The organism is Confluentibacter flavum (assembly GCF_002843175.1).
Lineage (GTDB): Bacteria > Bacteroidota > Bacteroidia > Flavobacteriales > Flavobacteriaceae > Confluentibacter > Confluentibacter flavum.
The window spans coordinates 1-41790 of record NZ_PJEO01000030.1 but is presented as its reverse complement, the minus strand read 5'-3'; the positions used below and the strand labels follow the sequence as shown (position 1 = coordinate 41790).

Here is a 41790-nt window from a genome sequence, read left to right as displayed (position 1 = left end):
GTGGCGCTGGTATCCCCAAAACAGGACAATAATGTTGTATCGGCAGTTACCGTTGCCGATATAGGTGTTGGAACTGTAAGCGTAATGGCCCCGGATACGGTACATCCTCCCGAGTCCCTTACATTAACGGTGTATGATCCTGCCGACAGGTTCCTGAACGTTCCATTTGGGGAATACGCTACCGTGGCAGCTCCAGTCAGTTCATATTCATAAGATCCCCAACCGCCACTGGCAATTGCCGTGATTGTTCCCTGCCCATCATCACATGTGACATTGGATGTTTCTGAAACGGCCACATCCAAGGCCGTTGCCGGCGTTGCTATGGTAACGATGTTTGATGTTGTGCTACAGAACGGACTGGCAGTTTCCGTAACGACCACCGTATAGCTTCCTGCGGGAAGCCCGGTAACTAACTGTGGGTTTGTAGATGTATTGGCACCATTAACGGTTCTTATAAGTGTATTGGTGCTATCGAATATTTCATAATCATAGGTCCCCGAATAGCCACTGACATTGATCTCGAATGCGCCGTCTACATCTCCAAAACAGGTAATATCTGAAATTGGCGTAACCAACACGTCAATTGTATCAAATGGTGTAACTGTAAATGCCGAAGTGTCAATATAACAGTCCGTAATATTGTCGTACACTCTAAAATAATAATCTCCTGGATTAACAATACTAAATGTATTCGACGTTTGAATGGCTCCCTCTGGTAACATTTGGTAATTAAAATCACCAGAACCTCCTGATACCGTTATAGCAACAGTACCCGTATTGTTACAATCAATAGGTGTTACAATAGCCGCTGATGCTGCCGTTAATACAGGTAACGGTGTAATTGAAACTGTATTAGAAGCGATACAGCCATTAGTGTCTTTTACAAAGATATTTATTGTTTGGGGACTACCAGTATCTATAATATCAAACGTATTGGTAGATAAATAATTGGTTCCATCAATACTATATACATAAGGAGCCGTTCCTCCTACTACTGAAATGGTAAGAGAGGATGTATTTACGGAATTATTAGGTGCACATGCAAAATCGGTTGCTGTTCCTGAAACACTTAAAGGTGTAGGTTCACCAATTGTTTCCTGTTGTGTTAAACTACAATCCCTGCTTGAGGTTACCGTAACATCATAAATTCCCGCTGGTAACCCCGTAAAAATATTTGAATATTGCGGCCCAACTGAAACTGGTCCCGAAATACTATAGGTATAAGGCGGGTTATTGTTACCTGCATCTAAGGTTACTATAATTACACCATCACTACCTCCATTACAACTCACATCATTTGCAGAAGTTGAGAATGTTACCGGTGTTGGCGTTTCTAGACTGATTGGTGATTGTGAAGAACAACTTGTAACGGCGTCTGTAATTTCCACAATGTAGTTACCCGCTGGAACTCCTGTGAAGTCAGACCCAGAAATGGTATAGATTGTTGGATTTCCAAGACTATCTAAAAGAGCAAAGCTATAATTGCCACTACCTCCATTACCTGTAGCTGTAATAGTACCCCCCACTGTACATGAAGGTTGCGCACTTACAACTGCATTTACCAGAAGCGGTTGATAAGTTGTAATAGTATCTGTTGCTGTACAGCCATTACCATCCCTAATAGTCAATGTATAGGTTCCGCTTGTGGAAACCGTAAATGTTGGATTAGACAGGAAATTAACACCATCAATACTATAACTAACCGGCGCTATTTCGCTTCCTCCAGGAGTTGCTGTAAATGTATATGAATTACCACCAGAAGAACATTGATCATCTGCAAATGGTGGTAAGGTTACAGAAGGTAATGGGTCTGCAGCAATTATAACATCTAAAGGGATTGCTATGGCACATCCATTTGAATCACGTAGGTACACATCCCAATTGGTATTTACAGTATGGTCTAAAATCGCTAGGTTGTTTGTTGTCCAGTCCCCAGCAGAAGGCACTGTTCCATCCTGAACAAAAGCATATTCATAAGGAGATACTCCTCCACTACCATTCACAACAACTTGCGCATCTTGGTTACAGTTTGCATTGGTGTTAACCACTTCGGCCAGTAATAGCTCTGTAGGTTCAGTAATCCTGAAATTGATAAATGCAGTACATTGTGTTGAACCAGTATCTGTTTCGGTAACCAACAGATAATAATCACCTGGTTCTATACCTATCACTGTGTCACTGTAATCTGCACCTGACAATCCTGCTGCACTGCCTGTTATTCCTGTTGTAGTATTAGATAAGTTATTGTAAACCTCCCAAGACAAAGCGTCTCCTGTATAGCCTGATATGGTAAAATCAAAAGTGCCATTGGTGTCCCCCAAACAGGCTACGCTATTCGCAGTACCAGATAAAGCCATTGGGGATGGACTAGGCTCTGCGGGGACTTGTTCAATATAGGTACAGCCTGTACTTGTATCCAATACTTCAAAAACATAGCTCACCCCAAATTGTAACCCAGAAAATTGATGGTTTCTTTCGTTTGGTGAAACATCCGATGTAGGCAGTCCGTTGGGAGCAACCCCATCTACGGGGTTAAAAGTTGTTGTTCCATCGTAAATTCTAACCCTAAAAGGACCAACACCATTTACGATTTCTATATTATAGTCAACCCCTGTTACACAACTAGCAGAGGAAGCATCCACATCAATATTGAGCGCATCAACATTTGAAGCTACTTGATAAGGTCCAAAATTGTATTCACAACCATTGGCATCAACCAGTCTTAAATAATAGTTTCCAAAAGCTAAACCGTTAAACATAACACTTGTACTTGCTGTTGGCCCTACTGGATTTGTAGACGATGTTGTGGCAAGATTTCCGGAACTATCCAATAAAGTATAAGTATAATTGCCTGTACCACCGGCAACACCCGAAATAGTTATGGCGCCTAAAACATTTCCTGAGCCACTACATGTAATTGGTATTATAACCGCAGAACCTAAAGCAACAGCACTAGGCTCGTTAACCATAGCAAACCCATTAAATTCGCAGGCGTTAGCATCTCTTACTGTATAATTATAAGAACCCGCAGACAAGCCACTATAAACGGTTTGGGAAGTAAATGCAGATCCATTAAAGCTTATTTGGTAAGGAGGTGCTCCAACGGTTTCGTCAACATCTATAGTTACAACGCCACTACTGTCGCTGCTACAAAATACATCTATTACGCTTGCTGTGGCCGAAGGGTTTGTAATGGGCTGGATTGTAACAACATTGGTTAAGGTAGTACATCCGAGAGCATCCGTAATTCTATATTGGTAATTGCCTACTTGGGTGTCATTGTATGTGTAAGTTGGAGCTGCAATAGATGAAAACGCTCCACCGTTAAATGATACTTCGTAAGTGAAAGGCGCCGTACCTCCCGATATTGTAATATCAACTTCTGCATCGGGCGTAACTGTACAATCCAACCCTTTTGTTAAAACAGCGGTTGCCGTTAATTGATCGGCGATGGTTTGGGTAGGTATATTAAATGTACATCCGTAAGCATCCCTTACGGTTATATCGAAATTACCTGGAATTAAATTGGTAAATGTATTGTTAGAACCAAACGCGCTTCCATTGATGCTATATTCATAAGGTGATTGTCCATCTGAAGCATTTACTATAATTGTAGCGCCACTTCCACTATAACATAAATCGGATGCTGGATCTATAGTTGCCGTTGGTGTGCTTGGAGCATTTAATGTAAATGTTGTTGTGGTTTCACATCCTTTTGCATCAATAACCGTAGCGGTATAGATACCTATTTGAGATAAGCCCGCAAAAATATTACTGCCTTGAGGCCCTATAACTATACTATCAGGTTGCAAAAGTTGATATGTATAACCATCCCAGCCACCAGAAGCACTAATAACCACACTACCATCAGCATTACATGTAATTGGTGACGTACTTGATGTGGCACTTAGTACTGTAGTTGGTGCGTTTATTGTTACCAAAGCTGTGGCCGTACAATTAGTTGTTGCATCGGTTACCAATATGGAATGACTTCCAGCTGACAACCCTGTTAAATCAATAGGAGATGTTCCAGCTATAGAAGCCCCACCATTGATAGTATATGTAAAGTTTGTAGTGCCAGAAACTGTAAATCTGGCAGATCCATCAGATGCACCAAAACAAGAAACATCACTTATGGTTTGACCCACAACATTAATTACCGGTAATGGCGCAATACTGTAGGTTTCCGAATAGGTACAGTTATTGGCATCCCGCACTTGAAAGGTATAAGTACCAGATACCAATCCTGTAAAAATGTTTGATGCTTGGTATGCTGTAGCCGATGCCGATGGGGCTATTATTTGGTATTCCAACGCTCCCGTACCTCCCGTAACACTTGTTATGGTAACATCCGTTGTGTTGGATGGACAGCTTAATGGTGAATTACTAAACGACATGTTTATTGGGGGGTCTAATGGATCTATGGTCACTGGAGCTGTAGCAAATGTACAGCCTCTAGCATCCATAATAGTAACCGTAAAGGTGCCATTTATCAATCCACTAAATGTTGTGCCCGATTGGTAATTAATACCATCTAAACTATAGGTGTATGGTGCTGTTCCACCAGAAACACCAGAAACTGTTATAACACCGTTGGTAATACACGTATAAGGAGTTGTTAATGTCGCTGTTCCGGTAATTGCTGGCGGTTCTGTAATGGTTATGGTTTCTGGATTAGTAACACACACGTCTGTTCCTATAGTATATTGAACAACCACATCATAATTACCTGTAGCCAGTCCGGTAAAAATAGGAGAACTAAAGAACGTAACACCATTATCTATGCTGTACAGCAAACTATTTCCGTTTGCATTCGTAACATTGATGCTTATGGTACCCGTATCACCAGAATCCGAACAATCAATATCCGTACTAGTTACATTAAAATCTGGTGCTGGTATGGCATCAACAGTTATTGAAGTTTCCGCAGAACAATTGTTGGAATCTACAACCGTAATATTATACACCCCTGATGCGGTTACAGGTATTAAAGGTGAATCCTGGGAATCTGCTGCTCCATTCACATAATAGATATAGGGCGCCGTTCCGCCGTTTGGATACACTGTAATCTCACCATCTGTGCAGGTTAATGGCTGGGTCAATGCCGCCGTAGCCGTCAACAATGGTGGTTCTATTATCTCAATATCTTCCGAATATGTACAGCCATCATCAGTAGAGACGTTCACCGTATAAGTTCCTGGGTTTAAGTTGGCAAATGTATAATCGCTTGCCATAACGGGTCCTGCACTGTTAACCAAAGTGCCTCCTAAATAAATACTATAATAATATTGAGGAAGCGCATTGTTAGCAGCTATCATAATACTTCCTTTTTCTCCATAGCAAAAAGGTTGTGTTACAACTGTTGACACCGTAAAATCCCTTGCCCTAACATATATACTAGGTGTTTGGAAAATACAAGGATTTGTATTTACTCCAATCTGTCTTATATAAACGGTATAATATCCAGGGGTACTGACAGAAAACACATTACTAGATTGATAATTGGTTCCGTCGATACTGTATTCGTAGCCACTTGGCACCCCACCTACAGTTACTTCTCCAAGAGTAGTACATAAAATATCTTTAGCATTAATGGTGGGATTTAATAGGTTTTGGTAAACATTGAAATAAAAAACATTGAAACAGCCGCCGGGATAATTAATAAACATTCTAAATTGACCTGAATCATTTGCCGTATAATTTGGTCCCGTAGCAATTTGGTTCCATGTACAGCCGGAATCTTCGTTGGCACAATTGTCTAATGCGACTGCAGCACAGCTGTCCTCATTCAGTTTTTGCCATATAATAGAAACAGCGTCACTAATGCCCGTATTAATTACCCTCGAATCGTTTGCACCACACAAGAAAATGTTAGGCAATTCCTTTCCATCATTCGGGCAAATAACCACTTCATCAGCAAAAGGAATAACAGGGTTGGTTACGTCAGCACCATAAGTGATGACATTTATTTGTTCGTCTATAGACAAACAAGTGGCCGGAGCTGTATTTGTTACATAATACGAACCTGGCTCTGTAGCCGTATATGTTTGTTCCGTACCTATGACCGGTGTTCCTGTTGGACTTGTAGACCAGGAATAACTTTCATAGCCATCAGAGGCTGTTAAAAGTATGCTGGTACCACACAAAACTTCAGTTCTTTCAAAATTACAATTAGAAATATCCACTAATAAGTTGGTAGCTCTTGGTGTACCTAAACACTCGGTGGTGGCAAAACTACCTTCTTCCTGAATCCAATTCGTATTAATTACGCCTCTATATGTTGCAAAGGCTTGATTCATAATTTCATTAGAACAGGCCTGACTCAAGTCGTAACAATTAGGCACAATCTGTATTGCTAAACGTATTACAAAACTGGGATCATTAACTTCTACTGAACCATCTGGAATATTAAAAATGAGCGTTCTTGTTACAGGGTCATAAGATTGCAATGTTGCCCCGCCAGCATTGCTTAAATCAATATCTGTTGCGGGATCAAAAACAATATTATCAGGAAGTACATCTTTTATGGTAAATTGTGTAACATTATCATTACCAAAACTTTGATAGGTTATTTCATAGAATAAATTTTGACCTAAATTAACATCATCTCCATCAATATTATTACCGTTTGCATCCAATACAATTTTTGTCAAATTGATATCAGGAGCAATAATATCAACAGCAAATGCACTAAAAAAAGCAAAAATAGGATCCGCTTGGCCTAGTGGTACTTGTAAACGAAAATCGGCTGATGTGACATTATTATTTATATAAGAAGGATTTGCCTTTATTATTTCTAAAAACCCTGTGTCATACCCTAGTGTATTTTCACTCATTGGATTTCTTGGATGAGAAACTCCGTTAGTGTTTTCTATTATTGATCTGAAAAAATTATTTGCTGGTTTTCTTAATGGAGTTAACACCTCTTTTCCATTAATTTCTAGCTTAGACTTTTGAGTTTTATCTCCTTCTAAAGCACCATAAGCAAACTGTAAATCTATATTACCTGCGGGCGGTGTTCTGAAGCCTGTAACAGGAATTATTAATTGTTGCCCATTAAAAAGATGGCTAAAGCCATCAAATAGGGTAAATGATTTGGTATGCAATTCTGGGTCTTCATAAATAACTATAAGTGACCACCCCGCACTTAAACCTGTAGAGTTATTAAACCCTTCGCTAGATACAATATCAGCAACCGTATAAGTTCCTTCAATATCAGATAAACCAGATACTATATTTGTGATGTCGGCATAACAAGCATAAGGCGTATTACCAGGCTCATTATTATATGCTACAATGGGATTTACTACGGCGTCGTAGATAAGTTCACCACCAATATTAACATATGTTAAACTACCTGGTGTTTTTAGTTTTATGTTAGTTATACTGGCTCTATCTTCTCCATTTTTAAGCATAGCACTCCAGTATAATCCTGCGTAAGCCACCCTATAGCATGTTGTCTCGCTCCCATCTTCATGATCTGATAATAAAAGATTTGCACTACTAGAACTAAAAGTAGAAGCATCACCATCAATATCAACATACCGCATATTGATATCTTGATTAACTCTGTTATCATTAATAGGCTGGTTGCTCTCGCTTAGAATATTATTCCCTATTACAAGCATACTTCCCTTTACATCAACCTTTTCCCTTACCGTAAACGGCTTGTATGTTTGGGCTATGATGCTATTAAAACATGTTAATAAAATTAAAACAACAAGCGTTGATTTAAAATTGGTAGGCTTTTTCATGATGGTTTCTTTTAGTAATTTCTTTCCATTAGTTGGGGTTAAAGGAAAAAAAATGCTTAATTTTTTTTCATATTCTAATTCTCTATTTTAATCATAGACATTTTACTATTATATGGTTCATTGTAGGTTGTTTTTAAGGCATTGTTTGCTGCTTCTATTGTTTCAAATTTTTGATAATAAATAAAATATTTACTGGTATTAACATCATAAAAGAAATCAACATTGCTTTGTCCAGATGCCACTACTTTAGTTAAAAAGTCATCGCGTTTTGCTACATCACTATGTACAGCAAGTACAGCATAATAGCCACTTTCTACATTACTAACTCCTTTTAATATTTGTATGTTATCACTTTGTTCTTCTCCAAAATCAAAATCTTTTTCTTCAATTGGAATGGTACTTAAAGGTGTGTTTTGTTTTATTGTATTTAATATTGCTCTATCTTTTAAATATCTATCTTCTTCACTATCATAAGCAGCACGTTTTATACGTCGTTTACGCTCAATTTCGGTTGCTATTTTAATACTTTCCAATTCTGATACTAAAGTTTCTTTAGAACGTTTCGCTTTCGCTTGTGCTTCTTTTAATATTAAAATTTCATTTAGATAAATCATGTTTATTGGATCCTCTACACTAGGAACATTTTTAAGTCTTTCATTATAAAGATTTTCTAATTCTTTAATTTTTATATCTTGGGCTTTTATAACATCATCAATCTGAACTTGTAAAGATTCCAAAGCTGCATTTTCAGCTGATACGCTTTTAAAAGGTTTAGGTTCTGTATAAATACCTTGTTCACTTAAATCGTTTTCTTGTTTTAAATCTTGAAGATCTTTTTCTCTACTAGCTACCGTTTCGTTCAATTTGATTATTAATTCGTCTTGTTCTACTTTAGAATCTGAAACTAATTTTGTTAAATTCTGCATAGCTATACCTGTGGCATCAGTTGGTACTGAGATTAAAACAGCATCTAATTCTTCTTGTTTTATTCTAGCTTCTTCATCTGCTTTAGCTTGGGCCTCTTGTGCTAATTTAATTCTAGCTGCTTCTTCGGCTTTTGCTTGTGTTTCTTGTGCTAACTTAACTCTGGCTTCTTCATCTGCTTTAGCTTGGGCCTCTTGAGCTAATTTAATTCTAGCTTCTTCTTCGGTTTTGGCTTGTGTTTCTTGTGCTAACTTAACTCTGGCTTCTTCATCTGCTTTAGCTTGGGCTTCCTGTGCTAACTTAACTCTTGCTGCTTCGGATGCTTTAGCTTGTGATTCTTGAGCTAGTTTAATTCTAGCCTCTTCTTCTGCTTTAGCTTGAGCTTGTTCCTGTTCTAACTTGATTCTGGCTTCTTCATCCGCTTTGGCCTGAACTTGTTGTTCTTGCTCTAATTTAATTCTAGCCTCTTCATCTGCTTTGGCTTGAGATTGTTCTTGTTCTAACTTGATTCTGGCCTCTTCATCTGCTTTGGCTTGAGCTTCAGCAACGGTGTCAACAGTTGTATTTCTAACCGTTCTGGTTGTTGGTGTTCTTTTTACCGCAACTGTTCTTGATTTTTTTACTGGCGTAATTAATGCGTCTTCATCATCATCTCCACTGTAATTATATTTATATCGGTTTTTGAATTTATATGCTAAAGTGATTTCATGGGAACTACCAAACGTTGATAAATCACCCATAGCCTTTTCATAATTATACTCCAAAGCAATTTGGGAACTGATATTAAAACCAACACCCCCAGACAATCCATATAAGGTGTTGTAACCTGCTTGTGCCCAAAAGCCTTTCGGAACTGTGAACATAGCTATGCCTGAAATAACTGTTTGATCTTTTTTGAATTCTGACCTCAATAAACCAGAAAATTTAGTTTCATCGAAAAAACCACGACTGTTTACATACCCTGTGTACATAACATGCGCTTGAACACTTTGTTCTGGATTATCCTCTATGAGTCTTGAGGTGGTAAAATTGTATGATGCCAAATTGTTTAGCGACACGCCTAAATCGAAAAATGCCGTGCCGTAATTAATACCCGGATTTACCGTAATCACTGTATTGAAAGGTATATTCTGTAATGATGGATCTGGAAAATTTGTTACAACGTTTCCTTCATTGATGCCACTTTTATAAGCACCTAAATTCATACCAAAAGTTAGATTACTATCCCTATCAAGAACAACGTTGTAAGCATAATTAAATACGCCTCCAAATGTGGTTAACACGCCGTAATTTTGCTGAAACAATCCAACGCCCACGCCAGAATTTTCATTTAATCTTCCAGAATAACTAAATAAATAGGTTTGTGGTGCATTATCAAATTGCATCCATTCTCTTTTATTGGTAAAGGTTATATATTTATTTTGTTCCCTTACAAAACTAAATGTAGGGTTAATAACGTATTTATTAAACTTTAATGAATTTCTAAAAGGCAAAGCTAACGCAACAACACCGTCTTCTTGAGAATTGGATTGTTGCACTATGGATAAAAATAAAATCATATATATTACATATTTTACCATGTTACTTCACTACTGTTATTGAGCCTTTTTTTGTTTGGTTATTTTGTGTTGTTATTATATAGTAATAAACAGGATTAATATCTTTAAAATCTATTTGGTTTTCTGGCCAGTTGTTTTGATAATCCGTTGTTTTTAAAACCATTTTACCTTGAGAGCTTAATATGATGACTTCTGTATTTGTTCCTGCTACGTATTGTTGAGGAATGACCCAGGTATCATTGATGCCATCTCCATTCGGACTAATTAAATTGGGAATATTCGTCACATTTGGAAATGCTTCAGTTACTGCAAAAAGAAATTCATTAGAGGATATACATCCACTCGTTTGATTTATTACAACCTTATAATTGCCTGTTTGAGTGACTTCATAACTACTACCCGTTGCACTTGGAATGATAACATCATTCAAATACCATTCAAATTCAGGATTTGTGGCATCTGTAGTTATATTAGCCATTAAAGTATCTCCTTCATTTAACACATTCGTATCAGAAACATCAATACTACTTGTAAAACCATTGTTTTCAAGATCTATAGTTGCATTTGTAACACAGTTGCCTAAATCTATGGTAACCGAATACGTGCCAGCCTCGTTGGTTATGTATGTTTGATTGGTTGCTCCCGAAATCGCCGTACCATCTTTAAACCATTGATGACTATCGCCATTTATAGTACTTAATGTTGTAGAACCTTCGCCTGAACAATAAGGGTTTCCCAAGCTAGAATTAATTGAAGACATGGCTCCCGAAGACGCTTGACTGATAGTAACCCTATTTGAAAATGAGTTTGATGTACAAGAACCATAATTTGTTTCAACAAAATAAGTCCCTGCTTCGGTAACAGCCAAAGTGTTGCCTGATGCTACAAAAACAGATGTTGTTGGGCTTGTTTCTCTATACCAATTGAATGTAAGTGATGGATATTGCAATGGCGAATCATTTGACCCAGTTCCAGGATTATCTATGGTTAACAGATAACTTCCACCTAAGCAATATGCTCCTGTTTCAATTAAATTATTAATGGTGAATGGGGTATCTTGAATTTTGTAATATGCAGCAAACTCGCTAGATGTAGGACTGGTAGCCACAGGTGCTGTACTTTTAATTCTAACTTTATAGGCCTCTCCAGCAGTTGTGGTAGGTAAAGAAAAACTTAAAGCTGCTGGTGATACTGTAACTGCACCTTGTGGCGATGTAAAAACGGTTGTAGCATTTGTAAAACTGCCCGAAGCATCTGAAAGTTCTACGATAAACTGATTTGTTGCCGACAATCCCGCCTCTGGTGAAAAAGAAAATGTTACGTTATAAGTATTAAAAGTAGGACTTGCACAAGCTTGGGTAAAACCCAAATTAGGTTTGGCTATAACTATTTGGGCATTAATAGTTTTAGTGAAAGAAAAAATTAAAACAATAATAGTAAAATTCCTCATTCCATATTTTTTTCTTTATTAAATAAACCTTTACAAACAATTTTTATTCTAACACATTTAGCTAGCCTGTTTTAACAATCATTATTAGCTTTATCAAAAAATGCTGCATTTAAGTTTATAGGGAAACAAACTAGAAAACATGGAAGCTAAAATTTTATTTGGTTAATTTTTACTTAATATTATTCGTTAATCCCCAAATCTTCTGAAGCAAAATGATCTTTAGAAGCAATTATTTTATTAATCCTTAACCTAAAGTCAGGTCTTTTATCATTCTTTAAATCAATAAAGGTTTCGGTATTATTACTTTTAGCATACACATTAAAAAAAGCACTATTTCCATACCAGTTTTCTAAGTCTTCATTATTGGAATTGTTTTCAACAAAAATATTGCCATTGCAATTGTTGAAATACATATTAGAAAACTTAATTTTTTCTAAATTTTCTTGATTTATGTAAATAGTATCTTCAAACAATACAGCTGGATTAAACCCAGATATAACACTTGTACTCATGCTAAGTGATGAATTCTGACCAACATATACAGCCTCTTTTACTAATCCTTTTTCTATATCCGCTTTTATATTATCGCTATCTGTAACCAATGTTATGTTTTCTGCAACTACCAAAGTGCCATTTTTACTAAAATCTACTTCTTCTTTTTTGTTATATGAAGAAATCTGTAAACACCTAACAGCATAGCTACTAGATACATAAGGAGATCTTACCGCTAGCGAATTATTTAATTTTGAATTTGCTCCATAATTGAATTTAAAATCGTTTCCACTAGATCTATAAGAAACTAATTTATTTAAATCAACTTGTCCTCCATGTATTTCAAAAGAATTTCCTGCCGAATAACTTACCATAATATTTTCAATAACCGTATTACTACCTATGCAAGCCAACAACAAACCATTAAAATAGTCATTGTTGCTTATTCTTTTACCGGCGAATTCTATTCTAACATATTTTAATATCCCAGAATTACTTTCTGGATCTGAACCTCCAAAATTTGTATTGGCATATGCCGATGGCGTCAGATTTGCATGATATGATGCTACAGAGCTATTGCCAAATTTGTTAGTAGGCGCATCGCCAAGTACGATTAAACCACCCCAATCTCCTGCTCTTTTAACACTCCTATTTGATGTAAAAATAATGGGATCTGTTTCTAAACCTTCTGCAATTATTTTAGCCCCTTTAGAAATTGTGAGAGAAGCCTTTGAATCAAAATCTCCTATAATTACAGTTCCAGGCTCTATTGTTAGTGTTGCTCCATTTGTTACAAAAACACTTCCCAAAAGCAAATAGGTGTCTCTTTTAACCAGTTTTGTATCTTTATCTATATTGCCAGCTAATATTTGTGTAGGCTCATCATAATTATTTTGGTTTGGTTTAAATTCTGTCCAATTGTACAACCAATTATTGGCACCTATAATACCTTTTTCTTGTTGCCCAAAAACATTTCCAATACAAAAAAGAAATATCAACAACACCTGAGTAATGTTTTTCATAATTAAATAATTTTCGGTTAAAAACTAAACAAGGTTTTTCAACGAATTAACGCTCAAAAATAAAAAAAAATCCTATGAAATACCAAATATTTCGCCGAAATACATAAAATAAATGAATTTACTTTCAAAATAATTCGATGAACAGCACTAAAATGGCAATAAAAGAATCGATTTTCTTTAAAACCAACGTTTTAAGGTTTTTATATAGCTAATGGCTGATGGAGTAAAATATACACTATAAATGAAAATTCTGTTTAATTTAATAATTAAAATTCCTTGAAAACACCAATAGTTCCTAGCATTATTGCAAAAAAAAACCTTGGGTTAACTCAAGGTTTTAAAATAATTTGACGCTTGTCCAACAAGGATATCTAGTTCTTAATGAAACTCGCTATATTCGTGCAATGATTTTAATATTTCTTCATAAAATAAAATAGCAGAAATCAACTTACTTGTATCAGAATAGGGTAATATTTTACCTTGAAATCCTCTATTGGATTCTAGAAAATCTTTAGTCGCTTCAACCTTGCTATCTAATATCTTTCTATTATCATTATCGTTTGGAATACCTAATGAAGACATGGTAATTCCTGGCTTGGTTGCAAATGCTATATAAGGTAACGTTTCTATTAAAGCCTCTGTACGCTCTGTATAAAGTGTTAATAAATCCCCTTTTTGCAAGCGCTCCAATTCTTCCTTATTATAGTACTTTTTAATTGATATCTTATCACTAATTATGCTTTTAGGTTCATCTTTTTTTTGAGCAAAACCAATGTTTGCCACTAGAAATAGACTAAAACTTACTAAAATAATTTTTGTCTTCATGTTTAAGATTTAAGGGTTTAATTTAGCAAATCTATGTAATTAATCGTTAAAAATAATCATTTTGTCGAATTTTTTTTAATACAAAGTAAATCAATTAATTTAAATCCTTTGATTTTATAAACAAAAAATGAATCCAATTTTCTTTAAAGATTATCAATTACAGGAATTTTATTAACTCAACTTACTTTTAAGAATACCAAATGCCTTGGTTATTTGAGCTTCTACTGTTTTGATAGATATATTTAAATATTCTGCTATTTCATAATTTGTAAGGCCTTCTTTCTTGCTCAGAAGAAAAATTGCCTGGCATTTAGGTGGTAGTTTTTTTATTTCCCTATTTAGCATTTCTATTAACTTGTCAATTTCATTTTCCTCATAACCACTAACTACTTCTTGTACAGAGTGTATATATTGTTGGTGCAAAAGCATGGTCTTTTTATTTTTTTGATAGGTGTTAACAAACTCATAATACACGCACTTATACAAGAAACCTTGAATAGAAAAATCTGGATTCAATTTTTTTCTTGACTTCCAAGTTTTTAAAAATACATTTTGAACAATATCCTGTGCCAAAGCTTGATCGTGCACCAAAGTAAGTGCATAGGCATTCAGCTGCCTGTGAAATTTGTTTAAGAGAAATATATAGGCTTTTTCCTCCCCCGCTATAAGGTTTTCTGTTAAAATTCTATTATTACTAAAATTCATAACAAAATTATCATTTTCGTAAATTAAACAAAATTTTATGAGAATGTAAAAAAAAAATTAAATAAAAGTTAGGGTATTGTAAATCCGAACTGTAATATATTAAAAAAGTAATTGAAAATGATCCCAAAAGAAGTCGAAAATTGTATTATAAAATATTTCTGCCAATCGGCAGCTATAGAAGACTTAGATTTACTGAACGACTGGATTTCAATAAAAGAAAACCAAAATATTTTTAAAGAATTTGTTAAAACCAATTTTGCAATCAATTTAGTCATGAACGATCCCAATCTAGAAAATATTAAGAAACAGCTAATAAAAGAGATTAGAAAAGAAAAGAATCCGTTGTATAGAAATAGATTATCCATTGTTAAATATGCTGCTGTGGCTATATTTTTTTTAAGCATAGGGTTTATGTTGCAAATTAGTTTTAAAAAAACGTCCTCTAGCCAAAAAATCACACCTAAAACCGACGTTATAACGCTTGATCTAGGAAACGGAAATATTGAGGTAATTGATGAAAACGGAGATTCTGAAGTTTTAAACTCAAATGGTGAGGTAGTTGGTAAAAAATCGGGAGATCAACTTATTTACAACCAAGATAATCATGAAACAAAATTAACTTACAATACACTTCATATTCCCAACGGAAAACAATTCAATATTGTACTATCAGATGGATCTAAAGTTCACTTAAACTCTGGCAGTTCTCTAACCTTCCCTGTAAAGTTTTTAAAAGATTCCACCAGATGGGTGTCGTTAACAGGGGAAGCTTATTTTGACGTGACACATAATAAAAATCAACCATTTGTAGTAAACTCGCAAGAGCTTGATATTCAAGTTTACGGAACAACATTTAATGTTTCCAATTATCCAGAAGACACCGATACAGATGTTGTTCTAGTTGAAGGTTCTGTAAGCCTAACAAACTCTGTTCAAAAAGATGAGTTTTTTTTAACCCCCGGATTTAAAGGCTCTTTCAACAAAAACAATAAAAATATAATTGACTCAAAGGTCAATACAAGCCTCTATACATCTTGGATGAATGGTAATCTCGTATTCAGAAATACCACTTTTGATAATATTACCCAAAAGTTAGAAAGAGCATACAATGTTATCATCATCAATAATAATAAAAATTTAGCTAAGGAAACCTTTAATGCTACCATAGAAACGAAACGTGAAACTATAGAACAAGTGCTAAATTATTTTAACAAGGTATATCAAATAGAATATATAATCGTAGAAAATAAAATAGTCATTAACTAAAAATCAATTGCCAATGAATAAAAAATAAAATTAAATAAAAGGAAGAATCACTTTATAATAAAAAAAATCGGAAAATGCTGCTACATTTTCCGAGTTGAAAGGTGATTATTACAAGTGAATAACCAACTAATAAACATTCAAAATTATGAAAAAAAAACAGAAATCAAGGGTTTTTCTCCCTTGGCGTTTAAACTATGCACTAAAAATGAGAATATCCCTACTTTTGTTTATGACACTAAGCTTTGCTATGCAAGCAAATTCAAGTTATGCACAAAAAACTAAAATCTCAATAGACAAAACTGAGGCTACGCTTAAGGAAATTATTGACGATATAGAGTTAAGTACCGAATTCAAGTTTTTATTTACAACCAAAACAGTCAATTTGAACAAAAAAGTTTCTATTAGGGTAAAAAAGGCTTCAATACAAAACGTTATAGAAACTCTTTTTGATACTTTAAAAATTTCTTATGAAATAGATGACCGTAAAATTTTGTTAAAAGGCAAGGAAATTGATAATAATTTGCTGGTCAATTCTTTACAAACACAAGAAATAGAAGCAGAACCCCAAATAATAGTTAGTGGAAAGATTACCGATGCTAACGACCAACCCTTACTAGGTGCCAATATCATTGAAAAGGGAACAAGAAATGGTACTACAGCCGATTTTGATGGTAATTTTTCCATTAATGTTGAAGACGGTAATGCTGTTTTAGTAATATCCTACATTGGTTATATTTCAAAAGAAGTCCCTTTAAACGGACGAACTACAATGAATATTATACTAGAAGAAGACACCTCTGGCTTAGATGAAGTTGTTATAGTGGGTTACGGTGTACAGTCTAAAAAAGATTTAACTGGTGCCATATCCATTGTAAAAACAGAAGACTATAAAGACCAACCTGTTACGCGTGTGGATCAAATCCTACAAGGAAGAACCCCTGGGGTTAACGTAACAAATTCTTCGGGAGCACCAGGTGGAACAGTATCTATCAGAATACGTGGGGCTAATTCAATCAACGGCAGTAATGAGCCTTTATATGTTATTGATGGCTTTGTTGGAGCCGATTTTCGAGATGTTAATCCAGCCGATATTGAATCTATGCAAGTTTTGAAAGATGCCTCTTCTACTGCAATTTACGGTAGTAGAGGATCCAACGGTGTTGTTTTAATAACAACTAAATCTGGACGAACAGGCAAACCAAGAATATCTTTTACAGTAAGGGGGTCAATATCCAACACTATAAATGAATGGGATTTAATGGATGCCGCCACATTTGCGGAAGTTGTAAACCAAAGAGCTGCAAATTTTAGCCAATCCGCTAGATTTACCCAAAGCGAAATAGACCAATTCAGAATTAATGGCGGAACGGATTGGCAAGACGAGTTATTTAGAACCGGCTACGGTCAAGAATACCAATTGGACTATTCTGGTGGATCGGATAATGTCTCCTATTTTGTTTCTGGTAATTATTTAAACCAAACTGGGATTGTAGTAAACTCAGACTTTACAAGGTTTGGTTTACGTACGAATATTAAAGCCGATTTAACAGATAAACTTACGGCTGACATTAAAATGAACTTTAATAGAAGGGAAACCAATAATGTAAATGGGAGTGGTAATACCAGTGGTGCACTTGCAGGACCACTAACATGGGCTCCCACCACACCCGCAAGAGATGAAAACGGTCAATTCACCATATTAGATCCCATCTCTTCTATTAAGGCAAATCCACTAGAATCTGCATATAATGATAATATCCAAGAAGTAAACACACTAACCACTAATGGATCTCTTAACTATGAGTTTTTTGAAGGACTTACCTTAAACGTTGGCTATGGTTTGAGTTACTCAAATACACAAAACAAAAACTTCTCCCTTCAACTTCAAAACAATACTCCGTCGGCATCACGTGGTTCAATAGAAAACTTGTTCTTACAAAACACCAATAACCTAACTTATAAAAAAACATTTAATGATGTACATAACCTAACGGTGACTGGAGTATTTGAAAATCAAACAAGAAAAGTTGACGGTTTTAGCACCGATGCTACTAATTTGCTTTATCCTATTTTTAGATATGATAATTTAACATTAGTAGAAGCCACTACTTCATCCGCTATAAAAAGAAAGGAAACCTTACTTTCTTACATTGGAAGGATTAATTACGAGTTTATGGATAAATATTTATTAACAGCATCAGTCAGATCTGATGGCTCTTCAAAATTCAGAGGTAATAATAGATATAGTACCTTCCCTTCAATTGCTTTAGGATGGAGAGTTACTGAAGAAAATTTTATGCAAAACAGTTTTTTTGATGAACTTAAATTACGTGCTAGCTGGGGTAAAACAGGGAGTCAAGCCATAGGTCCTTTTGGAACAGTTACAACACTAGCGACTGATAATAATAGTGCAGCTGCTTCGTTTGACGGCAACACCCTATTGCCTGGTATCGTATTGGGTAATCCTGGAAATTCAGACCTTAAATGGGAAACAACTGACCAAATCAATTTTGGTGTTGACATGCAGTTTTTTAATAATAGAATGGGAATAAGCCTAGATTATTATGAGAAATCCACTAAAGACTTGTTACTTAACAATCCGCTACCCTTATATGTAGGCGGTGGCATTATCACAAAAAACGTAGGGCAAGTAGATAATAATGGTTTCGAAATAGGTATTAATGCTGCTATTATTGACAATGCCAATTTTAAATGGGATGCTACCTTCAATGCTACTTTCTTAAACAATGAAATAGCAAATCTTGGTGATTTAGATGAAATTTTCCTTTCCGGTAACGTGGGTGCAGGATTAACAAACCTTCCTGAAAATATTCTTACGCCGGGCCGTTCGTTATCATCTTATTGGGGGCTTAATTATTTAGGGACTTGGAAAACCAACCAAGCTGCTGAAGCGGCTCAATATGGTAATGTGCCCGGCGATTCAAGATATGCAGATTTAAATGGTGATTTTGCAATCAATGGAGATGATTATATGATTATTGGCCAAGGGATGCCTACAGCAACTTATGGCTTGAACAATATCATATCTTACAAAAACTTTACCGTCAATATCTTCTTTAATGCCATGACAGGCTATGATAAATGGAATTTGGCCTATGCGACAGGTATTATGCCCAATGTAGATGCTCGTGAAGCCGTTCATGTTGACATTTTGGATCGCTGGGTAGCTGGCACCAATGAAGATAGTAATATTCCGCATTTTAGTCCAACGAGTTTAGAAGAAATACAATCTTCTAGGTTTATAGAAAGTGGCAACTTTGTTAGACTGAAAAACTTAAGTGTTGCCTACAATATTCCTAAAGAAAAACTCGGTGGTCTCGGTATGCAAGTTTTGGTTAGTGGAACTAATTTAATAACCTGGACTAATTATAAAGGACTAGACCCTGAATCCTTTTCAAACAATGGTCTTGGTGATTCCAGTGGTGGTGACGGTGGCTCATATCCAAACTCAACAACTTGGACTATTGGTATAAATCTTAACTTTTAAAATAAAATAATATGAAAAATATAATTCAAACAAAACTAACACTTTTAGTATGCTTAGTTTTTACAATATTTTCCTGTAGTGAATTTTTAGAGGAAGACTTATCCGCACAATTAACACCAGACGGTGATGCCTTAGCAAATGAAAGTGGCTTGACAGCTGCATTGGTTGGTACTTACTCCCCATTAACACAAACGTGGAATAGTGGCCTTGAAACCGCTGCAACACAAGCTATTTTAATGGGTGGTGATGATTTAACAACTCACAAAGCCAGTAATAAAGCTGATTTTAGGGAGTTTGATCAATTCAATGTATCTCAGCAAAATGGGAGACTACCATTTATTTGGAGTGGTGCTTATAAATCTATTCAAGGATCAAATAATATTATTGCTAATTACCAAAACGCTACCGGTAATGAAGATGTTATTAATCAAATAGCTGGTGAAGCCTATTTTTTAAGAGCATATAATTATTTTTGGATCGTCCGTCTATGGGGTAAAGCACCTATACTTTTAAATTCACATGTATATGATCCAGAAAATTTAACAATGTCATCTAGCTCGACAGAGGACCTTTATGCACAAATCATCTCTGATTTGGAACTAGCAATAGGTTTAATGCAAAAAAAGAAACCAGCCCCTGGCAGAGCTGGGCAAGGTACCGCTAAAGCTATTTTGGCAGAAGTCTATTTACAAATGGCGGGATGGCCTTTGAAGGACAACTCAAAATATGCCATGGCTGCAAGTGTTGCTAAAGAATTGATTGATAACGAAGATGAATATGGTTTTGGACTCATGGATAACTTTATCGATTTATGGCCTTCGCCAACAATTAATAATGATGGCAATAAAGAAGAAGTTTTCGCATTAAATTTTACTGCTCTCATTACTCGTAATTCAAATGCTGCCTATGGTAATGCAGCCAGACCAGGTGATTTAGGTGGCTGGGATGATTACTTCTCGGAGATTGCATTTTTTAATAATTTTCCCGACCAACTGAGAAAAGATATAACTTTTCAAACCGAATTGCCAGATGGCACCCCTTGGGAGCAATTTAATACTGGAAGGCCGTATTTTGAAAAGCTGCAAGGAGACAGACTTACTTGGAGAAATGCACTATCTCTGCCCTTAGAGCGCATGGCAGAAGTTTATTTTAATTATGCCGAAGCGCAAGTAATGGCAACAGGAAATTCTTCGGATCCTGATGCACTTGAAGCTGTTAATAAAATTGTTAGAAGAGCTTATGGCCTCCCCTTAAACACTCCAGCACCCAGTGTAGATTATACGTCGTTAACGCAAGAACAAATTGTTCAAGAAAAAGCATGGGAATTTGCAGGAGAATATTGTAGGTGGTTTGATTTAACCAGGCTAGAAATGGTTGAGAGTGTAAATGCAAATAAACATCCTGACGATTTACAACCTTTAGGAGAAATTAAGTACTATATGCCTTTACCTGCAAGTGAAACTTTAGTGAATCCAGGTTTAAATAACTAGTATTATTAGTGTCTTTGAAAATTGAATGATTTTATCCTAAAATTATTTTACCTCAGAAAATTGTTCCATTGCTTTTTTCTAGGTTTTCAAAGCAGAGATGTGAAAACAAGTTGGATATTGGTAAACGAAATATAAAGCCAATATTCAGCTGTTTTCTCATTAATTAAATTAAAACTACTTCACTAATACTAAATATAATATATCTTTAAAAACAGGGATTTCTTCGTCGAGGTAGGATTAAATTCTAGCTAATAAATATTCTTTCCAAAAATTATAAAAACTCAAAAACAGAGGACTAACCATATTTGATTCTCATTTTTCAAATTATTATAGCAGATTCCAATCCTCCTAAGTTAATTATAATGACAAATTAATTTGAGTCCAATTCTTTGGTAACTTGTATAGTTTAAAATCCAATTAAATTTGTGAGGATTGTTAAATGATGTATATTTGTTGCTTCAAAAAATGAGCAACATTACATCTCCATACCAACTTCTATTGCCAGTGGTAACACCGCATTGAATCTTTTTTAGGCTCTAAAGTCTAACGCTCACTTATTTATAAACAATTATTCTTATTTTTAATAGACCATTTGGTCAGCAAAACTCATTTATCTATATCATGAAACCATATTTAAGATTATTTGATTTCTCACAAAAAGTTAATTTCAAAACTGAAGTCCTTTCGGGTTTAACTGTTGCTTTTGCCTTGGTGCCAGAGGCCGTTGCCTTTGCCCTTATAGCAGGCTTATCGCCATTGGTTGGCTTGTATGCTGCCTTTGTTATGGGCTTAGTCACCTCTATTTTTGGAGGGAGGCCTGGCATGATTTCAGGTGCCACTGGTGCTATTGCAGTTGTTATTATAGCTTTAGCCCAAAGCCATGGTGTGGAATATGTCTTTGCTACCGTCGTGCTTGCGGGTATTATACAATTACTTGCCGGTGTCTTAAAACTAGGGAAATTAATGCGTTTAGTACCATTGCCCGTGGTTTACGGGTTTGTTAATGGCCTGGCTATCATTATATTCATGTCCCAATTAGACCAGTTTAAAGATGCCTCAGGAAGCTGGTTAACAGGTAATGCATTGTTTATTGTTTTAGGACTGGTGTTACTTACCATGGTTATTATTTGGGGCTTGCCTAAACTTACCAAAGCAATTCCGGCATCATTGGTTGCTATATTAGTTGTTTTTGGAATTGTAGCTTTTTTAGGAATTGATACCAAAACCGTGGGCGATATTGCATCCATACAAGGTGGTTTCCCGCCATTTCATATCCCTCAAGTGCCCTTTACATTAGAAACCTTAACGCTTATTTTTCCATATGCTGCTATTGTGGCAGGTGTTGGTTTAATAGAAAGTTTATTAACCTTAGAACTGATAGATGAAATTACGGAAACAAGGGGGCGTACCAATAAAGAAGCCGCGGCTCAAGGCATTGCCAATATTACCTCAGGGTTCTTTTCAGGTATGGGTGGCTGTGCTATGTTGGGGCAAAGTTTAATTAATATTTCCAATGGTGCGCGTGCAAGACTGTCGGGTGTTGTGGCTTCTGTAGCCTTACTAGTTTTTATTATGTTTGGCGCAGGAATTATTGAACAAGTACCCATGGCAGCATTAACAGGACTAATGATCATGGTTGCTATTGGTACTTTTGAATGGATTAGTGTGAAAATTTTAAACAAATATCCTGTTTCTGATATCATTGTAATGAATATTGTAATTCTTGTTACGGTATTTATGCATAACCTTGCGCTTGCTGTTTTAATAGGTGTTATAGTATCTGCGCTAGTATATGCTTGGGGTAACGCCAAACGCATTCGTGCCAGAAAACGCGTTGACGAGAAAGGTGTAAAGCATTATGAAATTTATGGACCATTGTTTTTTGGATCTATTCAACTATTTAATGAAAAGTTTGATGTACAGAACGATCCCGAAGAAGTTGTAATTGATTTTAAAGAAAGTCGTATAGTAGATATGTCTGCCATTGAGGCGGTTAATAAGCTTACCGAACGTTACCACTCAGTTGGAAAAAAGTTATATGTTACTAATTTATCAAGTTCCAGTCATAAATTATTAATTAAAGCCGATAAAATGATTAACGTTAATGTAGTAGAATAGTTTTTTGTTTTAATTGAAACATTATGATGGACAAAGCAAAATTTATTGTAGCTGTAAAAGCTGAAATTGAAAAATTGGAACACACCATTATAATGTATAAAAACATGACCAATCCAATCGCGCCCGATAATGCTATCGGGCGTGTATCACGGATGGATGCCATTAATAATAAAAGTGTTATTGATGCTGCCTTACGAGAAGCCGAACAACGTTATAAAAAATTAGTATTGGTACTCGAAAAAGTAAATGATGCTGGTTTTGGAATATGTAGAAACTGTAAACAGCCTATTCCTGAAGGGCGATTAATGATTCGTCCTGAAAGTGTTTTATGTGTTCGTTGTGCTTTTTGATTTATGTGCCGTTTTCAAAAAAGTCGTTTTAAAGTAAGGTATTTATAATATTAGCTTGAGCAAATAGTAGCTACTTCCCTATGCTTTGATTAACTATCCTCACATTTATTGGATACAATAATTAATAAATATCAGTTATACCGATGAACAATCCATTTCTCTTTTAAAAAAAGTATATAAAAAGGACAGAAGATTATAAATTAGTTTTGCACTCTTTTATATTCTGGGATGGTTTATGAAATAGTGTAACACTACAAACTTTCTTTGGCCCGTTTTATGGCTGTTTGAATTTCTTCGACAACAAGATCACTTTCAATAAATAAAAACAACTCGTTTTTTTCAAAATCTTTCCTCAAGGATGTTTTAACACCTGAAATTATTACTTTAATTTTTCTAGACTTATAGGTTTTTATTATTTCTTTGATGCTCTGATAACCAGTCGCATCGATTAATGGCACATAGCGCATTCTAATAATAATAACCTTAGGTTGAAAATGAGTATTGGTAATGGTTTCCTGAAATTGTCTTGCCGCACCAAAAAATAGTGGTCCATTAATTTCATATAAAATAACGCCTTCAGGTATATCCAATTGTTCTTCATCAAAAAGATGCTCGGTATTTTCATTTTCAGATGAAAAATCCTGGATATTAACAGATTCACTCATTCGTTTCATAAAAATAAAGCTCGAAAGCACTATACCAATTTCTATGGCAATAACCAGGTCAAAAATAACAGTAAGAAAGAACGTAGTAAGCAAAATAATAATATCCATTCTATTCCCTTTTAAAATAGATCTAAATTGTTTCCATTCACTCATATGATAGGCGACCACCATTAAAATACCTGCAAGACAGGACATAGGTATTAATTTCGCATAGGGTGCAAATAAGAGCATTATAGTCAATAATACAATAGCGTGAACGATGCCGGCAATAGGTGTTCGCCCCCCATTTTTAACATTGGTCGCCGTTCTTGCAATAGCTCCTGTAGCCGGGATGCCACCAAAAAGAGACGACATTATGTTTGCTGCTCCTTGCGCTACTAATTCCATATTTGAACGGTGTTTTCCTCCAATCATGGAATCTGAAACTACAGCAGAAAGAAGTGACTCTATGCTACCCAATATAGCAATTGCAAATGCTGGTTGAATAAGGGCTTGAATGGTATCGAAACTTACATTGGGAATACTGGGCAAACCTATCTTGTTGGGAATATCACCAAAATTACTTTCAATAGTATCTACCGGAATTTCAAAAACTTGAACCACTATCGTTGCAAGTACAATGGCTATAATTGACCCTGGAATTTTCCTTATTATTTTTTGAAAGTAAAGGGTAATCAATACAGTTGCAAAGGCAATACCAATGGCAAACCAATTAATGTTGTGTAAATTATCAAAATATACTGACCATTTATCAATAAAATTAGCAGGAACTTTAGCTATATGGAGTCCAAAAAAATCATTAATTTGAGAGGAGAAAATAATGAGTGCAATGCCACTTGTAAAGCCCACAATGAGAGAATATGGGATGTATTTCAGTAAATTTCCAAGCCTCATCAATCCAAATCCAATGATGATAAACCCAGCCATAAACGTTGCGATGGTTAAGCCGTCTGTCCCGTATTGTTGAACAATACCATAAATAATTACAATGAAGGCTCCTGTTGGCCCTCCAATTTGAACCCGACTTCCACCAAAAGTCGAAATAATAATTCCTGCGATAATTGCCGTTAAGATGCCTTTTTCAGGAGACACACCAGAAGCAATAGCAAAAGCGATGGCCAATGGTAAAGCTACGATGCCCACGATTAATCCCGAGAGCATATCTTTTGTCAAAATTTCTCTAGATATTCCTTGTTTTAAAAGAGAAAACAATTTTGGTATAAATTCCTTGCGCATTGTTTTAGTGATTGTTAATTTTATAAAAAAGTGAATTTTAATCTTTTATTGAAAGTTACCATTTTTTGTATAATCAATTGTCATATTCAGTAAAATGGCTCTTGCGATGCGCATTAACGGGATTTGTAAAACGAAGGCAAGAATGATGATAACTGGGTAAAGATATTTGAAAAAGCTGTTCAGGTCATCAAGTGAAAATCCCAATAGGATCAACGGAATAAAAATTAATAGGACCACCGGATAGCTAATCCATAAAGCAGCTGTGTAAAATCCTGGTTCTAGCTTAAAATCTTGTTTACAGTGCGGACATTTATCGGGCATTTCTAAGATTCTTGAAAAAACAAATAATCCTGGATTACTGAACAAATTTCCAATGTGACAGCGCGGACATTTCAATTTTAAAACACTGTATAGCTTTGTTCCTTTTTTCATAAAGTTCTAATATTGAAATTTGGATGATACATATAGTATTTATGGTTTTAAAATTGTTCCCTTTCATCTTTTGTAAAAGCCAAGGATTTACTGATTCTTCCAGCATATAAAACTTCGAAATCTTTTTTATTAGAAATCATTTATAAAACTTAATTTACATATTATCAACTATAGCATTCCCAAATTCAGAACATTTAAGTAAGGTAGCACCTTCCATCAAACGTTCAAAATCATAGGTGACCGTTTTTTTGTGAATGGCTCCTTTCAATCCCTTGACAATAAGGTTTGCAGCTTCGTTCCATCCCATATATTCCAACATCATTACACCAGAAAGTATTTCGGAAGAAGGATTCACCTTATCTTGATCTTTATATTTGGGCGCCGTACCATGCGTGGCCTCAAATATGGAAACTCCCGTATTATAATTTATGTTTGCACCGGGCGCTATGCCAATTCCACCCACTATGGCAGCCAAAGCATCAGAAATATAATCACCATTTAAGTTAAGTGTTGCTATAACATCATATTGGTCCGGCCTTAAAATTATTTGTTGCAAAAATGCATCGGCGATGACATCTTTAATGATTAACTGAAAACCGTTTTTGGTAATAACTTGCCAAGGGCCTCCTTCATAATCTTTAGCGGCAAATTCATCTTTGGCCAGTTGATAGCCCCATTCCTTGAATTTCCCTTCTGTAAATTTCATGATATTGCCTTTATGCACAATGGTCACGGATTCTTTTTTATTATCAATGGCGTATTGAATAGCCGCCCTAACCAAGCGTTCTGTTCCTTCTTTTGAAACGGGTTTAATGCCAATGGATACGGTATCGGGAAAGCGGATTGCCGTAACCTTCATCTCATTTATTAGAAAGTTTTTTATTTTTTCAAGTTCAGGAGTGCCATGCAGCCATTCTATTCCGGCATAAATATCTTCTGTGTTTTCCCTAAAAATAATCATATCTACTTTTTCTGGAGCCTTAACAGGAGAAGGGACACCTTCATACCATTTAACTGGCCTTACACAGGCATATAAATCGAGTTGTTGCCGTAAAGCTACATTGAGGGAGCGCATCCCACCCCCTATCGGTGTTGTTAATGGACCTTTAATCGCCACTAGGTATTTTTCAATACTTTTAATAGTGTCTTCGGGCAACCATTCACCTGTTTTTTTAAATGACTTATCACCTGCATATACTTCTTTCCATTTAATTTCCCTATAATCACCGTATGCTTTGTTAACAGCGGTATCAATGACTAATTTTGTAGCTTTCCAAATATCGGACCCTACGCCATCACCCTCAATAAATGGAACAATAGGCTTATTGGGAACATGTAATTTTCCGTTAACAAAACTAATTTTGCTTTCATTCATAATATGTATTAAATTTAATTGAGTGCAAATATACGATAAATGTTATTTAAAAACTTAACAAATGTTATGTTTTATATGTTGTTTTTTATATATTTGACAGATGAAAAACTTTTATTCACAATTTGATTTTCAAAGCGAACTACTTTTTGAAGCATTAACTACTGATGAAAAAAATGCCGTATATGCTTCAATGGAGTCATTGACCATAAAAAAAGGAAGTCTTTTGTTTTATGAAGAAGGTGTTCCTACCGGTATCTTTCAGATTAAGAAAGGGAAAGTTAAAAAGTTTAAGCGCGGTTTTTCTGGAACCGAACAAATTTTTTATATCTACACACCGGGAGACGTATTTGGGTATCATGCATTATTTGGAGAAGAGCGTTATCAAGATTCTTGTGAGGCATTAGAGGATCTTGAAGTAAATTTTATAGCTAAAGATATTTTTTTTCAATTATTGCAAGTTATTCCAGCTTTACAACAAACATTTATAAAAAATATAGGTCATGAATTTGGAGTATTGGCTAATATTATAGCTGTACTTGCCCAAAAAAATCTAAATGCACGATTGGCAATTAATCTGCTCATTTTAGAAAATCGATTCGAAAAACATTCGAAAGCTGGTGGTATTGATTTAACACGAGAAGATTTAGCCAACATTATTGGCACTTCCGCAGAAAGTTTAGGAAGAAGCCTCAAACAATTTAAGGATGAAGGGATTATCGAAGTAGATAAAAGAGTTATCTATATAAAAAATAAGGAACAATTACTTCAATTATTAAGCAATAAAGAAAGTTAGTTATTTCGATGCAATATGTAACTTTCCTTTAAATACGGGGCATAACAGCCTTCCGGGTGTAAATAAGGTGTAATATTTTGTTTTCTTTTGATATTATTATAGTATATACTTACAAATTTTTTGCATAAGTGTATCTAATATCCGAAGTAACTCAAAAAAAAGCTACAAATCTATAGCTCTTTGTTTAATAAATTACCGCCTTAGCAGTAATGTAATGCATTTTTTGCCTTTTCACCAGTAAAAACCAATATCTCTTCTTTTATTTACTGCCATAACAGTAATAAAATATAATTTTACATAAAAAATGTTTCTATAAATATTTAAATTGCGTATTTTTACCGTTTAAACAGTATATAATGAATGATTTTGATTTAGGGGCATTGATTAAAGACCATCGAAAAAAAGCAGGACTTACCCAACTGGAGCTAGCCAATCTAGCAGGAGTTGGTAAAACAACTGTTTTTGATATTGAAAAGAATAAAGAAACGGTGCGATTAAATAATCTATTTGCAGTGCTTCAAGTACTCAATATTAAAGTAGAATTCAAAAGTCCATTAACTAAATAATTATGAGACAAGCAATTATATTAACTCACGGAAAAAGAGCTGGGATTTTAACAGAAATAGCCGCTGGCAACTATATTTTTGAGTACGATCAAAATTATGAGGGTGAAGCGATTTCTTTGACCATGCCCACGAACCATAAAAAATATAGTTACAAATCCTTTCCTCCTTTTTTCGAAGGGTTATTGCCTGAAGGTGTTATGTTAGAAGGTTTATTACGCATTGCCAAAATTGATAAAAAAGATTATTTCTCCCAACTAATTGCTACAGGAAATGATTTAGTAGGATCAGTAACGGTTCAATTATTGGAAAATGAATAGATGTCCCATAACATACGAATTATGCGGTACGAATACCTATAGCGAAAAAGGAATACGCATGATTGCCCCTAAATTAACGCACTTAAACGATTTGCCTTATACAGCAGTAGAATTACGTCAGGAAGCCGCTAATAGAGCTAAAAAACTATCGATTCAAGGAGTACAACCAAAGCTTAGTGCCTCTGTTTCTATTGTGGGTCAAGAATTTAAAATTGTTGATCAATTTGGAACATATATAATAAAGCCACAAAATGATTTGTTTCCACAATTACCAGAAAACGAAGATGTAACCATGCGAATGGCAAAAGCATTTGGCTTAGAAGTTCCTTTTCACGGAATGCTTTATGGTAAAGATGGTAGTTTATCCTATTTTATCAAACGTTTTGACCGCTATGGTAAAGGAAAAAAATGGGCTACAGAAGATTTTGCTCAATTAACTGGAAATACCAGAGATACAAAATATCGTTTTACAATGGAAAAACTCATTCCGGTACTTGACGAATATTGTTCATTCCCTGCTATCGAAAAAGCTGATTTTTTCAGAAGAATTCTTTTTTGTTTTCTAACTGGAAATGAGGATATGCATTTGAAAAACTTTTCTTTAATTACTAAAAATGGTAAAACAACACTCTCTCCCATTTATGATTTCCTAAACTCTACTATAGCTATTAAACATCCCGATGAAGACATAGCGCTCACCATGAAAGGAAAAAAAAGTAATTTGAAAGCAACCGATTTTATTGACTATTACGCCAAAGAAAGGCTACAACTCAACGAAAAAACAATAACTATAATTCTAGAACAAATAAAAAAAACAATTCCTATTTGGAAGGAATTACTTGAGATATCTTTTCTTTCTGATGAAATGAAAATAAAATATTTAAAGCTATTGGATACTAGAATAGTAATGTTTGAGCAATAACATGTTCCGTCTTTCTTTTATGCTATGCCATATAAATGCTGGTATTTGTACTTCATAGAACAGCTCCAGAAACTGATGACATGACTCCATCTTTTTGTGGATCGGTACCCCTTAGTCCGGCCCATTCATAATAATATAATTAGGACTAATATTAACAAAACCAGAAAAGATATACATTTTAGTTGCATCTAATGTGATAGCAGTACTAGCTGGGGTTGGCAAATCACCAAGTGAGTAAACATAAACAAGGTTAGAGCTAGTAGAAAACAAAAAAGATTTCCAAGCACCACTGCTATATTTTGGTTGTATTATAAATTTGCAATCCTTCTGCGGGTGCTGCGATATTATCTCTTTCAGTGGTAGTCATCTTCGGCATTAAAATTCCCTTTTTTTGCATTTGCATTTAAAGTGGATACATTAATATCTAACATTGCAGAGGCATCAGGACTGGTTGTCCCGATACCTACTTGAGCAAAGGTTTATAAATTAAAAGTTAAAAATGAAATCAGCATAGCACTTAAAACATATGTATTTATTGTTTTCATAATCTTAATTTTTAAAGTTAAGAAATGTGACATCTTCACCTTGGAAACCATAGGCACTCTATATATTTATTCGCCGACTTTTATGTCAAAGCTTATTGAGAATATTGTGAATCACTGCCCTATTAGTTTAAAATTCAAAGCAATTAATATCCTGAACGAATCAACGATAAGGTTCTATGGTCCAGCGTCGCTTCACCAGTATCAACTTTCCACCGTATTTCAATAGGTTCCCCTGCAATTACGGTAACCATAGCTTGAAGAGACACTATTGAATGAGACAAATTAATTATTCTGCTTGAATTCGCAACCTCCAAACCATTTTGATAAATACTGTAAGTAGTAGTACTTGGGCTACTTGTTGTACCTGCGGGATATTCTTCCCCAACATGTGTACCAGCCATTGTCAAAGTTCCTAATGCAGTACCCACATCTCCAGTGGTTGTGGCAGATGCTACATCTGAAACCGCACCTGAAGAGCTCCACATAGCAAATGTGGAAAGTATTCCTAAATTAACGGGAGCACTACCTGTTGAAGCAGTAATAACGACGCCCGCCCCAAGGGTTACTGCTCCCAACTTTGTAAACAGCCTTCCTTCAAGATTCGAATCGGCACCTAATGACACTGCTCCAGCAGCTGTTCCACCACCAAGCATGGTACCTTTCATTATTGTATTAGCGGCCGTTGACATGGCTTCATTAGAAACCCAGAATATATTTTTGGGATTTGCATTTCCTGTCAGTACAACAGTTGTACCTACTCCTGTAGTAAATGCTCCAGAGCCTCTTATAATAAACACCGAATTTGGGTCTCCACCCCCGTCCATTGTAAGTGTTCCGGCAATCGATGGTGCTCCGGACACATCATAGACACCTGCAGACAAAATCTCTCCACTACCAAAAGTTAGAACGTGTGGGACACCGCCTGGGTATGCCATTAATTGGTTATATAAACTTGCAGCATCAATAACACCTTGATCTGAACTAAATGTTTGACTGCTAGACAACTGGGCATTAAATAAAACCAAGTAAGTGCCTGAAGGAGGCGATAGTGTCATCCCCGTCACCAACAAATCACTAGTAGATGTGGTACTAATAATTCCGCCTTCGGTGACAGTATCAATCATAGATCCCGCTTGTCCTTTGATACCTATCCAATTTGGTACTGAAGGAATTCCAGTATTTAATTGACTATCATTCAAGGTAAGGTTGTAAATCATTAAACCTGTCGCTGGAAGTATGATAGCATCTCTTTGTTCTGTGGTTAATCTTGGTATTAATAACCCTCTACTGTCGGAATAAATATCTAACATAGATGAGTTGTCTGGAGTTATAGTTCCAATACCTACTTGTCCAAAAACAATGCTATTTATTAAGAAACATATTACTAAAATAAGTTTTAAATTTTTCATGTTAAGTATATTAATTAAATGGGGTTAATTTATAATTTTAAAAGATTTTTTATTTTGTCCAGATTCAATTAAAACAATGTACATACCTTTTTGATGTACAAAAGGGATTATGATGTTATCATCATGAGACAGCCTATTTAAAGACTCTATTTTTTGTCCTAATACATTAAATACTGTTACTTGATTAATTCCTATAAGATTTTTATTTTTGATTATTATCGCATCATTTTTGAAGTAAGCACTAATGTTGTTGTTAGTAAGGACCTCTTTAGTATTGTTAAGCGTTTCAGTAGCTTGAAAAACAATGCTAAACCTATCTAAATACTCTCCTGGAGGTAAATTTGGACTAAAATTAGATTCAGATAAATTGTAATACGTGTTTAATAATGAATCTTTAATATAAACAGGATCAGTAAAATTTTCAACGGCATCTAACATAATGACATGCTTTCCTTGTTGGGTAATTATTATTCCAATAGGGAACTCATATATATTGTCATAAGTTCCAACGCCTTGAATCACGTATTTTTTTGTTAGATCATTTTCAATAATATAAAACATTTCATCTTCTCTTGGATCTATCATCGTAGCGTCAAAACCCCTATTAAAATTTAAATCTGCATCTCTATTAGGCAAAAATGCTAACAAAAGTTGCCTATGAAACAGTTCAGGATCTTCATAACCCATTCTTATAAAACTTTCTACTGTGTCTGCTTGTGAATCACTTTTTTTAGTATTTGATTGTTTATAAAAATTTGAAACTTCTCCATCTTCAGTTTGAAAAGAACGTTGAGAATTATTGAAAGTAATTATTCCATTAGATATGGCTTCCACCATAAAACCCTGCCCTACTGCCATATATTGCTTTGGTATGGTTCCTGCAGCTGATCCTAAACCAGAGATTGATGAATTTATAGATGGTCCTACACCTCCAGTTAAGTTATAAATAGAATAGCCTCCAAGATAGGCTGCTAAAATATGTGAATTAGATCCGCCATCTACCCAAAACAGCAACTTGTCCAGTAGTTGCAAATTATCAGTTATAAATTTATCTGAATCCATAGCAGAAGGATATGGATTTCCTAATAGAGTACTTTGTCCAATAACTATAGGAAAAGTATAGTCTCCATCATTTGGCAGGCCTTTAAATACATAGTTTTGATTAATTGCTCCAGTTCCTTTCATGGTAAACCCAATACCAGGCGCTATCTTTAAGTCTTTATTTATTTTATCCCAACCTGCATATCCAGAAGTATTTGGTGAATAGGTATACAACCAGCGATCGCTTATGTATAATGGTGTTATTACATTATTACTTCCGTCTACCATTGCTGGAGAACCATTATATGGAGAACCATAATTAATTAAAACTTGTTGTGGTACAAATGAATTTATACTTGCATCGGTTCCATCAAACAATCCCCCATTAAAAGAAAAAGCTCCTGTATTGTTATTCACTGGTGATGACCAATAATTATATCCATAGGTACTTGAAATACCTTGTTGGTCTCTTAATAATTTTCCCGAACTCGGCGTATTAGCATTTGCACCAGTATGGGTTTGCACTAGTTGAGCTTCTCCTACTAACCGTAAATCACCACTCACCAAATTAACCATATTTACAACTTCTAAATCAAAGCCATCAGCTACAGAAACCCCTTTTTTAGTAACTCCGGTTACATTAACTTCTAGATTATAAAAATTAACATTGCCTGTTGTTCCCGAGATGGTTTGAGTATCATTTACTGAACTATTAAAAAATGTAGTTCCTGATATTGGTATTGATACAGTACCATGATTTATAAAATTGCTATTTAGATATAGATTTCCTTCATTGTTATGAGTTCCTGTAGATGTAATGGTGTATTCATTCCCAAAAGACACAAGTGTAGCCGTGTTAATTTTTAAAGTCCCTTCATTTACAATTTGCGAAAAAAGGGTGTAGATACTTAAAAAGTATAATAATAATAAAGCCTTGTATTTCATAATTAAGTAGGTATTTTAGGGTTATTAATGCTATGTATTTACGCTACATTATTTTTTATATTTGTTTTTATAGACGTACTGTTATTTAGTAAAAAAGATTCTTTTTTATTTTTTAACGTCATCGCCTCAATTAATTTCTCTTTCGTTAAGGGTTTTATTATATATCCAGAACAAAACGCAATACTTAATGCTTCATAAATGTCTTTTTCATTATTGGATGAGGAAAGAAAATAAACATCAATTGGTTTTTTTTTTAAAAAGTAAGTGAACAAATTTTTTGATTAATAAAACAATCAGTTTTGTTGTCATCGATGATGACTATTTCGTTAATATCTTTCATGATCCTAGATTTTGTCTAACAGGTTCGGATTTAAGCAATTTTATAAATATGTTCCTTAAGCATATTTACATCCAAAGGCTTCATTAAAAACATCTTCACATAAGAGTAGCGCGCTGCTCTGTCAATATCCCGCTGGTCGCTCGAGGAACTAAGCATAAAAATATCACACTTACTTTTGATGGTGTCAGGTAAACGCTCATAGTCATCTAAAAACTCAAACCCATCCATTTCAGGCATTCTAATGTCAAGAAATATAAAATCTGGAATCTGTTCCGGCTCGTTATGTACGGTGTCCAGAAATTTTAAAGCTTCTATGGCCGATGACACAGCAATAATATTTTCTCCAATTTTATTCTTTAAAAGCAAATGCTTTGTTAAGAAACTATCAATCTTGTTGTCATCAATCAGTAATATTGTTTTCGTTTTCATCGTCGAGTAAATTAAAAATGGTGATTGTAAATTTTGAACCAACTGATTTTTCTGATTCAAGCGTCATAGTTGCCCCAAGCCTATCAATGGTTTCCTGTACAATGTATAAACCTAGTCCTGAGCCCGTAGACTGTGTGGAGGCACGATAAAACATTTCGAATATTTTTTTCTTGTCTTTTTCAGCAACGCCTATACCATTATCCTCTATAATAATCGTTGCATTTTTCCTGTCCGATTGAACTGATACATGAACAAATGATTTTTCTTTTGTGTCGTCTTTGTATTTTATGGCATTGGAAATTAAATTATTAAGAATGATGTTTATTCTTCTTTTATCCGATATGAATGCTGCTTTTTGTTTAACATCAACCTTCAACTTAAACTCGCTAGCCATCTCCATAAATTTATGTTTTTCAAGCACTTCCTGAATCATATCATCAAATACAATATCCTCATTTTCTAATTCTGTTCGTACATTTCTTGAATACGTGAGAATATCCCCAATGAAATTATCCAACTTTAAAACACTTTGTTTCATCATGCCCAAATATTCTATAAGCAACTCGTTGTTGGGTTCAACTTCATCGGTCGTTATGTCTATCAGACCAAGCAAAGAAGCAAGCGGAGCTCGTAAATCGTGCGATGTACTGTAGACAAAGCGATCTAATTCGGTGTTGGTCTTCTGAAGTTCTCTATGTTGTCGTTCAAGATTCTGTTCCACTTTTTTCCGTTCTGTGATGTCTCGAATAAAAGCACAACTAAATTCTTTATCTCCAAATTTTATATAGTTAGATCTTATTTCTACTGGGAATAACGAGCCATCTTTTCTTAGCTGTTTGGCTTCAATGGATATAGAATGCTTTTTACGTAGTTCTGGAAAAAAAGCAGACCACGTTTCAACGTTGAAGTCCAGGTCAATATCTGGTACTGATAGCCTTAGCAATTCCTGACGCGTATACCCAAGTGAAACACATGCCGCCTCATTAACATCAACAATCCGGGCATCAGAGGTCATCCAAAAAATGGCATCACCTGCATGGTCAAAAGTAAATTGAGTTAATTCCAACTTCTCCTTTGCTAAAATAGGTTCAGTAATATCCTGCAATATTCCATAAAGGCGGATGGGTTTATCGTTTTCATCCAATTCAATTTTCCATTCGCTATAAACATATTTTAGAATGCCATCTCTTGTGAATATCCTGGAATAGAAATGTGATGCAGCAAAAGTTTCAAAAGTTTTATGAATTTCTTCCTGTACATAGGCAGCATCTTCAGGATGAACGAAAGATAAAAATGCTTCAGAAGAAGGCGCTATCTCTCCGGGGTTCATTCCACAAATATGATAAAACTCATCTGACCAGGTATTCACTCCGGCAGCCAGATCAATTCCCCAGTTACTTATATGGGAAAGTGCTTGTGCCTCTTTTAACCTGGCTTCACTTTCCTCTATCTTTTTTCGTGACAGCACTTGTTCTGATACATCCACTGCAAAGAAGAGAATGCCATCAGTTTTTCCGTTACTGCCTTTGTGCGGCTGGTATAATAAATTCAAATAACTATCAACAAGTATTCCATCATTATTGGCATCTAATTTAATGAGTATTTCATTAGCATAAAAAGTTTTCCCCGTTTGATAAACGCTGTCTAATATTTCAATAAACCCTTGCTGCATGATCTCAGGCAATACATCTTTTAAATTCTTACCAATAATATCCTTTTTGCCAATTAATTGTAAGCACGGAGGGTTTGCCATTTCAAATCTGTGGTCAGGGCCGCTTAATACGCCCATACTGGAAGGGGCTTCAGAGAACAAATCAAAAAATTGCTGCCTCTCAATTTCAAAAGCTTTTTCCAATCTTTTTTTCTCGGTAACATCTCTTGCTATCCCATATCTTACTTGACCCTTTTTATCCCATCGGGCAGTCCATTCAATGGGCACCAACGAACCATCTTTACGTACATACCGGTTTTCAAAATGGTTGAGATTGTTGCCTGTCATTACCATAGCCGATGTTAACTCTGTTCTATCTTTATCTTCGCGATAAACAAAATTGACAAGGGATTTGCCTATAAGCTCCTCTGGCTTATATCCCCAAACGGCTTCACTTGCAGCACTTACCTTCAGGAAATTCCCTTTTGCATCAACAGCACAAATGACATCCAACGACGAGTCCATTATTTTAGTAATGTCGCTTAGGGCGTGTTGAAGTTCATTGGAAGTAATAATCAGTTTGTTTTCGGCTAGTTTACGTTCAGTAATGTTCAGATGAGCCACCACCAACATTGCTACATTACCTTCAAATCTTTTTACATTCATCCCAAACCATCGTTGCTCGTCAGGTGAATGGCAGGGATATTCAAGATAAAAGCTTGTGCTCTTGTTATTCATAACCTCCATCATTCCGTTCAATGCTTCACCGGCTATTTTATCTCCACTTGCGGCTGACTGACGGCACACTTCAAAATAATTGCTTCCTACACCAATGCGCTCCAGTGTGGTTTCTCCGTTCTCCAATGCAAATTGTTTCCATGTTTCATTTACCGAAATAATATTTCCTGTACCATCAACTACAGCAATATGCGAAATTAATGAGTTAAGCACTCCGCGGTTAAAGACTTCACTTTTTCTGACTTGCTCTTCCGCTTGTTTTATTTTTTCAATGTCGGTGCAGTTGCCGTACCATTTTTCTATTTGACCCTGTTCATTAATCTTTGGCACACCCCTTATCAACCACCATTGATAGCTTCCATCATATTTTCGTAATCTACATTCAACACTATATTCCGCAAGGTTAATCACAGCATTATTCCATGCTTCCCACGCAAGTGGTTTATCATCTTCATGAAATGGAATTAACCATCCGTCTCCATAGCTTTGCTCTAAGGTAAGACCTGTATAATCCACCCACTGTTTATTGAAAAAAATATTTTTGCCATCTCCTGTTGTTACCCAAACCATCTGAGGCATTGATTCAGCCATGGCCATGATTTCCTTTTCGCTTTCAATAATAGACTCTTCCGCAACCTTTTTTTCAGAAATATCCCTGAAGTTGGATACCAAAGCGTTAATGCCATCTTCTTCAAGTAAATTAGTAACCACGCCTTCGCACCAAATCCAATTCCCGTTTTTATGGAGTCTCCGTTGCTTAAAGTCAAATGATTTGCCCGGCGTTTTTAATAGGGCATCTCGTTTTTGAAGATAACTTTCAATTTCATCGGGATGAATTAAACCCAGCGGGTATATATGAAGAAATTCTTCCGATGAGTATCCAAGTGACTTTTCCACGGAAGGACTGCCATACAAAGCCTTGCCTTCACGAGTTTTCAGCGTTTTCATATCAACACCATGTTCTATCAGTGACCGGAAACGCTTTTCGTTTTTAAGTACAAGCATTTCCGTATCCTGGTGTATTTTTTCTTTTTCAAAAAGGTCAACTCCAAAGGATATATCCTCTGCCACTTCCCTGAGCATTTTAATTTCTTCGTCATTAAATAAATTCGTTTCAGACGAATACATATCAAACGTCCCAATCACTTTTCCTGACTTTTTTATCGGAAGAGAAACGGCAGAAATAAAGCCGCGAGCGGCTGCATAGTCTTGCCACCTTATTATATCCTCCGCCTGAATATTCGGAATAGCATAATACTCGCTTCCATGCAAAATTTTGTCCGTCAGTCCTTCAATATGATAGGTTTTATCAGAAAGCAGTTTTATATCTTCTTCTGTTGAGCCATTGCTTGCAACAAGTTGGATTTTACGCCTTGAAATATCTGCAATTCCAATCCAGGCCATTTTGAAATTTCCGATTTCAACAGCTATCCGACAGACTTCGTTAAATAATGTTTGCTCGTCTTTTACCCTTAAAATGGTTTTATTGATATGGTTGAGAAAAGAATAAAGGCGATTGACTTTATTTAATCTTATTTCAGTTTCATGAAGTTTATCGTTTGAAGCCGTTAGCGCAACTGCTCGCTTTTCCTTTTCCATTTGTTGAAAAGCAAGCTCTTTATTGGCGATAATTAGTTCATCTGCTCGTGCTGCTTTTTCATTGCTTTCAAAGAGGCGCAGCTTGTTTGCAAGGATTAGCTCTTGTGCCCGCTTGTTCATGACTTCATTCTGAAGTGACAATTTATTAATTGCATTTTGCAGCCTCTCCTCCGTCGAAAGAGTACCTATAGAATCATTTGATTTATCTTTCATCTTTACAATTCAATTAGGTATTATTAATATGAGAGGGAGTACTAGTTGCTTTGGGTAAGGTGTGATGAATACATTTGTATGTTTCCAAATATTCAGAGGACTATGTTTTATCACCTCATTTCATTGACAAAGATAGTTTAAATAAAATCCTAAATGTCAATTAATTAGAACAAAAATAGTTGATTAAAGAAATGTAGTATATGATTCTGGTCATATAATAATTTCAAAACCAGACAAATGGTAAGACAATGTGTGGCAGTAGAATTATTTGAGGTTATTAAAATTGGTAAACCATCCAATCAGGACAGATGTATATTAAAAATTTAAAAAAACTCCCAAAGGAGCCATTTGAGTAAAATTATGAAAATAGAGTTGACAAAAAGCAATATAGGACTCTCCTTACTACTATCCAACAGGTCTTCCAAACGCCATTGACAGACCATTTCCGATAATTGTAATATAAGGACTCCCAACACAATGGCTTTTCTTAAAAAAACACCTGTGTGGGCAATTGGTGCCATTGAACTCCTGTCTTTAATTTGTAAAGGATAGCATTGACAATCTCAACAAAAGGAACTGTTGGGGGAAACCCTCGTTTTGGTAATGGTACACGAATTGTGGCCTTACCCGAATTACTAAAATTCATTAATATTTAACACAATACTATTGCTCCCGCTCCAAATAATACTGAAATTATAAACACCACTACCGCCCAATTAGGATATATTTTAGCTTCCTTTATTTTATTGTTGAAACGATTTTCAAAACGTTCTATACTATTTAAGTGTGACATCATTTGTTTTTGATGCACCTCAATAATGGCTTTGTATTCCGCAACATCCATTTTGATTTTAGTCGTATTCAATTGCTCACTGATTTTTTCCAGCCTTTCAATGCTCTTGTTAAACTCATGGAGTTCATTGACCAAAAGGGCGGTCAGTTCTTCAAGTTTTGTCATGATTGTTATGTTTAAGTTTAATATCCGATTCCTTTTTGGATTGCTTTTTTAATGATGAACTTGGTTATTTTTAGAGCTAAGTTTGGGGTGAGGTCAACTACTTTACCAGCTAGTTTGATACTTGCATTATTTTCTTTTAAAATACTTGCTCCCTGAATCCCGGACATCTGTTTTCCAATATTCCCAATGGACATATTGCGATGGACTTCGCTGCCCTTAAGGTTATGTCCATCAAACTCAAACCGAAAGCCCTGAAGCTTATTTTGGTTGTTAATGGTCGGGATGACCTTAACTCCATTGGTCTCCATCGCCTTGACATAATCATCAAAGGATTTGGGCTGAAATTGTTTCATGGCCAGATCATGTCTTCGCTTGATTTCCGTACGGATTTCCATCGAGTTAAAGGCCTTTTCAAATTGTACCTGTTTGACCGTGGTCAGCTGCATACATTCCGCCACCCTTTCAGCGGCCAATTGGCTGCGCTTACCAATAAAACTATCGTTATAGGCAACGCCCCTAAAATCAATACGGTTGACATATAAATGGATGTGCTTATGCTCCTTGTCCTGATGCACAAAAGCAATCGCTTGGCGTTCGCCCAGATTCATGTCCTTTATAAAACGTACCGTGATGTCATGTAGCTCCTTTGTTCCCAAGTTTTTTCCATCTTCAATGGTCGGACTGATGACAAAGGAGAGGGTATTCTTGGTACAATGGTAGTTCAGGTCCTGAACCATTTTGAATTCCTTGGTTATTTCTGCAGGGGAATCGCCATGCAGGAATTCCTTCAGTACGATCTGTGCATCCTTTTCCTGGTTCCATCCGTAGGACATGGAAGCCCGGGTATGCGATATGCTTTTTCCTTTTCCTATCATAGTTGAAACTTATTAAGGTGCGCCTTGATGTCGTTAGCCAGAGCATGGACTTCTTCCATAAGTTTGGGATTCCGTTTTTTGAACATGTTCCCAATCGATTTAAAATTATTATGGTACTTGATGAGCATTTTATAAAGTTCAATGTGCTCCTCCGTAAAACGTTCAGTAATTTCCTGTTCAAATAGGCTACGTCGTATATATTCACTTAATGTCAAACCGCTTCTGGCTGCCTTGATATTCAAAAGCTTCTTTTCATAAACGCTGCATCGAAACTTAACGAGGTCTCCCTTCCCCTTAAACACTCTTTTTTTTTCTTTGCGACCTTCGGGAGCAAACGAGAATGTGTCCACAGACACACATCTCGAATTCCTACCCATGGACAGTTCCGTTTCCGAAATGTTCAGTACCACTCCCATGTCCAAGACCTCCAAATTATTCAGTGCTTCGGTCGGAATCTGTACCGTCCGCTGTTTTTGCCCTTGGTTAGTTTTTGACTTAAAATCAAAGTTATTGTCATCTTCCATCACACAAATAGTTGTTTAAGTCTTTATGGTTTTTATAGGTATCACTTTTATCCATGACCTTATGATTGGTATCCATAAGGTATTTAGTAGCTCCAGTTCCTGCCGTATCGTTATCCAAATAGAGCAAGGTCTGTTCATAGTTATTGATATAGGGTTCTATGTCCTTTACAAAGGCAATGGAATTCAGGACCATAATATCCGAAATGTTCAACAGTTCCTGTTCCAATGTGGCCAATGACAATAGATCGAACATGCCTTCCAAAATGATTAACCGTTTACAATTCCGTTTTATATGGGTGTAGGATTTGGGACTGCTACTGTTTTTAAATAGCTTGTTCCGAAGTTCCCAACCATTTTTAGAATTTCTTAATCCGATGGCAAAGAATTGAGTCTCCTTAAACCTATACCAAACTTCTTTGCAATAGGTATTGGCAACCATTAATGAAATACCTCTGGAATTCAAATATTGAATCAGGGCAGGGTGCATGATGTCCTGGACTTTAATGATTTTAATATTGGTACATGGGATTATGTTAATTGCCGTTGTATCCCACTGATACCGTTGTTCCATTATGTTAATTGGAATGGCATCACTTAAAAACTCCAAAGCTTCTTTTATGGAACATTTTAAAATTTTGCATACCAAATCTATCACATTACCTCCAATACCTTCACCGTGGTCGTACCATCTGTTCTTGGTTCTGGAGACCTTGAAAGAGGCTTGGGTTTCTGACCTGAAAGGACTCAGAAACCA

26 protein-coding genes are annotated in these 41790 nt (G+C 35.5%); 9 read left to right on the top strand and 17 right to left on the bottom strand.

Annotated features, from left to right (window positions below):
- From CSW08_RS09175 to CSW08_RS09150, 6 genes are all read right to left on the bottom strand, one after another.
- Positions 1 to 7754, bottom strand: a 7754-nt coding sequence (locus CSW08_RS09175; protein ID WP_106659594.1) for a beta strand repeat-containing protein, incomplete at its 3' end; no start/stop codon positions are given.
- Between the two features lie 74 nt (positions 7755 to 7828).
- On the bottom strand, positions 7829 to 10237 hold the full coding sequence (locus CSW08_RS09170) for a PorP/SprF family type IX secretion system membrane protein (protein WP_238987235.1): 2409 nt from the start codon (positions 10235 to 10237) through the stop codon (positions 7829 to 7831).
- 22 nt (positions 10238 to 10259) lie between these two features.
- A complete protein-coding gene (locus CSW08_RS09165; RefSeq protein WP_106659592.1) occupies positions 10260 to 11687 on the bottom strand; it encodes a T9SS type B sorting domain-containing protein in 1428 nt (475 codons plus the stop codon).
- A 179-nt stretch (positions 11688 to 11866) separates the two neighbouring features.
- A complete protein-coding gene (locus CSW08_RS09160) occupies positions 11867 to 13201 on the bottom strand; it encodes a hypothetical protein (protein WP_106659591.1) in 1335 nt (444 codons plus the stop codon).
- 378 nt (positions 13202 to 13579) lie between these two features.
- Positions 13580 to 14026, bottom strand: a complete 447-nt coding sequence (locus tag CSW08_RS09155) for a hypothetical protein (protein WP_106659590.1) — start codon at positions 14024 to 14026, stop codon at positions 13580 to 13582.
- Positions 14027 to 14197: 171 nt separating this feature from the next.
- The gene (locus CSW08_RS09150) at positions 14198 to 14731 is read right to left on the bottom strand and encodes an RNA polymerase sigma factor (protein WP_106659589.1); all 534 of its coding nucleotides are present in this window, start codon (positions 14729 to 14731) and stop codon (positions 14198 to 14200) included.
- A gap of 117 nt (positions 14732 to 14848) precedes the next feature.
- Between CSW08_RS09150 and CSW08_RS09145 the strand changes: the two genes are divergently transcribed.
- From CSW08_RS09145 to CSW08_RS09125, 5 genes are all read left to right on the top strand, one after another.
- On the top strand, positions 14849 to 15997 hold the full coding sequence (locus CSW08_RS09145) for a FecR family protein (protein ID WP_106659588.1): 1149 nt from the start codon (positions 14849 to 14851) through the stop codon (positions 15995 to 15997).
- 145 nt (positions 15998 to 16142) lie between these two features.
- The gene (locus CSW08_RS09140) at positions 16143 to 19505 is read left to right on the top strand and encodes a TonB-dependent receptor (protein WP_106659587.1); all 3363 of its coding nucleotides are present in this window, start codon (positions 16143 to 16145) and stop codon (positions 19503 to 19505) included.
- 11 nt (positions 19506 to 19516) lie between these two features.
- On the top strand, positions 19517 to 20995 hold the full coding sequence (locus CSW08_RS09135) for a RagB/SusD family nutrient uptake outer membrane protein (RefSeq protein ID WP_106659586.1): 1479 nt from the start codon (positions 19517 to 19519) through the stop codon (positions 20993 to 20995).
- Positions 20996 to 21616: 621 nt separating this feature from the next.
- The gene (locus CSW08_RS09130; protein WP_106659585.1) at positions 21617 to 23113 is read left to right on the top strand and encodes a SulP family inorganic anion transporter; all 1497 of its coding nucleotides are present in this window, start codon (positions 21617 to 21619) and stop codon (positions 23111 to 23113) included.
- Positions 23114 to 23136: 23 nt separating this feature from the next.
- Positions 23137 to 23463, top strand: coding sequence for a TraR/DksA family transcriptional regulator (locus tag CSW08_RS09125; RefSeq protein ID WP_238987234.1), 327 nt, complete (start codon positions 23137 to 23139; stop codon positions 23461 to 23463).
- Between the two features lie 251 nt (positions 23464 to 23714).
- On the opposite strand, the gene CSW08_RS09120 is transcribed toward CSW08_RS09125, so the two are convergent.
- From CSW08_RS09120 to icd, 3 genes are all read right to left on the bottom strand, one after another.
- Positions 23715 to 25364, bottom strand: coding sequence for a SulP family inorganic anion transporter (locus tag CSW08_RS09120; RefSeq protein WP_106659583.1), 1650 nt, complete (start codon positions 25362 to 25364; stop codon positions 23715 to 23717).
- A gap of 45 nt (positions 25365 to 25409) precedes the next feature.
- Complete coding sequence (locus tag CSW08_RS09115; protein ID WP_106659582.1) at positions 25410 to 25796, bottom strand: DUF983 domain-containing protein; 387 nt, start codon at positions 25794 to 25796, stop codon at positions 25410 to 25412.
- 154 nt (positions 25797 to 25950) lie between these two features.
- Positions 25951 to 27171, bottom strand: coding sequence for an NADP-dependent isocitrate dehydrogenase (gene icd / locus CSW08_RS09110; RefSeq protein WP_106659581.1), 1221 nt, complete (start codon positions 27169 to 27171; stop codon positions 25951 to 25953).
- Positions 27172 to 27271: 100 nt separating this feature from the next.
- Between icd and CSW08_RS09105 the strand changes: the two genes are divergently transcribed.
- The 4 genes from CSW08_RS09105 to CSW08_RS09090 all read left to right on the top strand — a co-directional run bounded on the left by CSW08_RS09105 (position 27272) and on the right by CSW08_RS09090 (position 29769).
- On the top strand, positions 27272 to 27964 hold the full coding sequence (locus tag CSW08_RS09105; protein ID WP_106659580.1) for a Crp/Fnr family transcriptional regulator: 693 nt from the start codon (positions 27272 to 27274) through the stop codon (positions 27962 to 27964).
- Between the two features lie 356 nt (positions 27965 to 28320).
- Positions 28321 to 28530 carry a type II toxin-antitoxin system Y4mF family antitoxin gene (locus tag CSW08_RS09100; protein ID WP_106659579.1) on the top strand — a complete coding sequence of 70 codons (210 nt, stop codon included), beginning with the start codon at positions 28321 to 28323 and terminating at the stop codon, positions 28528 to 28530.
- Positions 28531 to 28532: 2 nt separating this feature from the next.
- Entirely contained in the window at positions 28533 to 28847 is a 315-nt protein-coding gene (locus tag CSW08_RS09095) for a HipA N-terminal domain-containing protein (protein WP_106659578.1), read from the top strand.
- The gene (locus CSW08_RS09090; protein WP_106659577.1) at positions 28840 to 29769 is read left to right on the top strand and encodes a HipA domain-containing protein; all 930 of its coding nucleotides are present in this window, start codon (positions 28840 to 28842) and stop codon (positions 29767 to 29769) included. The genes CSW08_RS09095 and CSW08_RS09090 overlap by 8 nt, the downstream gene beginning before the upstream one ends.
- A gap of 688 nt (positions 29770 to 30457) precedes the next feature.
- Here CSW08_RS09090 and CSW08_RS09085 read toward each other — a convergent pair.
- The 8 genes from CSW08_RS09085 to CSW08_RS09040 form a co-directional block, all read right to left on the bottom strand.
- Entirely contained in the window at positions 30458 to 31723 is a 1266-nt protein-coding gene (locus CSW08_RS09085) for an ice-binding family protein (RefSeq protein WP_106659576.1), read from the bottom strand.
- Positions 31724 to 31747: 24 nt separating this feature from the next.
- Complete coding sequence (locus CSW08_RS09080; protein ID WP_106659575.1) at positions 31748 to 33709, bottom strand: T9SS type A sorting domain-containing protein; 1962 nt, start codon at positions 33707 to 33709, stop codon at positions 31748 to 31750.
- 370 nt (positions 33710 to 34079) lie between these two features.
- A complete protein-coding gene (locus CSW08_RS09070; RefSeq protein WP_106659573.1) occupies positions 34080 to 34478 on the bottom strand; it encodes a response regulator in 399 nt (132 codons plus the stop codon).
- Positions 34450 to 38586 (bottom strand): sensor histidine kinase, encoded by a 4137-nt coding sequence (locus tag CSW08_RS09065; RefSeq protein ID WP_162495550.1) that lies wholly within the window; start codon positions 38584 to 38586, stop codon positions 34450 to 34452. The genes CSW08_RS09070 and CSW08_RS09065 overlap by 29 nt, the downstream gene beginning before the upstream one ends.
- 745 nt (positions 38587 to 39331) lie before the next feature.
- Positions 39332 to 39637 carry a DUF6730 family protein gene (locus tag CSW08_RS09055; RefSeq protein ID WP_106659570.1) on the bottom strand — a complete coding sequence of 102 codons (306 nt, stop codon included), beginning with the start codon at positions 39635 to 39637 and terminating at the stop codon, positions 39332 to 39334.
- A 17-nt stretch (positions 39638 to 39654) separates the two neighbouring features.
- Complete coding sequence (locus CSW08_RS09050) at positions 39655 to 40512, bottom strand: relaxase/mobilization nuclease domain-containing protein (protein WP_106659569.1); 858 nt, start codon at positions 40510 to 40512, stop codon at positions 39655 to 39657.
- On the bottom strand, positions 40509 to 40928 hold the full coding sequence (gene mbpA, locus CSW08_RS09045) for a mobilization protein MbpA (protein WP_238987233.1): 420 nt from the start codon (positions 40926 to 40928) through the stop codon (positions 40509 to 40511). The genes CSW08_RS09050 and mbpA overlap by 4 nt, the downstream gene beginning before the upstream one ends.
- Before the next feature lie 97 nt (positions 40929 to 41025).
- A partial coding sequence (locus tag CSW08_RS09040) for a toprim domain-containing protein (RefSeq protein WP_106659568.1) occupies positions 41026 to 41790 on the bottom strand: 765 nt, incomplete at its 5' end.

Excerpts from the sequence above, each read along its gene's own strand:
- CSW08_RS09170 (WP_238987235.1), bottom strand. The coding sequence starts at position 10,237 with ATGATTTTATTTTTATCCATAGTGCAACAATCCAATTCTCAAGAAGAC.
- CSW08_RS09165 (WP_106659592.1), bottom strand. The coding sequence starts at position 11,687 with ATGAGGAATTTTACTATTATTGTTTTAATTTTTTCTTTCACTAAAACT.
- CSW08_RS09160 (WP_106659591.1), bottom strand. The coding sequence starts at position 13,201 with ATGAAAAACATTACTCAGGTGTTGTTGATATTTCTTTTTTGTATTGGA.
- CSW08_RS09155 (WP_106659590.1), bottom strand. The coding sequence starts at position 14,026 with ATGAAGACAAAAATTATTTTAGTAAGTTTTAGTCTATTTCTAGTGGCA.
- CSW08_RS09150 (WP_106659589.1), bottom strand. The coding sequence starts at position 14,731 with ATGAATTTTAGTAATAATAGAATTTTAACAGAAAACCTTATAGCGGGG.
- CSW08_RS09145 (WP_106659588.1), top strand. The coding sequence starts at position 14,849 with ATGATCCCAAAAGAAGTCGAAAATTGTATTATAAAATATTTCTGCCAA.
- CSW08_RS09140 (WP_106659587.1), top strand. The coding sequence starts at position 16,143 with ATGAAAAAAAAACAGAAATCAAGGGTTTTTCTCCCTTGGCGTTTAAAC.
- CSW08_RS09135 (WP_106659586.1), top strand. The coding sequence starts at position 19,517 with ATGAAAAATATAATTCAAACAAAACTAACACTTTTAGTATGCTTAGTT.
- CSW08_RS09130 (WP_106659585.1), top strand. The coding sequence starts at position 21,617 with ATGAAACCATATTTAAGATTATTTGATTTCTCACAAAAAGTTAATTTC.
- CSW08_RS09125 (WP_238987234.1), top strand. The coding sequence starts at position 23,137 with ATGATGGACAAAGCAAAATTTATTGTAGCTGTAAAAGCTGAAATTGAA.
- CSW08_RS09120 (WP_106659583.1), bottom strand. The coding sequence starts at position 25,364 with ATGCGCAAGGAATTTATACCAAAATTGTTTTCTCTTTTAAAACAAGGA.
- CSW08_RS09115 (WP_106659582.1), bottom strand. The coding sequence starts at position 25,796 with ATGAAAAAAGGAACAAAGCTATACAGTGTTTTAAAATTGAAATGTCCG.
- icd (WP_106659581.1), bottom strand. The coding sequence starts at position 27,171 with ATGAATGAAAGCAAAATTAGTTTTGTTAACGGAAAATTACATGTTCCC.
- CSW08_RS09105 (WP_106659580.1), top strand. The coding sequence starts at position 27,272 with ATGAAAAACTTTTATTCACAATTTGATTTTCAAAGCGAACTACTTTTT.
- CSW08_RS09100 (WP_106659579.1), top strand. The coding sequence starts at position 28,321 with ATGAATGATTTTGATTTAGGGGCATTGATTAAAGACCATCGAAAAAAA.
- CSW08_RS09095 (WP_106659578.1), top strand. The coding sequence starts at position 28,533 with ATGAGACAAGCAATTATATTAACTCACGGAAAAAGAGCTGGGATTTTA.
- CSW08_RS09090 (WP_106659577.1), top strand. The coding sequence starts at position 28,840 with ATGAATAGATGTCCCATAACATACGAATTATGCGGTACGAATACCTAT.
- CSW08_RS09085 (WP_106659576.1), bottom strand. The coding sequence starts at position 31,723 with ATGAAAAATTTAAAACTTATTTTAGTAATATGTTTCTTAATAAATAGC.
- CSW08_RS09080 (WP_106659575.1), bottom strand. The coding sequence starts at position 33,709 with ATGAAATACAAGGCTTTATTATTATTATACTTTTTAAGTATCTACACC.
- CSW08_RS09070 (WP_106659573.1), bottom strand. The coding sequence starts at position 34,478 with ATGAAAACGAAAACAATATTACTGATTGATGACAACAAGATTGATAGT.
- CSW08_RS09065 (WP_162495550.1), bottom strand. The coding sequence starts at position 38,586 with ATGAACAAGCGGGCACAAGAGCTAATCCTTGCAAACAAGCTGCGCCTC.
- CSW08_RS09055 (WP_106659570.1), bottom strand. The coding sequence starts at position 39,637 with ATGACAAAACTTGAAGAACTGACCGCCCTTTTGGTCAATGAACTCCAT.
- CSW08_RS09050 (WP_106659569.1), bottom strand. The coding sequence starts at position 40,512 with ATGATAGGAAAAGGAAAAAGCATATCGCATACCCGGGCTTCCATGTCC.
- mbpA (WP_238987233.1), bottom strand. The coding sequence starts at position 40,928 with ATGGGAGTGGTACTGAACATTTCGGAAACGGAACTGTCCATGGGTAGG.